General features: G+C 34.9%; 55 protein-coding genes and 2 pseudogenes (2 of these 57 only partly in view). 11 read left to right on the forward strand and 46 right to left on the reverse strand.

Annotated elements, in window-relative coordinates; translation table 11 throughout:
• From pelA to QQS35_RS05000, 6 genes are all read right to left on the reverse strand, one after another.
• Nucleotides 1-3,061, reverse strand: partial view of a pectate lyase gene (pelA, locus tag QQS35_RS04975; RefSeq protein WP_285930767.1) — the 5' portion only. The gene continues 2,618 nt to the left of window position 1, outside the view; only the first 3,061 of its 5,679 coding nucleotides appear in the window; its start codon is at nt 3,059-3,061; its stop codon lies beyond the left edge, outside the window.
• A 248-nt stretch (nt 3,062-3,309) separates the two neighbouring features.
• A complete protein-coding gene (locus QQS35_RS04980; protein WP_285930768.1) occupies nt 3,310-4,878 on the reverse strand; it encodes a hypothetical protein in 1,569 nt (522 codons plus the stop codon).
• Nucleotides 4,879-4,920: 42 nt separating this feature from the next.
• Nucleotides 4,921-6,600, reverse strand: coding sequence for a hypothetical protein (locus QQS35_RS04985; protein ID WP_285930769.1), 1,680 nt, complete (start codon nt 6,598-6,600; stop codon nt 4,921-4,923).
• 255 nt (nt 6,601-6,855) lie between these two features.
• Nucleotides 6,856-7,017, reverse strand: a complete 162-nt coding sequence (locus tag QQS35_RS04990; RefSeq protein ID WP_285930770.1) for a hypothetical protein — start codon at nt 7,015-7,017, stop codon at nt 6,856-6,858.
• Nucleotides 7,018-7,148: 131 nt separating this feature from the next.
• Complete coding sequence (locus QQS35_RS04995) at nt 7,149-7,607, reverse strand: DUF523 domain-containing protein (protein WP_285930771.1); 459 nt, start codon at nt 7,605-7,607, stop codon at nt 7,149-7,151.
• 49 nt (nt 7,608-7,656) lie between these two features.
• Entirely contained in the window at nt 7,657-8,094 is a 438-nt protein-coding gene (locus QQS35_RS05000) for a GNAT family N-acetyltransferase (protein ID WP_285930772.1), read from the reverse strand.
• Between the two features lie 236 nt (nt 8,095-8,330).
• Here QQS35_RS05000 and QQS35_RS05005 point away from each other — a divergent pair, with 236 nt between their 5' ends.
• Nucleotides 8,331-8,966 (forward strand): pentapeptide repeat-containing protein, encoded by a 636-nt coding sequence (locus QQS35_RS05005; RefSeq protein WP_285930773.1) that lies wholly within the window; start codon nt 8,331-8,333, stop codon nt 8,964-8,966.
• 152 nt (nt 8,967-9,118) lie between these two features.
• On the opposite strand, the gene QQS35_RS05010 is transcribed toward QQS35_RS05005, so the two are convergent.
• Entirely contained in the window at nt 9,119-9,478 is a 360-nt protein-coding gene (locus QQS35_RS05010) for a hypothetical protein (RefSeq protein WP_285930774.1), read from the reverse strand.
• Nucleotides 9,479-9,747: 269 nt separating this feature from the next.
• Complete coding sequence (locus tag QQS35_RS05015; RefSeq protein WP_285930775.1) at nt 9,748-12,093, reverse strand: beta-glucosidase family protein; 2,346 nt, start codon at nt 12,091-12,093, stop codon at nt 9,748-9,750.
• Nucleotides 12,094-12,332: 239 nt separating this feature from the next.
• Between QQS35_RS05015 and QQS35_RS05020 the strand changes: the two genes are divergently transcribed.
• Nucleotides 12,333-12,971, forward strand: coding sequence for an O-methyltransferase (locus QQS35_RS05020; protein ID WP_285930776.1), 639 nt, complete (start codon nt 12,333-12,335; stop codon nt 12,969-12,971).
• 376 nt (nt 12,972-13,347) lie between these two features.
• On the opposite strand, the gene QQS35_RS05025 is transcribed toward QQS35_RS05020, so the two are convergent.
• The 19 genes from QQS35_RS05025 to QQS35_RS05115 form a co-directional block, all read right to left on the reverse strand.
• Nucleotides 13,348-14,421, reverse strand: coding sequence for a hypothetical protein (locus QQS35_RS05025; protein ID WP_285930777.1), 1,074 nt, complete (start codon nt 14,419-14,421; stop codon nt 13,348-13,350).
• Between the two features lie 787 nt (nt 14,422-15,208).
• Entirely contained in the window at nt 15,209-15,799 is a 591-nt protein-coding gene (locus tag QQS35_RS05030; protein WP_285930902.1) for a DsbA family oxidoreductase, read from the reverse strand.
• Between the two features lie 306 nt (nt 15,800-16,105).
• A complete protein-coding gene (locus tag QQS35_RS05035; RefSeq protein WP_285930778.1) occupies nt 16,106-17,278 on the reverse strand; it encodes a sugar ABC transporter permease in 1,173 nt (390 codons plus the stop codon).
• 12 nt (nt 17,279-17,290) lie between these two features.
• A complete protein-coding gene (locus tag QQS35_RS05040) occupies nt 17,291-18,811 on the reverse strand; it encodes a sugar ABC transporter ATP-binding protein (protein WP_285930779.1) in 1,521 nt (506 codons plus the stop codon).
• An 84-nt stretch (nt 18,812-18,895) separates the two neighbouring features.
• Nucleotides 18,896-19,963 (reverse strand): sugar ABC transporter substrate-binding protein, encoded by a 1,068-nt coding sequence (locus QQS35_RS05045; protein ID WP_285930903.1) that lies wholly within the window; start codon nt 19,961-19,963, stop codon nt 18,896-18,898.
• A gap of 214 nt (nt 19,964-20,177) precedes the next feature.
• Nucleotides 20,178-20,678 carry a hypothetical protein gene (locus QQS35_RS05050; protein WP_285930780.1) on the reverse strand — a complete coding sequence of 167 codons (501 nt, stop codon included), beginning with the start codon at nt 20,676-20,678 and terminating at the stop codon, nt 20,178-20,180.
• A gap of 207 nt (nt 20,679-20,885) precedes the next feature.
• On the reverse strand, nt 20,886-21,080 hold the full coding sequence (locus tag QQS35_RS05055; protein WP_285930781.1) for an ATP synthase subunit B family protein: 195 nt from the start codon (nt 21,078-21,080) through the stop codon (nt 20,886-20,888).
• A gap of 167 nt (nt 21,081-21,247) precedes the next feature.
• A complete protein-coding gene (locus tag QQS35_RS05060; RefSeq protein WP_285930782.1) occupies nt 21,248-22,327 on the reverse strand; it encodes a sugar ABC transporter substrate-binding protein in 1,080 nt (359 codons plus the stop codon).
• A gap of 229 nt (nt 22,328-22,556) precedes the next feature.
• Nucleotides 22,557-24,089, reverse strand: a complete 1,533-nt coding sequence (locus tag QQS35_RS05065; protein WP_285930783.1) for a response regulator — start codon at nt 24,087-24,089, stop codon at nt 22,557-22,559.
• Nucleotides 24,067-25,536, reverse strand: coding sequence for a sensor histidine kinase (locus QQS35_RS05070; protein WP_285930784.1), 1,470 nt, complete (start codon nt 25,534-25,536; stop codon nt 24,067-24,069). The genes QQS35_RS05065 and QQS35_RS05070 overlap by 23 nt, the downstream gene beginning before the upstream one ends.
• Complete coding sequence (locus QQS35_RS05075; RefSeq protein WP_285930785.1) at nt 25,533-26,510, reverse strand: sugar ABC transporter substrate-binding protein; 978 nt, start codon at nt 26,508-26,510, stop codon at nt 25,533-25,535. The genes QQS35_RS05070 and QQS35_RS05075 overlap by 4 nt, the downstream gene beginning before the upstream one ends.
• 520 nt (nt 26,511-27,030) lie before the next feature.
• A complete protein-coding gene (nadE, locus tag QQS35_RS05080) occupies nt 27,031-27,858 on the reverse strand; it encodes an ammonia-dependent NAD(+) synthetase (RefSeq protein ID WP_285930786.1) in 828 nt (275 codons plus the stop codon).
• A gap of 41 nt (nt 27,859-27,899) precedes the next feature.
• Complete coding sequence (gene nadD, locus QQS35_RS05085) at nt 27,900-28,544, reverse strand: nicotinate (nicotinamide) nucleotide adenylyltransferase (RefSeq protein ID WP_285930904.1); 645 nt, start codon at nt 28,542-28,544, stop codon at nt 27,900-27,902.
• 108 nt (nt 28,545-28,652) lie between these two features.
• On the reverse strand, nt 28,653-30,131 hold the full coding sequence (locus QQS35_RS05090; RefSeq protein ID WP_285930787.1) for a nicotinate phosphoribosyltransferase: 1,479 nt from the start codon (nt 30,129-30,131) through the stop codon (nt 28,653-28,655).
• On the reverse strand, nt 30,128-30,700 hold the full coding sequence (locus QQS35_RS05095; protein WP_285930788.1) for a cysteine hydrolase family protein: 573 nt from the start codon (nt 30,698-30,700) through the stop codon (nt 30,128-30,130). Before QQS35_RS05095 ends, QQS35_RS05090 begins: the two co-directional genes overlap by 4 nt.
• A gap of 70 nt (nt 30,701-30,770) precedes the next feature.
• Nucleotides 30,771-31,571, reverse strand: a complete 801-nt coding sequence (locus QQS35_RS05100; RefSeq protein ID WP_285930789.1) for an NUDIX domain-containing protein — start codon at nt 31,569-31,571, stop codon at nt 30,771-30,773.
• 472 nt (nt 31,572-32,043) lie between these two features.
• Nucleotides 32,044-32,463, reverse strand: coding sequence for a VOC family protein (locus tag QQS35_RS05105; protein WP_285930790.1), 420 nt, complete (start codon nt 32,461-32,463; stop codon nt 32,044-32,046).
• Nucleotides 32,464-32,743: 280 nt separating this feature from the next.
• The gene (locus QQS35_RS05110) at nt 32,744-33,004 is read right to left on the reverse strand and encodes a hypothetical protein (protein WP_285930791.1); all 261 of its coding nucleotides are present in this window, start codon (nt 33,002-33,004) and stop codon (nt 32,744-32,746) included.
• A 196-nt stretch (nt 33,005-33,200) separates the two neighbouring features.
• Nucleotides 33,201-34,103 (reverse strand): DMT family transporter, encoded by a 903-nt coding sequence (locus QQS35_RS05115; RefSeq protein ID WP_285930792.1) that lies wholly within the window; start codon nt 34,101-34,103, stop codon nt 33,201-33,203.
• Nucleotides 34,104-34,266: 163 nt separating this feature from the next.
• Between QQS35_RS05115 and QQS35_RS05120 the strand changes: the two genes are divergently transcribed.
• A complete protein-coding gene (locus QQS35_RS05120; RefSeq protein WP_285930793.1) occupies nt 34,267-35,646 on the forward strand; it encodes an aminotransferase-like domain-containing protein in 1,380 nt (459 codons plus the stop codon).
• A gap of 83 nt (nt 35,647-35,729) precedes the next feature.
• Here QQS35_RS05120 and QQS35_RS05125 read toward each other — a convergent pair whose 3' ends face one another.
• Together QQS35_RS05125 and QQS35_RS22805 are read right to left on the reverse strand one after the other, a co-directional pair.
• Entirely contained in the window at nt 35,730-36,035 is a 306-nt protein-coding gene (locus QQS35_RS05125) for a hypothetical protein (RefSeq protein ID WP_285930794.1), read from the reverse strand.
• Nucleotides 36,036-36,227: 192 nt separating this feature from the next.
• On the reverse strand, nt 36,228-36,356 hold the full coding sequence (locus QQS35_RS22805; protein WP_331490681.1) for a hypothetical protein: 129 nt from the start codon (nt 36,354-36,356) through the stop codon (nt 36,228-36,230).
• Between the two features lie 249 nt (nt 36,357-36,605).
• On the opposite strand from QQS35_RS22805, the gene QQS35_RS05135 reads away from it, so the two are divergent.
• The 5 genes from QQS35_RS05135 (at nt 36,606) to QQS35_RS05155 (ending at nt 40,969) form a co-directional block, all read left to right on the forward strand.
• Entirely contained in the window at nt 36,606-37,313 is a 708-nt protein-coding gene (locus tag QQS35_RS05135) for a response regulator transcription factor (protein ID WP_285930796.1), read from the forward strand.
• Nucleotides 37,310-38,239: a sensor histidine kinase gene (locus QQS35_RS05140; protein ID WP_285930797.1), complete on the forward strand. Its 930-nt coding sequence runs from the start codon at nt 37,310-37,312 to the stop codon at nt 38,237-38,239. Before QQS35_RS05135 ends, QQS35_RS05140 begins: the two co-directional genes overlap by 4 nt.
• 101 nt (nt 38,240-38,340) lie before the next feature.
• Nucleotides 38,341-39,267, forward strand: a complete 927-nt coding sequence (locus QQS35_RS05145; RefSeq protein ID WP_285930799.1) for an ABC transporter ATP-binding protein — start codon at nt 38,341-38,343, stop codon at nt 39,265-39,267.
• Nucleotides 39,260-39,949 (forward strand): ABC transporter permease, encoded by a 690-nt coding sequence (locus tag QQS35_RS05150; RefSeq protein WP_285930802.1) that lies wholly within the window; start codon nt 39,260-39,262, stop codon nt 39,947-39,949. The genes QQS35_RS05145 and QQS35_RS05150 overlap by 8 nt, the downstream gene beginning before the upstream one ends.
• 219 nt (nt 39,950-40,168) lie before the next feature.
• On the forward strand, nt 40,169-40,969 hold the full coding sequence (locus tag QQS35_RS05155) for a PRC-barrel domain-containing protein (RefSeq protein WP_285930905.1): 801 nt from the start codon (nt 40,169-40,171) through the stop codon (nt 40,967-40,969).
• Nucleotides 40,970-41,109: 140 nt separating this feature from the next.
• Here the strand turns inward: QQS35_RS05155 and QQS35_RS05160 are convergent, their stop codons facing one another.
• Nucleotides 41,110-42,147 carry a flavin-containing monooxygenase gene (locus QQS35_RS05160; RefSeq protein WP_285930804.1) on the reverse strand — a complete coding sequence of 346 codons (1,038 nt, stop codon included), beginning with the start codon at nt 42,145-42,147 and terminating at the stop codon, nt 41,110-41,112.
• 132 nt (nt 42,148-42,279) lie between these two features.
• Nucleotides 42,280-42,582 (reverse strand): ArsR/SmtB family transcription factor, encoded by a 303-nt coding sequence (locus QQS35_RS05165; protein ID WP_407933943.1) that lies wholly within the window; start codon nt 42,580-42,582, stop codon nt 42,280-42,282.
• A 349-nt stretch (nt 42,583-42,931) separates the two neighbouring features.
• On the opposite strand from QQS35_RS05165, the gene QQS35_RS05170 reads away from it, so the two are divergent.
• A complete protein-coding gene (locus tag QQS35_RS05170; protein ID WP_285930807.1) occupies nt 42,932-43,612 on the forward strand; it encodes a DsbA family protein in 681 nt (226 codons plus the stop codon).
• Nucleotides 43,613-43,615: 3 nt separating this feature from the next.
• Complete coding sequence (locus QQS35_RS05175; protein ID WP_285930808.1) at nt 43,616-44,041, forward strand: disulfide oxidoreductase; 426 nt, start codon at nt 43,616-43,618, stop codon at nt 44,039-44,041.
• Between the two features lie 119 nt (nt 44,042-44,160).
• Here QQS35_RS05175 and QQS35_RS05180 read toward each other — a convergent pair whose 3' ends face one another.
• The 13 genes and pseudogenes from QQS35_RS05180 to QQS35_RS05240 form a co-directional block, all read right to left on the reverse strand.
• Complete coding sequence (locus QQS35_RS05180; RefSeq protein ID WP_285930809.1) at nt 44,161-44,442, reverse strand: hypothetical protein; 282 nt, start codon at nt 44,440-44,442, stop codon at nt 44,161-44,163.
• Nucleotides 44,414-44,833 carry a hypothetical protein gene (locus QQS35_RS05185; protein WP_285930810.1) on the reverse strand — a complete coding sequence of 140 codons (420 nt, stop codon included), beginning with the start codon at nt 44,831-44,833 and terminating at the stop codon, nt 44,414-44,416. The genes QQS35_RS05180 and QQS35_RS05185 overlap by 29 nt, the downstream gene beginning before the upstream one ends.
• Before the next feature lie 336 nt (nt 44,834-45,169).
• Nucleotides 45,170-46,819 (reverse strand): metal ABC transporter solute-binding protein, Zn/Mn family, encoded by a 1,650-nt coding sequence (locus tag QQS35_RS05190; protein ID WP_285930811.1) that lies wholly within the window; start codon nt 46,817-46,819, stop codon nt 45,170-45,172.
• Between the two features lie 225 nt (nt 46,820-47,044).
• On the reverse strand, nt 47,045-47,902 hold the full coding sequence (locus QQS35_RS05195) for a metal ABC transporter permease (protein WP_285930812.1): 858 nt from the start codon (nt 47,900-47,902) through the stop codon (nt 47,045-47,047).
• Nucleotides 47,902-48,675: a metal ABC transporter ATP-binding protein gene (locus tag QQS35_RS05200; RefSeq protein ID WP_285930813.1), complete on the reverse strand. Its 774-nt coding sequence runs from the start codon at nt 48,673-48,675 to the stop codon at nt 47,902-47,904. The genes QQS35_RS05195 and QQS35_RS05200 overlap by 1 nt, the downstream gene beginning before the upstream one ends.
• 124 nt (nt 48,676-48,799) lie before the next feature.
• Nucleotides 48,800-48,904 (reverse strand): annotated as a pseudogene (locus QQS35_RS05205) (GTP-binding protein); the annotation flags it as partial.
• Nucleotides 48,905-48,921: 17 nt separating this feature from the next.
• On the reverse strand, nt 48,922-49,125 hold the full coding sequence (locus tag QQS35_RS05210) for a GTP-binding protein (protein WP_285930815.1): 204 nt from the start codon (nt 49,123-49,125) through the stop codon (nt 48,922-48,924).
• A gap of 25 nt (nt 49,126-49,150) precedes the next feature.
• Nucleotides 49,151-50,305, reverse strand: a complete 1,155-nt coding sequence (locus QQS35_RS05215; RefSeq protein WP_285930816.1) for an FAD/NAD(P)-binding protein — start codon at nt 50,303-50,305, stop codon at nt 49,151-49,153.
• Between the two features lie 22 nt (nt 50,306-50,327).
• Nucleotides 50,328-50,597, reverse strand: a complete 270-nt coding sequence (rpsN, locus tag QQS35_RS05220) for a 30S ribosomal protein S14 (RefSeq protein WP_285930817.1) — start codon at nt 50,595-50,597, stop codon at nt 50,328-50,330.
• Between the two features lie 565 nt (nt 50,598-51,162).
• The gene (locus QQS35_RS05225; RefSeq protein ID WP_285930818.1) at nt 51,163-51,513 is read right to left on the reverse strand and encodes a hypothetical protein; all 351 of its coding nucleotides are present in this window, start codon (nt 51,511-51,513) and stop codon (nt 51,163-51,165) included.
• Nucleotides 51,514-52,325: 812 nt separating this feature from the next.
• Nucleotides 52,326-53,366 carry a serine hydrolase domain-containing protein gene (locus QQS35_RS05230; protein ID WP_285930819.1) on the reverse strand — a complete coding sequence of 347 codons (1,041 nt, stop codon included), beginning with the start codon at nt 53,364-53,366 and terminating at the stop codon, nt 52,326-52,328.
• 611 nt (nt 53,367-53,977) lie between these two features.
• On the reverse strand, nt 53,978-54,961 hold the full coding sequence (locus QQS35_RS05235; RefSeq protein ID WP_285930820.1) for a tRNA dihydrouridine synthase: 984 nt from the start codon (nt 54,959-54,961) through the stop codon (nt 53,978-53,980).
• 472 nt (nt 54,962-55,433) lie between these two features.
• Nucleotides 55,434-55,995: pseudogene (locus QQS35_RS05240) on the reverse strand (maltose acetyltransferase domain-containing protein).
• A 352-nt stretch (nt 55,996-56,347) separates the two neighbouring features.
• On the opposite strand from QQS35_RS05240, the gene QQS35_RS05245 reads away from it, so the two are divergent.
• Nucleotides 56,348-56,530, forward strand: a complete 183-nt coding sequence (locus QQS35_RS05245; RefSeq protein ID WP_285930821.1) for a hypothetical protein — start codon at nt 56,348-56,350, stop codon at nt 56,528-56,530.
• Between the two features lie 121 nt (nt 56,531-56,651).
• Here QQS35_RS05245 and QQS35_RS05250 read toward each other — a convergent pair whose 3' ends face one another.
• Nucleotides 56,652-57,221: a DUF6434 domain-containing protein gene (locus QQS35_RS05250; protein WP_285930822.1), complete on the reverse strand. Its 570-nt coding sequence runs from the start codon at nt 57,219-57,221 to the stop codon at nt 56,652-56,654.
• Between the two features lie 317 nt (nt 57,222-57,538).
• Nucleotides 57,539-57,671, reverse strand: partial view of an isoprenyl transferase gene (locus tag QQS35_RS05255; protein WP_285930823.1) — the final stretch only. It continues 683 nt past the right edge of the window; 133 of the gene's 816 nt are visible here — the last part of the coding sequence; the start codon falls outside the window, past its right edge — the gene reads right to left on this strand; its stop codon occupies nt 57,539-57,541.

The raw sequence follows: 57,671 nt of genomic DNA on the forward strand, positions 1-57,671 counted from the left end.
CTGTTTCCTGATACATTTGTGCAATGTGTAGCATTTCTGCGATAGTCGCATCATTATCAATCGTTCCTAATTCCATTCCATTATCTACCCACTCTGAACGTGACTCTTGGCCATCCCACTCCCGTTGATAAATATGTGGCCAGTTTTTTGTCCAACCACCATGTTCCATTTGCCAAGTCAGTAGGTTATTAGCTTCTTCAATTGCTTGATCAAGATCACCAGAAAACCTTACTTCTTCTATGTCTTGTTCATACTCAGCGTATTCATTCCACTCATCAAGACTGTGTAAAACCAAAACCGTTTGTCCAAATTTGTTTGTACCTTTTGCAGCTTTATCGATACGGAGGTTTTCAAACCCTGGGGATAGTAGCTCCCATTGTCTTGTCGGCACAACAACATCTATATCAGAAAAATCAAACGTCTCAAACTGACTATTTAATGTAACTGCAATGATATTACTTGCAACCGCATGAACACCAACGATATTTACGGATTCACTGCTGTTTTCTGCTTTATAAGGTTCAATCACTTCGTTTGCTTGTTTCCATGTCATTACATCTGTATTGGTAGAATTAGTTGCATCACCCGTAATATTGGTAATAATTTGTGCTGCTTCTTGATTAGTGATTTTTTGATTTGGATGAACCTTTCCATCATTTATCAAGCCATCCATGTATTTTGAATCTTTTGCTGTTTCTAGTACATACGAATACCACTCTTCTAGGGATATTTCCCAAACAGAAGTTTCGTTACTTAAATTTTTAAACTTTTCTTCTTTCACAAATCCAAATGCATCATTGACTAAAGACATAAATTCAATTCTTGTAATTTCATTATCTTGATCTGGTTGTCCATCTGCAACAATTCCTAATTTGTTAAGCTTTTGTAATTGTAAGTCACTTACCACTTCAGCCATATCTGAGTCCTCAACATCAATTGGACCGTCACCAGAGCTATCTGGTTTATTATGGACACGTAAATGATCAATGTTTGCACCACCACTTGCACCAACCCCAGTCGCACGAATCACATTTTCACCTGGTTGTAGCAGTGCTTTTGTTGATGTGTAGACCCACGTTGCCCAGCCTCCGGAGGGATCAAACGCTAATGATTCTTCAATTATTTCTCCATTCACTTCAATTTTAGCCGGTCGTTTATCCGTCCCACCATGACCATATCTGAAATCTAAATTATATTCACCTTCAACCGGGACATCTACCGTCCATTCTACCCAGCTTCCTGGAGCATTAGGATTATAGTCAATAAATCCTGTTCCAGTAAATCCAACATGTTTGTTATCAATAATTACCGTATCTTGCTCTAATACAGCATCTTCTGCCTCGTAAGTATCATCAACTTCCATCAGTACTTTTAAGTGGTCAATGTTTGCTCCACCACTAGCACCAGCACCGGTCGCACGGATTACATTCTCTCCGGATTTTAATTCTGCCTTCATCGATGTAGTGACCCACGTTGCCCAGCCACCTGAAGGAGCAAATGCTAGTTTCTCTTGAACAAGTTCACCATTTACAGATATGTCTGAAGGCCGTTGATCTGTTCCACCATGTGCATAACGAAAATCCAGATTATATATGCCATCAACAGGAACATCTACTGTCCATTCAATCCATCCACCAGGGGCATTTGGACTGTAGTCAACAAAGCCTGTACCAGTGAAACCAACATGCTTGTTATCGATAATGGCAGCATCGATTTGTGCATTTTCTGCTTCATACACGCCACTTGAACCATCTTCAACTGGCGCAGAAGGTTCATCTGTTCCGGGGTCTTCGGGATCGGTAGGTTCTGTAGGTTCTTCCTCTACTACCGGTTCAAATCCAGTAACTTTGAGATTGTCAATATAATGCCCTTTTACTCCACTGTTTGGTGTAAAGGTTTCGATATAGTTCACCTTTGTAGTAGTTTCATTAAGTGCGGCACCATCTAATGTAAGTTCATCGTTAATATAAACATCTGCTGTTTGTCCATCTAAATCTATTTCTACTCTTACGTCATACCACGTGTTTTCTTCTAGCGTTACCAATGATTGATAGTTACTACCAGTTCGATAAGTGATACTATCATTTTTTGTTTCTATAATAACAGGGGTAGCATCGCCCTTTATCCTCATTACCTTTGTTGAACTCGTATAGCTTGGTTGCATAAAGCTCATTTCTGCTGTTACATTACCAGCAAGGTCTTGAAAAGATTTACTCAACGAAACATGTTCTGATTCACTTGTGTCATCTAAGAATACACTTTTATTATCAGCACCTAAAATGTCATCTACCGTAATCGTTCCACCGGCTTCTATTATGTCTACATCAGAAGGCGCTTGTCCAATTACATCACTGTTAAAATCATGTTCAAATGCGGTAATTGGATTTTCAACTTCAACTTGTTGAGACAATTTAAGGTTGTCGATATAGTGTCCCTTTGCACCGCTACCAGGAGTAAAGGTTTCTAGGAAGTTAATGGTACTAGCAGCGCTATAAAAGGCTGCATTTTCCAGTAATAATGCATCATCTATGGAAACATTCGCAGATTGGTTATCTAAATCCACTTCCACCTTGATATCATACCAAGTATTTTCCTCCACCTCGATTAACTGTTGGTAGGTGTCATCACTATTCCGATAACTAAGATACCCATCCTTTGTTTCTAGTGTAACGGAGTTGCCATCTCCTTTTAATCTCATTACCTTTGTCGAGCTTGTATAACTCGGCTGCATAAAACTCATTTCCACTGTGACAACGCCTGATAGTTGTTCGAAACTTTTCTGTAAAGATACAGATTCCGTGTCAGATGTATCCTCCAGATACACATGCTTATTTACGGTTCCTTCTTCTTCAACTACACGTGCATTTCCTCCCGTTTCCGATACTTCTACATTAGCTGGTTTAGCTCCAATTGTGTCGTTATCAAAGTTATCTTCAAAAATAACAACGTTTTCAAAATTAGTCGCAGCTTTAACCATGTTGATTGGAATTGAAGTAAAAAGACTCGTAAAGGAAAGCATAAAGATTAAACCAATGATTCCTATGCGCTTTACTAACTTCATTCGATCATGCTCCTCTCATTAAATAGTTTTTTAAGCAATATGCACACCATATAAGCACTTTCTCTTGTAAATATAGAAAGCGGTTACAAAAGTAAGCTTATCATATATTAGAAAATTTTAAATGTGTAATTATTGCTATAAAATGATGCTAATATTGTTGTTAAAAGACGAAACTGTTAAATGACTGATACGATAGGACTAGAAATTATGAACATAATTAAAGGGACAAGTGTCAACAACTTGTCCCTTTATCCCTTACCATATAACTGTTGCCATTCATTTTCAAGGTCTTTTTCCATTGATACGAGGTCTAAGGAATTAGCAATATAGACAGCACGAATCTCTTGTAATGCAGAGAAAGCGAACCTTGACCATGCTATCCCATTAAGTTGAAGGGCAAAATTGACTAGTTGGCCGGATGAACGAATGGCTGCATCTATTCCGTCGACAACACATAAGGAACCATGGCCTACAATTAACATTCGTCTTAGCTCTGGTCGGTTGCCAAATGGAATCGAATCTTTCCAACTTCTTTGATGATAATAACGACTTTTTATAGCCCATAATAGGCGTATCATTATTTCATTTAGGGCAACAGGAATTGCCATCGCCGCTCCAAAACGGGCATCATATCCCTTTTGAAAAACATGCGACATCAGCTCAGCCAGATTTATGCTATTTTCACTCTTTGAATCACGAAATGAACTAAAATCACAGAATTGAAACATTTCAAAAAAAGGAATCGGAACACCTTGTCCACGCCGTCCATCATTGTGTCCACGTGTCCCACTGGAACCCGCAATATCCGAGATAATATGACCTATCCAATTACAAAACCCACAAAAAAGCTTAGCAAAGAAATTAGCACCTTCCAATTCGAAGCCAGATCCTCTTTCTTGTGGTTTTACCCTAATAAGCTGTCCATCAGAAACAAAACTGGCTTTTCCAGTAAACTGATCTAGTATCGAAAAGAATAAACCAATTAAATCTGGTGAATGTCCCAGTGATTTCAAGTGATGATCTTTTGGACTCATTTTTAACTTTTTATCCCCCATTGCCAAATCAGAAGCATAACGGGCATCATAATTAACACGGAAGCGGTTCTCAAGAAAACCAATGGCACTTGCAATACCATCTGGTTCTTTCCGTAAGTTCTTCCCTTGTTTTTTATCTGATTTCCATACCATTTTTGCAAACTTTTCGACAAGCTTGTCCGTTTGGCTATCTGTCCAGTTGCCAAGTTTACTTTTTCCTGGCATTCCTACAAAAAAACTATCAACCAAACCTGCAGCAACACCACAGGACGCTGCAATTACGTAATCATATTTATCACAGTTCGCTTGCTCTATCGTATAATCTAAACGAATTCTTTCGCTAATTTCTGCTTTCTCTACAGAGGTCATCAAGCTTGCAAATGGGTCCTCTGACATAGTAATGTCATGTTTCTCGGCAAATGCATCGATATTTTCTAAATAGTCATCCCAACTTGTATTCTTTACAGCAACAGTTTCTAATAACTCCAGTTGTTCGATTTCCACCGCTTTCGTTTCCTCATCGGTTAAACAAACTAGGTTTAACCCTTCTTCCATATCTATTTGTGATAATGAAGTGTCCATTGCTTGTTGTTGAAGAAGTGACTCTGCTTGCATGAGTAAATCATCTAATGTCTCTTCGTTTGCCGTATTTACCTGCGACAGTTTTTCTTGATAATCTCCTATCTTGGAAAGCTGCTTATCGACTTTAGTTCGTTGTTCTTTATGTACTACCAAAGCCTTAGCGGCATCTTTTAAGACTTTATCATTCATTTCTTTGTTCAACAAATCATCCTCCTAGCACCAACTCAAAATAATTAGATTCCTTTACCCTCTAAAATTATTGAATAAGTTCTTTGCAGCTCCTTTTGCTGATGCAATAGAGGCATCCTTTACATTTGTATAGCCGATGTTTTCCAGTACAGCATACAAACGTTCTAATGTCAGTAATGGAAGTTGATTATTTAACCGAAGGATAGTCTGTATCGTTCCATCTTCCTTAACCTCTTCTGATTCGGTGTAACAACTTAAAATAAATGTACGTAGCTTTTCTCTAGTTGCTTGATTCGTCAATTCTTGTATTCTAGAAAGATTTACCTTCTGTGGTAATTTTGCAATAACCGATTCTTTTTCAGCATGGCTTATTTTTTCAGTCGTTGCTTGAGCACCTCTGCTTAATTTTGCTAAAAGTGCTGATAACTTCTCCACTTTCATTGAAGTTCCTTGTCCTTTTTTAACTTCTTCCATTAATTGCTGGGATATTTGATTCACATCCTCAATCAAATAGTTCAAAGAATTTTGTGCATTTTTAATAATCGATTGTAGCATAATTTCTCGTTGTTTATTATTTTCTAACTCACTGATTCCTGTTACTTTCTTTATCCCTTTATAGGCACCAACACCGATTAATACAGCTGCTCCAATACCTGTAGCCATACTGGATAGTCCTAACATACCACCCATTCCAAGTGTAGCTAATCCTGATGTGATACCAGTTGCGCCTAGCCCCATAACGGAACCTGTAAAATAAATAGCGGCCATCGGTACACCTACCGCTCCGGCTTTTGCTGCTAATTCCTTCATTGTTTTTTTTATTTCTGAGTCACTTTTTCGTTCTTTTAAGATATCTTCATCATGTTTAATTGCGGTTAGAATCAACTCGATTTGATCATCATCAATCTGTAATTTCTTTTGTAGTTCTACAATAAAAGCATCTTGAGACCATTCCTCTGTATCATGATTCAGTCTGAAAATAAACAATACATCTTTTATCAATGATTTTTTTACAATATCAAAACTGCCCTGAGGCACATGTTTCATTATATATTGTATTAACGCTTCATTTCCTTCAATATCGCTTGTACTATACATATAATTTCTCAACTCGAGACGCTTCTCCGATGCCAGCTCAACTCTAGTAATCAAAGAAACAATTTCTGCATATTCATTTGCATCAATAATATCGTCATTGGAGAATGCGTAATTGCATACTAGTTTTATGTAAGTTAATTTAATATTCTCATCCATTTCAGCAAGAGGGAGTGTTTGCGTTGTGGAAACATACTCTTTTTCTTCCCCTGACTCTTCAAGAATCCCATTGATGATTTGTACAATTCCCTCATAATTTATGCCATTCAAGTTCGATGTAATGGTTTCTTGTTGGTCCTCTTGAAAATATAATATTGCTTCCTCTTTTTTAACTACTTTCCCGTTATCTTTTTGCGTTTCCGTCAGTTTATATTCAGCGCTTACCATCGTTTCATACTTAAACACTTTTGGTTTTTCCATCGTTCCACGAACATAAACTGCGTCACCTAGAAAGACCAAACCATCTTTACCGCTACCAAAAATAGAACAATCTACGATAGCAAGAATGTAATCAGGGTCGACTTCATTAGCTATTGATGAAATAGCATTATTAAGCTTTTTCTCAGGAATTTCTGGCGCAATATGCACCTTTCCATTTAATAGTGTAACGTTTTCCTTTATGTAACTTTCTACGGACATGTTCATTTTCCCCTCTGTAGATAATTTCTCTTCCGTTGTTTAATAAAATTCAAATCAAATTAAAGCATAGTACTATTTTACCATCAAAAATCAAAATCTTCCTACTATTATTTAAAAATAATTGCTTGTAGTCGTATACCGAATGTATCTCTTACAAGCGTATTAGAACCGTTGACACCCAATAGGTTAATTCCTAAAAAAAAGAACCACTCAAAATATATGGAGTGGCTCTGCTTTGAATTGATAGTCTGGTTATTACGTTAGATCACCTTCGTCAGGATCTACACATATAAAAAATCCATTATCATTAAACACATCCATAGAATAATGAGAGGCCTCATTTGCAACAGTAGTTTTACTTCCTAGTACTAGACAAAAAGCAATGGCTATCATACTAAAAGATAGATATTTTTTCATATTTTACCTCCTGTTTTTTGGAACTTTTATAAACTTAAATAAATTTACCAACTCAAGCTTAGAAAATGTTTTCTCATTAGGTAAAAAGAGTTTAATTTTAATTTGCTTAGGATTTTTCTTTTTACCATGTTTTAATCCAATTGTTCGACATATTGAACTTCTGATATTACTTGCAAACCATTTCTCTTTAATAAGGCAGATGTAACTCCATTACCAGCAATTTTTGTTCCATTAAATTCACCATTGTATATGGTTGAACTGCCACAAGAAGGACTATCCTCTTTTAGAATAACTAATGTAACATGTAATTTTTTAGCTCTTTCCAATGTAGCATAGGCTCCTTTTATATAAAGTTCTGTTACATCTTTTCCTGACAACTCAACCACTTTAGCGTTTCCGTCAAGTACATCTTCCCCGTCTCCCCCTACTATTTCAGCAGGTTCCCTTGGAGTTGAAAAACCACCAAGTAATTCAGGACACATAGTTACAGCTTTATTATCTTCAACTAATTTGCGTATCGTGTTATCTAAACGATGCGTACCGTTATACCTTACTTTTAAACCAGCTAAACAAGAACTTACCAGTATCATAAACTTCACCTTCGATTTCTAAATGTATAAATACAAAAATGGGATCGACTTATAAAGATTGACTCATAGACACTGTTCTAATATGAAAGCCCATTCTTTCATAAAGTTTGATGACATGATTCCCTGCAAATGCACTCAGACGAACTTCCGAGAACCCATTCTGTTTAAGTTGATTCATAGCAGTTTGGACTAATTGTCTAGCTACTCCTTTTCCTCTAAAAGCTTCTCGAACAAATAATTCATAAATAAAACCATTCTGCTTGTCAGTCAATGAATCTCTATTTTCCCCTATAAAGATCCAGCCCATTAGTATGTCATTGTCGATTGCTATTAAATAATAACTTCCCTTTTCCGTTAAGTGTTCAATAAGTTGTTTGGTTTTTTCTTTTGTAGGATTTACTTCCCCCATTGTGCCATCAATTATAGCTTGTGGGGAAAGTTGAATAATCGTTTCAAGTTCAGAATCATTTGGTTTTCTAATATCCATTAAAATAGTCCCTTCTATTTTTTCATTCTTAGTCTTATATTAACATAATATTACAGTTATCTTTGGAATGATTTGTATAATTTTGCCAAGTTTTCTTACCTACTAAGAAAACTTCTGGGCATGTGAAATCCTCCTTGCACATAAATAGACACAAAAGAAAAGACTTTAATTCATATTTGTAATTCTATATTGTAATGATAGGGGATTTATTAAAATTAAGAGAATAGAGGTAGAATATGAAGATCGATTCACCAAAATTACCAATTGATTTACCTACAAGAATTTTTCGAGATATATTATATGAGGAAGAACTAGAGTTAGAATTGTGTGAAGTTAATGATTCTATTTTTGATAACGAAATATTAAGTAGAATTCGTTTATACAAGATGGTTTTAAAAAATTGCAAGTTTAACAACACTGATTTTTCAGGCATTGATATCACAGATGTTTATTTTGAGAACTGTGATTTCTCCAACGCTAAAATGAGTAAGTCTACCATACATAGAGCAACCTTTAAAAATTGCAAATTAATAGGTGTAGATTTTACAGAATCTAAATTTGGAAATGTTGAGTTTAATAACTCTCTATTAAATTTAGCCTCATTCGGGAATTCAAAACTGGAAAAGGTTATATTCCAAGATATATTATTAGAGAGTTCTGATTTTTACGATTGTAAATTTAAAAGAGTTGAATTTAATTCTTGCAACATTAATAGTGTCAATTTTGAAGAAACATCACTGAAAGGAATAGATATAAGCACCTCTACTTTTGAATCATTAACTTTATCTTTCTCTAATTTAAAAGGTTGTAAAGTTTCGACATACCAGGCAATTCAATTTGCTGCATTTCTGGGAATAGAAATTGTTGATTGATATTTAACGTAGGAAAGAGAAACTCCACATTAAACATGTGGAGTTTCTCTTTCACTGTATAAAAATCTATAAATATATTACACAAAAATCCATCTCTACACTTGTCCTATTTTAAAGAAGCTTAATATTCAAATTATTTCCGTAAACTCACACTATAATTGAAGAACGATGCAAAAAAACATTTCGAAAATTATAGCAGATACTATTATCCATATTATTTGAATACGCACAAATGAATTAACTACACCGCGAACTTTTATTTTGGCTACATTCTTAGCGACTTTAAAATTGATTGGCACAAAGTACATAGAAAACAATAATCCACCTGAAATAGAAATAGTAAAATGTATAATCACTAAATTAGTGGTTAAACCTGCTACTCCACTTCCAATTATAAAAAAAGGAAAACCAGCCCATATAAAAAAGGTGATAATTAATAAAATTAACGCCATAATAACTAGCATAAAGTTTCTTTTAAGAACATTTAAATAACTTTGGTAGTATAATTGCATCATTATCCCCTTCGTAACTTTTTGCTCAATAATTATAAATACTTTTATTTATGGTTGAGCAACTTATAAACCGAACTGATTTAATTAGGTCTGTTAAATAACCATTAGCCTTATTTTCTGAAAGATAGTTTATTACCTAATCAATCCATGACTAGAGCATATATTTCAGCAATCTTTAATGGAGTTCTATTTATGGTAATCCATTTTCTTTATTTCGTAATATTAAACTAATATGGTATAGCGAAAATTAATATAGAAAGAAATATAATCTACCAGAAATTGATCAGTTTCAATAACCTATTCATCATCTTATTACTGATTTTCCCTTGAGAAAAGCGGACTACTTGTCTAAAAGGCATATTCAATACAAACATTACATTATTGGCTTGTAGAGGTTTGCCTACTAACATAAGAATCTTTTTCGTCATTACAATACTAAGATATAGTAGTTTACCTGTGCCTTTCTTATATCTAGCTTGAGATATCGTATCATTATAGCCGAGCTTTTTCTTTCTATCCCATAAAGGATTTGGTGGTGTATATCCTAGTAGATGCGAAAACTCCTGATCCTCGATGTTGTGAACATCTGCATTATGATAGTGCTTTAATTGTTCTTTATCATACGGATGCTCTGCATCATCACCTTTTATATCTATGATTTCTGTAAGCCTTATATCATCAATGGAACTACCAATCTGGATTTCATACTTACCACTTTCCACTGCCCATTCATTAATAGATGTATTGTAGTAGGCAAAATCATGTTCTTCCAAATCAATCCTTATTTGTTTTGATTGATGTGGTTCTAAGAATACTTTAGTAAATCCTTTCAACTCCTTCTTCGGTCGGAAAACTGTAGAGGTAAGCGCCCTGATATAAATTTGAGCAATTTCTTCCCCAGCGACTTCTCCTACATTTTTAATCGTAAACGTCAGGTGTTTATCGTTTATATTTAGATTACTATAGGCAAACTGCGTATAGGATAATCCGTGACCAAACGGAAACAGTACTGGAACTTTTGCCGTGTCAAAGTAACGATAACCGATATAAATACTCTCTCTATGTTCAGAAGTAGCCTCTTTTCCTGGATAATAAGGTGCGGAAGAAACATCTTCATATTTCAGTGGATACGTCTCTGCTAGTTTTCCGCTTGGGTTATACTTACCGAGCAGAATATCGCATAAGGCAGACCCTCCACCTTGCCCGCCTAAGTAGCCATGAAGTATTGCCTTAACATCTTTTGCAAAAGGCATTTCTATACTTGAGCCTCCAGATAAAACAACGACAACATTTTGATGAACTTTTGTTAATGCAGCCGCCAACTCTAGTTGGTTTTCTCTTAGTCTCATATCTTCCCTGTCGAGGCCTTCTGCTTCACTACCTTCATCAAGACCAAGAAACAAAAGAACTATATCTGCACTCTCAGCAAGACTAATCGCGCTATTTTTTAGTGAAGCGCTTTTCCCGCCAAAACGTTTAAACCCTTGTTCATAACCAACGATATTTACATTAGATTCATTTAGTCGATCTAGCGCATTATCTACTATTGTTGGATTAATAAGCGAACTGCCAGCCCCCTGGTAGCGCGGTGTTTTTGCAAAGTCACCGATAATCGCTATACGTTTATCTGCTTGTAACGGAAGAATAGCCTGTTCATTTTTAAGTAATACCATTGATTTTCTAGCAGCATCAATAGCTTTTTCATGATGTTCTTTTATATCAATCTTTTCTGTGTGCTCTAATGATTTTTTCGTTTCAAAAATTAAAGAAAGTAGTTGATCTACACTTTTATCTAGGACGGCTTCACTAAGCTCGCCGGACTTAACTGCATCCACAATCTCTTTGTCTGTTATTCCGCCCGTTGAAGGCATTTCAAGTTGATTACCAGCCAAAAGACCTTTGACACGGTCATTATTTCCACCCCAATCGGTGACAACCACACCATCATAACCCCACTCTCCATACAATATACCTTGCATTAAGTGGGTATTTTCATTAGCATATTCACCATTCACCTTGTTATAGGATGTCATCAGCGTTTTTGGCTTGCCTTCTGCTACTGCATAACGAAAACCTTCCAGATAAAGTTCGCGTAAGGCACGCTCATCTACCACTTCATCAATCGTCATTCGCAGATGTTCCTGACTATTAACCGCAAAATGTTTAGGACATGCAGAAATACCATTGGATTGGATACCCTTAATCATAGTTGCAGCAAGCTTTCCACTTAAATAGGGATCCTCTGAAAAATACTCAAAGTTCCTTCCACAAAGTGGGTTTCTCTTAATATTTAGCCCTGGCCCAAGTAAAACACTTACTTGTTCACTAGCAGCCTCTTTTCCTATATAGCTCCCAACCTCCTGTAACAGTTCCAAATCCCAACTGTTAGCTAATGTTGCAGCAGGTGGAAAGCAAGTGGCTGGAATACTTTTATTCATTCCAATGTGGTCGGCTTTTCCTGCTTGTTTTCTGAGACCATGCGGGCCATCCGTCAACATCATCGATGGAATACCTAGCCTATCGATAGCGGTCGTATTCCAAAAATTACCCCCAGACATCATCGATGCTTTTTCCTCTAGTGTCATTTGACTAATTACATTTTTGTCTTTAATCATATCGGTCACCTAATTCTCTATAGTTTTCTATTAAATACGATAATAGAATCAAAGCAAGTCATATATAATCTACTCTCAATATATTATATCTGAATAATCACATAAAAAAAGTTTTACAGATAAAATATTCCTATGAATTGTATAGTTTTTAAAGGTATTACTAATGTATAATTAAAAATATATACGTTAAATTTTTCCATTAGAGAAAATTCAATGCGGACGACGAAAGGAGAATATTAATGAAAAAAATGAACCATTACATTGATTCCGTATTTAACAATCAAGATGAATTATTAGAGGAAGTTATTTCATCTATAAAACAAAACGGTATGCCTTCTATTTCCGTGTCTCGATCTTCCGGAAAACTACTTACCATGCTAGTTTCCATTTCGGGAGCTAAAAACGTTCTAGAAATAGGCGCACTTGGAGGCTTAAGTGGAATTTGTCTAGCAAGAGGATTTGGTAAAGATGGAACATTAACTTCCCTTGAATTAGAGGGAAAATACGCTGAGCTAGCACAAAGTAATCTATCGAAAGCTGGTTTTGGTAATCAAGTTTCCTATTTGACCGGTCCTGCTTTAAATAGTCTCGATAGATTAGTTGCAGAAAAAAAACAGTTTGATTTTTTCTTTATTGATGCAGACAAAGAAAACTATGAGAATTACTTGGAGTTTTGTATTAAATTAGCAGAACCAGGTGCTCTTATTATTGCTGATAACGTACTTGCAGGGGGGAGTGTTGTAGATCACGAAACTAAACCGAAACGCTATACTGAATTCATGAAACAATTCAATGAAACAGTGGCTAATCACCCACAATTAGAGTCACTCCTGATTCCTATTGGGGATGGAATGAACGTTTCAATTGTAACGAAATAGATAGCATGTGTCATTCATTTAGAAACTTCATATATTTAAGCAATCATTCTTTATGATTGCTTTTTCTTTTTAAGAATCCATAAATCACCTTCTTCATTAAATATTTCCTAATGAAAATACGTTGACAAAACGTTTACTATTAAATAAATGTATATTGTTATAAAAAGAAAATCCACTTCTATAAAATCTCATAGAGTAAATTTTATATTATACATCGGCTGATTTTTTAAACACTAAAAACTACCTCACAAGGAGTAAGTTGTTGTCCGTCAATTGAAGAGAATAGGTTCAAAAAGATATTGGTGCTTAAGTGAGAAACTCATGAACAAAAGACAGGAGTAATCTGTAACTATACCCCCGCCCTAAGCTATGTAAGTTAGTCCACTGTAATTTTTAAATGTTGTTCTATTGCTTTCTCCCCTTCGTCTTCTACTACATATTCACCTTGTAAGTTTTTACCCTTTTCACCATATACCTCAATCATGTATGTACTCATTTCATTTTGACTATTTGTTGGATCCATCATAATATTAATCTCATAATCAGTTAAATTCTTAATTCGATCATCTTTTTCAGGATCCGCTAAATATATGACCCCTGTACCGTCTGGATTTACTGTGGTTGATCCTTGAAAACCTGTCGTAATGTAGTTAGGAATTGATGCTTGAGCCTGCACAGTTGCTTCTTCAATAATGTTACTCTCAAATTTCACAACTAGAAAATCCTCAACCTTCTCGATTGTTGGCTCTAGCCTAACATTCGTTGACCCGATGTCTTCAGGAATATCCCATTCTGGTTTTGTGATTGAAAAGCTATGGTTACTTCCATCTATTATAACGGTTTTGTTAAAAGATGCTTTTTTAAGAATCTTTTCATCACTACCATCATAGTAAATCTCTGCAAAATCTCCTGTTAATCCGTCTGAATAATACTTCTTTACCTCTTCTGAAGACTGGGCCCCTACTCGGAATGAAAGTTCTAAGTGAAGGGCCCCTTCATAATCATCTGGAAAGCCACCTTCCAGTTCAAAAGACCCGGATTCTTCGACGATAGCTTGATCATCACCACCAATGATTGTTCCATTTACTGCATCTGTATATAGTTGAATGCGTGAATCTGGTAATAGATTTGTCGTACCTTTGACAATAATTTTATTACCTGTAATTTCAAAGTCTCCCTTAAACCATACATTCATATCTCCCTGATCATCTGGTCCATTGTTTATTTCAAAGGTTACTTCTTCCGTAGCTTCTTGATCCTCATTATCTGTTCCATCTTTTTTACCTGCACCTTCTGTCTTTACATTTTCAGATTCTATTTTTGCAATCGTTTTTTGATGCTCTTCTTCTGATACATCACTTGCTTTTTCCTCTGTATCATTACATGCTGTTAATATAGTTAAAAACAGCGCTAAAAATAGAATACTAAACTTTCTCCAACCTTTTTTCATTACAACAACCCCTATGTATATTAATATTAATATTAATATAATAGACTTAAATCCGAGCATCATTCAACAGGACTATATACTTATATTCCTTGAAATTCAAGATGTTCCAATATTTTCTTGTTTATGAAATCCTCTAGGTCTCCTCTTCCGTCATTAAAAAGCAAACTTTACTTTATAGTTACTTAATCCTTGTTTTACTTTTATAATTGACCTGTTTGATTTTTCGTACAAAAAGCCTTAGCTTTACTTGCTTTTAAAAGCTATATTAGGATATAAGCTGCACCCTGCTACATCCAGTTGCTACCAAGCACTTACTCTTTTAAAATATTTTTTCAGAAGTTTAGTTAGATAATGTTGCAGCAACAAATTGAATTGAAAAGTCATTTAAGAAGATTAGATTCAAAAGAAAAATAGGTGGAGGTTGTTAATCATAAACTCCAAGTACTCTAAATTTAGTTGATATTGATAAACTAATCCACCCATAGACTTTATTCCACAACACAATAAAGTGCTAAGACTTTATCCGTAAAGATGACTTAGTTCATGTTTCACAACAATTTTTACCGCATTTCTGTTATATGTATATATTTCAATTTCCCTAAAATTAATATTTAATTATAATGACAATTAATGATGTTGTTAGTCCTTCTGTGGGAGAAAATTAACTATATTATTACGGTTAAACTTTTTAACCGGGACATGTCTTGCTGTACAAAAATAAACGACCTCAGCTAAGTACTGAGATCATTTATTAGCAACTTAGTGTCACTCTGTTCTTTGCCTCTTTTTAAGATTCATTTTCTGCGATTATTTTTTCCAATGCTTGTACAAAAACCTCTGTAGGCTGTGCCCCATTGAGGGAGTACTTTTTATCAATGAGAAAGAATGGTACGCCAGTAATGCGATAGTCAGTTGCTAGTTGTTCATCTGCACGAACTTCTTCCGTCATCTCGTCAGTAGCTAGCATATTCGCTACTGCATCTCGATCCAAGCCAACTTCAACAGCTAATTTTGTTAATGTTTTGTGGTCTCCAATGTGCTTCGACTCTGTAAAATAAGCATGTAAAATTCTTTCCGTCATTTCTTTCATGAGGCCATGCTTTTTAGCAAAAACGACCAAACGATGAGCATCAAATGTATTGGTTAAAATGAGTGTATCTAAATGATAGTCTAACCCTGCCTCTTTGGCCATTTGGACCATGTTTTGCGTATTTGCTTTCGCTTGCTCGATGCTCATTCCATATTTCTTAGCTAACATCTCGTACATGTTTCCTTTTATATCACGTTCCGCTGTTGGATCTAACTCGAAACATCTATAGGTAACTTCAATTGGATGGTTAATTTTTTCAATAGCATCTTCCAGATGCTTTTTGCCAATATAGCAAAACGGTCAAGCAAAGTCTGTCCACATTTCAATATGCATAGTAATCCCTCCATTTACAATCTAATGACTATTGTACCAAAAATATTAAACTTTTAGTCAAAAGATGCTTGTAATGGCCTAGTTGTGCATAAAAACGGAGGACAGTCACTTCCGTATGGTTAAAGTATCGAAAGTCCATTTCAATTCCAGAATTTAAAAAAGTGTCAAGCACCAAAATGAACATTTGTCCACTGTAGTGTTTGACACTTTAACCAATTTCTTTAACATCTATAAAAGAAAGCATGAGAGCTTTCCATTAGATTATGCTTTTTGTCGACGGGTCATTACGTCAAATATAACTGCCAAGGCTAGTACGCCACCGCGAATCATATATTGTGGGGCGATTCCTACTCCCATCAAATTCATTCCGTTTGTTAAAGTAGCCATTACCACCGCACCAATAACAGCTCCTGTTACTTTACCAACTCCACCTGCAGCGGACACACCGCCTACAAACGCTGCTGCTATCGCATCCAGCTCAAATAATGTTCCAGCAGTTGTGGTAGCGGATTGTAACCGTGCTGTAAACAAAATCCCAGATAGCGCTGATAGCATCCCCATCGAACCGAATACTAGGAATGTTATTTTACTAACGTTTATACCACTAAGATGCGCAGCTTCTGGGTTACTACCTACAGCATAAATATGTCTTCCTATTACTGTTTTTGTTGTAACGAAATGGTAAACAATGACAACTAATAGGATAATCACAACTGTCCAAGAGATTCCGTTATAACCAGCTAATAACCACGTAAAATACGCGATAATTGTTGAGACAAAAATTAACTGTATAATGAACATTGGTTTTGAAACCACATCGAAATTATACTTTATTTTATTTTTACGACTATTTATAGAACTGAAAATATAAAGTAAGATACCGACCGCACCTAGAAGTAAAGAAAGTAAATGTAGTCCACCTACTTGTGCAATGGAAGGAATATAACCATTCCCGATCGCATTAAAAGCTTCATTGTCTACATTGATGGTTCCGGATCTTTCTGTTACTAGTAAGATTGCTCCACGGTAGATCAACCATCCTGCTAACGTCGCAACAAAGGCAGGGATTCCAACTTTTGCTACTAAAAAGCCTGTTACGGAACCGGCAAGAATACCTAGTACAAGAACAATTGGGATAACGATAAATACTGGCACACCGTTTAATAGTAAGATTGCGGCTATTGCACCAAGGAAACCAGCTAAGAAACCAATGGACAAGTCTATATGGCGTATAACAATGACAAGCATGACACCGACAGCTAATACCGCAATATACCCTGATGCATCTAGTAGATTACTAATATTTCGAGAAGACATAAATAATCCATCTGTCAGAATCGTAAATGTAACCATAATGATAAATAAAGCAATGTACATTCCATAATCACGAATATTATGTTTAACGACTTGCTTTGCTTCTTTTAACAAATTCATACAAACTACCTCCTATTGCGTCGCAAGCTGCATTATCTTTTCTTGACTTGCTTCCTCTGATGACAATACACCTTTTATTTCACCATCCGCCATGATGTAAACACGATTACTCATTCCCAGGATTTCCCCAAGCTCAGAAGAAATCATAATAATGCTCATTCCTTTTTCGATCAGTTCATTCATAACAGTATAAATTTCAAATTTAGCCCCAACATCAATACCTCGAGTTGGTTCATCCAGAATCAATAGTTTTGGACTTACAAAAAGCCACTTTCCTAAAGAAACCTTTTGTTGATTACCACCACTCAGATTACCAACCAGTTGTTGAATCGATGGTGTTTTAATACCTAATGATGCTCTATATTCTTCCGCGACTTTAATTTCTTCGTTTTCATTCACGAATCCATTAGCGGAGATTCCTTTTAAATTACCAGCAGAGATATTACTTTTAATATCCTGCAACAAAAATAATCCATTGCCCTTTCTGTCTTCGGTCACATAAGCAATACCCGCTTTAATGGCATCGCTTGTATGTTTATAGTTGGCTAGCATTCCATCCACAAACAAATCACCTTGTAACTTATAATTCTTTGCATTTCCAAAAATACTTTGTGCAAGCTCCGTTCTCCCTGCCCCCATTAATCCAGCAATCCCGATTATTTCACCTTGTTTAACGTGAATATTGACATCTTTTGCTACATGGCGCCCTATCTTAGGGTCGTACGCTGACCAATTGACTAATTCTAAGATTTTCTTCCCGATTTCTTTCTTCGCTCTTTTTGGATAAATTTTACCAATGTCTCGACCAACCATATTTTTTATAATTGCTGCTTCCGTAACCTCACCTTTAGAAGCATCCAATGTACACATTGTTTCCCCATCTCGGAGTATTGTTGCTTTATCTGCAATGGCAATGACTTCTTTTAGCTTGTGAGAAATCATGATGCTCGTGATCCCTTGCTCTTTTAAAAGTCTTAGCAAATCCAATAGATTCTCACTATCATCTTCGTTAAGTGCAGCAGTTGGCTCATCCAGAATGAGTAGTTTTACTTCCTTACTCAAGGCTTTAGCAATTTCAACTAATTGCTGTTTACCTACGCCAAGTTCCTTTATTAGTATTTCTGGATTTACTTTTAGTTTCACTTTTTCAAGTAATTGCTTTGATTGAACAATTGCTTCATTCCAGTCTAAAATGCCGCCATTCTGTATTTCGTTATTAATAAAGATATTTTCATAAACGGCGAGATCAGGAAATAGTGCAAGCTCTTGATAGATAATCGCAATACCAACATCAACGCTATCACTTATTCTATTGAACTTCTGTACATTACCATTAAACACGATATCTCCTTCATACGTTCCATAAGGATAAACACCGCTAAGCACCTTCATCAATGTAGATTTTCCAGCTCCATTTTCACCTACAAGACAGTGAATTTCTCCTCTTTTCACTTTAAAATTCACATTAGATAACGCCTTTACACCAGGAAATTCTTTCGATATCTGGTTCATCTCTAAAATATAATCGCTCATGTTATGCCTCCTTAACCAGACCACTTAACACTTACTTACGGAATAGTGATAGATTTCTATCACTATTCCGCTTGGAACATTCTTTTATTCTAAACCAGTGAATTCACTTGCTTCATAGTATCCTGAGTCAACGATTTCTGCTTTCACGTTGTCTTTATCTACACTAATAACATCTGATTGTTTTGCAGGAACTTCAATTGATCCATTATCATAAGTACCTGTTGTTTCTGGTGTATCACCGTCTAGGATTGTTAATGCCATATCCATCGCATCTTTAACTAGCGTACGAACATCTTTAAACACCGTCATAGACTGTTTGCCGTCGATAATGTATTGGATCGAAGCTTTTGTAGCATCTTGACCAGAAATTACATAGCTTGTAATTGCACTGTCCCCAGAGAATACGTCAGCAATTGCACGAGCTGTATCATCATTTGGTCCAAGGATCGCGATATCGCCTTTCATGTCATCCCCAGCTGCAGTTAAGTGTGTTTCTGCTTTATTTTTCGCTTCTGCTGGATCCCAACCAGTTGTAAGCTGACTTACGATTTTACTCATTTCCTCACGCGTTAACTCTGCTTTATCCTGTAAAGTTTCTGCTTCGCTTGAGTTTGCAATTACAAATGTTCCATCTGCAATCTTTGGTTGAAGAACATTCCATGCCCCTTCGAAGAACAAGAATGCGTTATTGTCTGTTGCTGCACCAGCATATAGGTACAATGGAATTCCAGATCCTTCTGAATGATCAACTAAATATTGAGCTTGTGCTGCACCTACCGCTACACTGTCGAATGTTACATAGTAATCAACTGCGTCTGTATTTGTAATTAGTCGGTCGTAAGAAATAACTGTAATATCTTCGTCTTTTGCAGCTTCAACTGCACCACCAGCTGAATCACCATCAACAGGTGTAATGATTAATACATCAATACCTTTACTGATCAATGTGTTAACGTTTTCTTTTTCCTTAGCAGAAGAACCTTGACTAAATAAAATTTCAGCTGAGTAATCAGATTCACCGATCGCCTCTTTAAATCTCTCTTCATCTTGGACCCATCTTTGTTCATCTTTTGTTGGTAATACAATCCCTACGCTAAGATCACCACTTCCCCCAGTACTACTACTACAACCTGCAACAATCAGGACAAACATAATGGCAACTAATAAAACAGGAATAAACTTTTTCAACTTTTTAACCCCTCTCAAAGCCTTTTGTATTTACTTACAAGCCTAATATATCATCCCTCATAATTAGCGAAAACGCTTACTTATAGTAAAAAATTATTATTCGTCTGTACTTTTTTAACATTGAAAATTCTATCCACAACAGAAATTGCATTAGAAAAGGCTTAGAGAAATTTCTTCTCTAAGCCTTGAGTTTTACTTGTTTGTTCCTATTAGCTAAACTGCTTGATTTTCCCTTCACCTCTTCTAAAGATGCTGCATAGTTGAGCGTATCAATCAAAATTATTGACGTAAATACTAATAGCATAAAATACGAAAATAATTTGACTTCGATAAATATTAGCCCTACTAGTAATAGTTGGAAAAACCCCAAAAAGATTTTTAAAAACATAAGTGGCTTGGTACCCATTTCATTATAGGTAACTAAATTGGTAATCCCCATCCAAAGTAAGAATGAACAGCCAACGACATACATGATGAAAGATAATAGAACATTACCTAGATTACTAAATTGTTCAGTATTAGAATTTAACCCATAACCATCTTTTATAAAATTTAAAAAAGACATATTTACTATATCTCCAGATAGTTTTTGTGCAACAATCGCTAACGCTAAGCTAACAATAATCGTTACGAGTTGATTGACGTTATCAGAAAACAATTCTTTACCATACTTCACCATTAACGGCACCTCCTACTTTTACTCTATGAAGAAAAGTAGAAAGATACGACAACTCTATCAAAATTTATGATAGATTTTATCAGCACTCTTTTGCATGAATTTTAAAAGGGAAAATAACTTTGCATTAAATATAGATTCGTAGCAATAAGTTTCCAACTATAAAATCATCTACATAAAAAAAACAAACCACAACAAGAGGAAGACTCCTTATCCTTGATTCTTTTTAGTCTTATTCATTCTATCTAATTTCTCTTCAATTCTATTTAATTGCTTATTTTTTCTACTTAACATTACAAACAATGAAATAATCCCTACAACTATAAATATTAAAAACAAAAAAGAAACCAATGTAAATATAATATCTCCTAAATTCACGCCACCAACTGATGTTGCTACAATCATAATATTCCTCCATTCTTCTATTTCCTTAAATAGTATAGTTCACAACATATTCTAAATACTCTAGCACAAAATTGAATTACTGATTTAAACACCAAAATAATACTAACTCTACAACAAGAACTCTATGATTTTCAATGTAAAATTCCAATGTAATCCTAAAGCATTTTTTATTGATAGACATCCTCTTTAGTATGGAAACCGTCTGCGATAATAGTCTCTTCCATATTTGTTTTATCAACGGCAATTGGCGAAAGAAGAACAGATGGTACTTTAACCTCACCATTACTTACTTTCCGGTTATTACTAACATCTTCCCCTTTGGCAAGTTTAACGGCAATTTCTGCTGCAGTATCTGTCAACTCATTGATAGGCTTATAAACCGTCATCGTCTGCACTCCTGCTATAATCCGTCGCGCCGCTGCAAGATCTGCGTCTTGACCCGTGACTGCAATTTTTCCTGCAAGACCCCGTTCCTCAAGAACCTCAATAACAGCACCAGCTGTTGCATCGTTCGCAGCAATAACCGCATCAATTTGATTATTATTTGCGTCTAGCGCCATTTCCATGTTTGCTTTGGCATTCGACGGTAACCAGTCCTTTGTCCATTGATCAAATACAACTGTAATATCGTTTTTATTAATCAGTGGTTGCAGTATATTAAACACGCCTTTTTTTAACAAGTGGGCATTATTATCGGTTTCTGCACCTCCAATATATACATACTTACCTTTAGGAACTAGGCTTGTAATCGCATTGGCTTGTAATTCTCCGACCTTTTCATTGTCATAAGAAACGTACATGTCCACTTCCGCATTTTTAATTAAGCGGTCATAAGATAATACCTTGATTCCTTCTGAGTGGGCTTTTTCCACGATTGCTGCCGTCGACTCCGCATTATGTGGCGTAATGACAAGTAAGTCAATACCCTGGCTAATTAACATTTCTGCTTGCCAAATTTGCAAAGCATCATCCCCGTCAGCCGACATTATTTCCACCTCTGCACCAAGTTTTTCCACTGCATCTTTAAAAAGATCCCTGTCCTTTAGCCAACGTTCCTCGAGTAACGTCCCCATTGCGAAGCCGATTTTAACTGCGTCCTCATTATTCACATTTTCCGAAGGCGTAAAGTTGGCATTCTCTGAAAGACTCTTTATGCTAGAACTATCACGTTTTTCACAGGCAGAGATAAAAGGTAATAACATAAGCATAAGTAGCACAAAGCTTGCATGAAAAAAACACCGTTTCATTTTCTCGCATCCTTCCTATTAAAAAACACAGGGCTTCAAACAAATAATCACTTTTTTAAAAGGCGATCGTTCTAAACAATTTCTCTTAATGACAGCCGCGATAATCTTAATTGAAAGATGCTAGTAGCCTCTTTCATCACAAAAAGGTAGTCTGTAAGCTGTGACACTGAACAATAAATGTTCTGGAGATAAACAACCTAAGGGCCTCATTAATAAATAGGCTTATTACTCATGCATGTATATTCTTTCGGTATTCTGTTGGAGAAACCTGGCACATTTTTTTAAACACCTTACTGAAATAATTTGGATCGTGATAACCAACCTCGAAAGTAATTTCTTTTAAACTTTTTTCCGGATCACGCATCAGTTTCTTTGCTTTTTCAATTCGACATTCTGTTAAAAAGTTGATGTAATTAACACCAAGCTGTTCTTTAAAGATTTTACTAATGTAAATAGGACTTAAACCTACTACTCTACCAATTGCATCAAGTGAGATATCCTGATGGGCGTGTTCAATGATATGCTGTTTGATTTGTTCGATTGTGTCTGCTTCTAACCTTGCATGTCGCTCTTCATACGACTGTTTTAACTTTTCTAACAAGTGACTTGTTTCCGCCCTTAGCTGTCTATAATCAGTAGACTGAAAGGGATAAATTGGTGATTCTAATTCTGCTCCCATTTCATTAAGTAGTTGAGAGACAAGCCAAAACAGCTCCATCAAATGTTGCTGCGTATGCAGTAAATTGGTTCCTTCCTGCTCAGAACGATTAATCAAGCTAGTAACGGTTGTACTAATTTCTTCCCAATTGCCACTTCGTATTTCTTCAAAAAACTGTTGTTCATATTGCTTCGATGTTTGCTCATCGAAACCCGAAACAAGTGTTGGTAAATCGTTATAAAAACGGTATTTGACGCGTATTGTTGAATCTCGAGTTGCTAATAACGATTCTTGATAAGATTGCCGTATTTGATCTAATGAACTACAAACATTGCCAATCCCAATAAACCATTCGGCATCACCATCCAAATTCACTAGTTTCAATAACTCTCTCGCTAAAAAGGTTGCTTGTGAACGGTATGATTGATCTTGCTTTCTAAAAACTATAATTGGTAGTTGGCGACCATAAAACGCACCAATCCAACCGCTTCCTGCTTCCCTAACCTTTTCTCTGATGGCAGAATAGTAAACTTCAGAACCTAATGGAAGCAAAAGACTCATCACGAATTTTTCTTTCGTTATCTTCATATCCAACATTTCGACCAATTCGTTTAAATGCACTTCATGGACATGATCAAATAACAGCTGCGTAACAACATCCGTTTCAAATACAGACATCGCTTTTTGCAATGTATCCTGTTGATACTTATCCCTTTCTAATAATTTTTGTTCTGTTCCAATTCTATTTAATGCTCTACTAATTATTTCCACGATTTCAGTTACTTTACTCGGTTTTACCATATAATCGATTACGCCTAATTTTAATGCAAAACGTGCATAATCAAACGTCGCATAAGCGGTAACCATTATAAATTTAATATGAGGGTAGTTGACACTGATTTTTTCAACTGCTTCAAAACCACCAATGCCTGGCATTTTGATATCCATTAACACTAAATCAGGTTGGAACTCAGCTGCAACTTCGATGGCAACTCTACCATTCTTTGCTTGCTTGATTACGAGATTAGAGAAGTTTTTTTCCAAAATTACTTGCAGGGCATCTCGTTCTATTTGCTCATCATCAACGAGTAATACCTTTATCATCTTGATCATCCCCCCTCTTCTTTAAAATATGTATGCTCACTTTTGTTCCATTACCAATCTTAGCTTCAATCTTAATCACATTTTCACAACCATAAAAAAGCCTTAGACGCTTGACTACATTACTTAACCCAATTCCTGATGCATGCCCTACCATTGTGTCATGTTCTTGTTCTTCATCTATGATTTGTTGAATTTTATCTTCTGCCATTCCAGGACCATCATCTTCTACTTCAACAATGACCCGGTCTCCTTCATCTTTAACACGAAACGAGATAACACCACCTTCTTCGTTTGGTTCTACTGCATATATCATGGCATTTTCTACTATTGGTTGTAGGGTTAGGCCAGGTATTTCAATGTGGAGGCAACCTTCATCAATTTCTGTATGAAAGGTTAACCGATCTGTAAATCTGGCTTTTTGAATATTAATGTACTGTTGTAACACGTTCACTTCATGATAAAGTGTCATCGTCTTGTCCAAATGCTTTAAATTATATCGTAATAGGCCTGCTACACTGACTAGTAAATCGCTTGTTTCTTCAGATCCTTCCAGATATGCCTTTTTCGATACCGTATTAAGTGTATTAAACAAAAAATGCGGATTGATCTGACTTTGCAAACTACGGAGCTGACTTTCTTTTAAAAGAAGCTTACTCTGTTGTAATTCGTTTTCAAGCTGTGCTTTCTTTTGAATTTCTAAAATCAAATTATTAATATTATTTCTCATATGTTCAAACATTTTTGCCAGAAATGCGATTTCGTCTTTGGAATCAACCGCAATTTTTAGATCAAACCGCCCCTTTGATAGTTCGCTTGCTGCTTGTGTCAGTTGTTCAACTGGTTTTGTAATTCTTAAGGAGAACCAATACGTATAAAGTAATAGCAAAAATGTGATTAACAACAGCATCCAAATCCCGAGCTGGTTCAATTCTTCCGATTGGTTGATAATCGCGCGGTAAAAGCGATCATACGTCTTTAGTTCGGTATCAATTATAGTAAGTGTCATTTCAGAAATATAATTAGAAATGAACGTTGCTTCATTTAGTGCTTCCATTGCACTCTCTGTTCCGTCTTCTGAATGAAACACAAGAGAACGATCCGTTGTTTCTATAAGACTATCAATTAAGTTAATGTAGCTTGTTAGAGCTAACTCATTCTCCGCATTTTTAAAATTAGCAACCTCGTCTTTCATTTTTTGAATTTGATTTTTACTACGGTCAATGGAATCTAAATTTTCGGCAATGGGGGTAAGTAGGTAATTGTTTAATGCTGTTACCATCTCTTGGCTCGTACGTGTTAATTCGTTCATGACTAAGTAGCGTTCGAGAATGTTATTGTATTGATTTTGCATTTTTTGATTATAAAAGGTCAATGACATCCAGATTGATGCCATAATTACTAATACAACTACCGCAAGCAACCATATTTTCTTTTGTATGTTGTTCATTGTATATCCAACGCCTTTACCATCCGGATATCAGTAAGATACCCATCCAAATATAATGGAACAGTATCATTGTTCAACCACTCCATCATTAGCATTACGCTTCGTTCACCCATCCTATGTGGGGATTGTTCAATCATTCCATCAAGCTTGCCTTGTTTTAAGAGAGAAAGTGATGCACGGTTGTCGTCAAACGAATAAATATAATAAGGACCTATTTTCGAACGTCTCTCTATCTCTTCGATAATATCTTCAGTGAAATTTGAATTTACGGCGATAAAAGCATCGACGTTTGGATGTCGATTCAATATGTCCTTTGTTAGTGCTATTCCTTGCTCTCTAGTATTTTCTGTTGTCGTTTCTATCAACTCAATCTTTGGAAATTTCTTTAGATATTCTTGAATACCCTTTAGTCGTTGTTCTTGATAAAATTCTTTTCTGCTATCCAACATAAGGATGACTTCACCTTGTGTACCCATATCATCTATAAGTTGAGTAGCGATTAATTCTCCAGCTAAATGTTGGTTAGAACCAACATAGGTTTTACGAAGACTTTCGGACGACGGTACATCATGTGCAACTGTTATAATAGGAATCCCATACGAAGCTGCTTTCACTTTCGTTAATTCTTTGAACTCATCTGTATCCAACCCTTGCACAATAATACCGCCCATTTTTGAATAGATAGCAAGTTCAATTTGCTTTAAAAAATTTTCCTGGTTGTTCCCATAACTTCCCCATACTTCAAGTGTTGCCCCTTCTTTTTCTGCTTGTTTCTTCGCCCCGGCACTAACTTTGTCCCAAAAAGGGGTGTCCAATTCTTGAGTAATTAACACCAGACGATTATTAAGCGATTCTTGATCTGTTTCATTTGGTAATTGCCAATTAGCACGGTACACATCAACTACCGATTCAAATGTAAAATAAAATAGAATAACAGAAATGATAGCGGTTACAAAATAGGTGAACTTTCTCATTGCCTGGTGCTCCTTTTCCTACTAGAGTATGAAGCATAGGGACAGTTCAAATACTTCATTTCATGCACAATGAACTAAAATCGAATAGCTATGGGAGCGCTTTTTGCTATTCACAGAAAATATTAAGTTTAAAATCCACCTCCATCAATAATACTAAGACCGATTCCTTTAGCACATATTATACATCATATCAAATTTTTGACCTAAATTAATGTTAATAAAAGTATTTCTTTATAACTAATCAATTTCATAATACCAATTTTGTCGTCACCTTCAACAGTATATAGTTGGGTAAAACCATTCCCATACTATATATTGTCGTAGATGACTGAATAAGGTAATTATGAAATTGACTCATAACATATAGATATTAATAATGGTTAGATAGCATCACCTAAAAGGAAAATCTTTATGTAAATTAAACACGCAACATGCTATTACGTTGCCATAACCTCTGCCTGTCATAGGGATATCATAACAATGGGGACAGTTTTAGTTCCCCCTGTCCCCATTGTTATCTTTATTTCCACCAGTTGTCGAAGATATTAACTGGTGGATTCCTTTTATGTTCGGTTTTGATGTATAATGTTTCGATGGTTTTCTTCGCTTGTTCTTCCACTGTCTTCCCTTCTAAATAGTCATCAATTTGGTCATAAGTCACTCCTAGAGCTTCTTCATCAGGTAATTGTGGTTTGTCATCTTCTAAATCCGCGGTTGGTTTTTTATTGTAAAGATGCTCTGGGCACCCTAGTTCTTTTAATAATTGCTTCCCTTGTCGTTTGTTCAATCGAAAAATAGGCGCTAAATCACAAGCACCGTCACCATATTTCGTGTAAAAGCCAGTGACTGCTTCGGCACTATGGTCTGTACCTAATACAGCTAAAGAATGAGCTGCAGCGATGGTGTACTGAACTTTCATTCTTTCTCTCGCCTTTTCATTCCCCTTTAAAAAATCAGATACCTCGACGCCAACGTTTTCTAAAGATGTTACACTAGCGTCTACGGCATCTTTAATATTAACGCGAAATACTTTATCTGGTTTAACAAACTCAATGGCATCTAAACAATCCGACTCATCCATTTGATCACCATAAGGCAACCGGATACCAAAAAATTGATATACGCTCTTCCCTTGTTCTTGATTCAGTTCATCTACAGCCATTTTAGCGAGCTTGGAAGTTAACGTGGAGTCCTGTCCTCCAGACATACCAAGAACAAATCCTTTCAAAAATGGATGGGCCTTTAAATACCCTTTTAAAAATTCTATTGTTTTTCTAATTTCCTCTTTTGTATCAATGACTGGCTTGGTTTTCATTTCGCTAATAATCTCTTTTTGCATTTGATCCATTTTAAATCCCTCCAAAAATTATGGTATTTTATAATCACGCTTTACGAACGCTGTGTCTTATATAAATGGTGTTCCTTAATATATTGATAACAAGAGTCCGGTAACAAATATCTCGGTTCGCCACCTCGGGCAAATTCTTCTCTTATATAAGTCGAGCTAATTTCCATTGCCAGACCTTTATCCAACATCTGAAATCTTCCATCGTCATAATTCCTGAGCAAAGGTGATTTTGCAATCGTGCCAAGCAAATCAATATTATCCCTTGCCATTACAATGAATTTATTGTTACTAATTAATTCTTCAGCCTTGGTCCATTGTCCTGCACCAATATCAACCAATAAGTCCGCACCCATAATAAAAAAGATCTCAGCATTTGGTAATATGTCCTTAAAATACTCCATGGTGTAATACGTATAATGTTCTCCAGGTAATACATTCATTTCATAGTCATCGAGAATGAATTTTTCGTTTTTTTCTATTGCAAACCCGGCCATCTTAATACGGTGGGTATCTTCTGTTTGCATTAATTTGTCTCTTCTTTTTGTTGATGACGGTAAAAAGATGATGAAATCCAGTTTTTTTCGATGTGCAACAGTGGAAGCTGTCCACAAATGCACATTCGTGATTGGATCAAAAGAGGAGCCATAAATACCAATTTTAACTCCTTTACGAAACAATCCTTCGATAGGTTTATTTGGATTTAATTCCTGATACTTCTGTTTAATTTTTTCAACCCGTACCAATGTGACATCATTCCTCTCATACCGCTAACTTTGTGTTCAGGTTAACTGGATTTAGGATTGACCTGTTGCTTCGTTCCAATCCCTCTTCACCTTCCCTTTCACTTCCTGAATCTTTTTCATTTTGTTATCCCAACATTCTTGGCTGAGATCAACCGCATATTCTTCAGGGTTCATCGTACGTTTAAATTCATCCCAAAATAATTCCAATGATTCCTTCGCATAGCTTTGTGCTTGTTGAATTGCCGGTAATGTATAAACAAGTTTTCCATCTACAAAAATATCCTGATGCAAATCTTTTGCCTCAAAGTTTGTTACAAACTTACTAATGTATGTGTGCACGGGATGGAACATTTTTAAACGCGATTCTTCTTCCGGTTTTTCATCTTCCAACGCGATATAATCTCCTTCTGCGCGGTGGTTAATCGTATTCACAATTCGGTAAACGTTTTTTATACCTGGTGTAGTTACTTTTTCGGGATTTGCAGATATCTTAATGGTATCTACCATGTCACCATTTTCATCCTCGATCGCGACAATTTTGTACACCGCACCTAGTGCAGGTTGATCATAGGCTGTAATCAGCTTCGTACCAATCCCCCATACATCGATTTTAGCCCCTTGTGCTTGCAAACTCAAAATAGTCGATTCATCTAAGTCATTGGAAGCATAAATTTTTGCATCGGTAAATCCAGCTGCATCAAGCATTTTTCTTGCCTGCTTAGATAAATAAGCCATATCACCACTATCTAATCGGATTCCTAAGAAATTGATGGAATCCCCTAACTCCTTCGCCACTTTTATTGCATTAGGCACTCCTGATTTCAACGTATTATACGTGTCTACCAGAAAAACACAATTTTTATGTCGTTTTGCATATTTATGAAAGGCGGTATATTCATCTCTGTACGCTTGAATCATTGAATGTGCGTGTGTACCTGACACTGGAATGCCAAACATTTTTCCAGCTCTAACATTACTCGTTGCTGAAAATCCCCCGATGAAAGCAGCTCTCGTACCCCAAACAGCTGCATCAAATTCATGGGCTCTCCTCGTACCAAATTCCATCGCTGGCGCATCACCAATTACCTGTTTAATTCTAGATGCCTTCGTAGCAATCAATGTTTGGTAATTCACAATATTAAGTAAAGCTGTTTCGATCAACTGTGCTTCAGCTAAATTCGCTTCAACACGAAGAATTGGTTCATTGCCAAACACAATTTCACCTTCGACCATGCACCGAATCGTTCCATTAAAGCGAATCGTCTTTAAATAGTCTAAAAAGTCATCACGGTATCCTAATTCCTTCTTTAAAAATTGTAAGTCGGACTCACTAAAATGAAAATCCTGTATATAGTTTACTATTTTTTCCAATCCGGCAAATACGCCATAACCGCTTTTGAATGGAAGGCTTCTAAAGTAAAGTTCAAAAACAGCCCTTTTATTATGCATACCGTCTTCCCAATAGGTTTCAGCCATATTTATTTGATACAAGTCTGTATGCAACCCTAAGCTATCATCCTCATATGTCATTTCTTCTTCCTCCAACCAGTTCTTATTTCAGCATTAAGACAGTCTTTAAAATGACCTAATGCCCATGTGTGACCTTGTTGATTAAAACTTGCGACAGCATCTTCGTGAACAACGATGTGAAAACCTTTATTATACGCATCCACTGCAGTATGCAGGACACAGATATCGGTGCAAACGCCAACTAAATGAACTTCCTCAATGTTTCTCTCTCGTAGTTTCAATTCTAAATCGGTTCCTGCAAAAGCACTGTATCTTGTTTTATCTATCCAGAATACATAGTTTTCGTCCTTATTATTCTTATAAAGTTCGCTTAACTTACCATATAACTCTCTACCCATAGTACCTTGTAGGTTATGAGGAGGAAACAATTTTGTCTCGGGATGAAACACGTCCCCCTCTTTATGCATATCAATTGCAAAAACAGTGAAATCATTATTCTCAATAAAGCTATTCGTTAATTCACAAATACGTTCTTCAATATTTTGCCCAGGCTCACCACATGTTAAAGCACCATCCTTGGCAACAAAATCATTGGTATAGTCAATATTAATGATCGCTTTTTTTCTCATATTTAACACCCTTTCTCTTTAATTAGTAATTTTTAAAAAACTAATTTCAATTTTTTATAGATGTAGGCTGCTATTCCCAAATCGATTTGGTGATAGAAACGTCATTAAATCTATAAAGCTGTGATGGTCTAGGGGAATTCCGTTGTGTTTTTTTCATCTCACCACTATCTGTCACTACCTTTTCTAAGAAGGGGAGTTTTGGTGCTCTGGCAAAAAAGATAGAATCTGTTGCAATTTTTGTGCCATCCGTAACAGTCAACAACACTCTTTGTAGCTCTGACAAAGTAAATTCATCTGGAAGAAAATTTTTAGCAACGGTTGATTGAACCATGTCCTTTTCAATAAAACTTAACGCCTCTTTAATTATTTTTTCATGATCGAATGCGAGTGGTAAATCAAATACTTGTTCAATCGAAAAAATTTCTACCTCAGCTGCATCATCTGATGCTTTTCTTTCCTTAAGACAGCTTTCTGGTACGATCGCATAGTGCGCATTTGAAATGATCCAACCTCTAGGATCCCTCCCAAATTTGTCATATACACCAAAGTGCTTGAGAAAAACGTTTGTAACACCTGTTTCTTCTTGTAATTCTCGTTCAGCAGCTTGAAGTGCCGTTTCCTTGTTTTTTGCATCGACAAAGCCACCAGGTAATGCCCACTTCCCAGCTTCTATATTTAATCTACCTTCCGAGTCTTGCTCCGCTCTTTTAATTAACATCAACTTCAACGTCTTAGTAGCAGGCTTCTTCTTCCCTTGTCCTTGCTCTGATATAATCGTGAAAATGGCAATATCACTTGTATAACCATCAGGAGTTACATACTTACTAACATCATAATTCTCTAACATATCAACCTGCTTAAAGTTACTCATCACAAACCCACCTTTCTTGCTGGAAATGGGTACAGGTTTAGCGCCCCACTCTCACTACTTTTTTAAATTCTTCTCAAACAAAATGAACAATGATGAAAAGAAAAACTAATTTTAATTTTGGTTGTAATTTGTAATATTATAATTACTAATTATAATAAACCTATTCGAATGAAAATTCAACCTTATTTTCCAATTTTTAATAAATTAGGAAAACTGCCCTTAAACTTTCTATGTGCCCAACTGTGACCGTTATTTAAAATAAAACAGTTTTAATTGCTGGCTCTAATAACAAGACATCTGTTAATCAGTCTCCTTATTTTATACGGTGAAGGTGAATAACAAAGAGCCCAAATATACATTTTTATGAATAAAACAATGTATATTTGGGCTCTTTGTTAGATATTGGAGTTATTGAACTAACGCACCCCGTTAGTTTAACAATTAACTGTAGATAGTAGATAATAGTTCTTGATTATTGTGAGATTAAGTATTTTTCTTTGAAAATCGGACTAAGTTCACTCCATACATCAAATTTATTACCGTCTAAATCATAAAATACAAAATTCCTCCCAGAGTGACCTCTGTTTTCTATATCTCCAACTTTAATCGCTTTACCTATAAAATCCCTATGTATTGTTTTTAAAGCATCTAAACCATTCACTTCAAATGTTAAAGAAAAACGTTCCTCACCATAAATATCAATGAAATTGGAACTTTGATGTTCTATTGATTTAACAAGAAAAATGCTTTGGTTTGCAAGATTTAAAATCGCTTTATCTCCATCTTTATAGCTTAATTCTGCATCTAATTTATTTACATACCATTCAGATGAAAGTTCCACATTAGTTACTGGAATATATGTGGTCCCCACCCTTAATAATTTCTCACTCATTTAAAATCTCCTCCCCAATTCTGATAAGTTTTCTCCTTTGAAATATTCCATAATTTTTCTTATTCAATTAACCTGCTAGTTTGTGGATTAATCACATTTTCGTTATTGTGTATAATTATTAGATAGAAATAAAAATACTATTACATCCAATGCAAGATGATGCAATAAAGAAAATCATCTTATCATAAATTTTCTCATTTAATCGTAAACATTTTATATAAATTGTTTGTTACTAGAACAAGGATGTATTCGCCTTATTATAGTAAAGCACTCCGTCAATTTAAATATTTGATTTACTTCGGTAATATTCTACTGCTTCTTTCAGTTTTTCATTTTCCTTTTTAATTTTTTCAATGTTTCTGTCTTGTTTCCATTTGTATATAAGTAATCCAACCATGATTAATAAAGATATAATCCATCCAATTAGATAGAAAGTGTCTAAACTTTCCTGCGTAAGCCACGTAATAAATTGATACTGCAATATTGTAAATGTAAATAACATCACAAAAGAGATATAAAACCACTTCCACCAAGTTCTCAAATAATCATCTCCTTTTATCTTTATTTCACTTCACTGTCATTTTTTACATAGGAGGAAAAACATAGGCCATCTTGATCAATTCTTGCTCTTGTATTACGTTTCAGTGGTTGTTACTTAATTTTAACATTAATTCCCATTAATTACCCTACTTTAAAAAAGGACCGTCACATTTGGACGATCCACCAATCTATATTTTTTATTTCTCTGATACAGCTGTTTCTTTTTGTATGACGGGAGCATTTTTGCCAACGATGACAGAAAAGACAACAATCAACGCTATTACAATAGTGAATAATGTGATGTTTTCATCTAAAAACAGCGTTGCAAATAGAATCATTAAAAATGGTTGCAAATATTGAATTTGACTAACTTTTGCTATTCCACCCATAGCCATTCCGCTATACCAAGCAACATATGCTAGAAATTGACTAACCACTGCGAGATAAATAAAACTTATCCAAGCGTATAGAGGGGCATTGAGCATGTCAGCAGAAAGACTAAACAAAACTGGAATAATGAAAAATGGCGCACCAATCATAATTGCCCACGCAATCACTTGCCAACTACCTAACTCCTTCGATAATCTGCCACCCTCTGCATAACTAAGTCCAAGGATAATTACAGCTCCTAGTAAGGCTAAATCGGCAAATTGTAATTGTCCAAACCCTAAATGAAGGGCATAGATGACAACTGCTAATGATCCAATTATACTGGAAAACCAAAATTTGAGAGAAGGGATTTCACCAGCTCTTAACATTGCAAACCCTGTTGTTGCTAATGGTAACAACGCGAGTTCAACAGCTCCATGAGAAACTGGCAAGGATTCCATTGCCCACGAAGTTAGTAGAGGAAACCCTAAAACGGCACCAACAGCAACAATAAGTAAACTTTTGAATTGTTGAAGCGAAGGCAGTTTTTCTTTTCGAACAATCAACACCAATGCGACTATAATAGCAGCAACAACTGTCCTCCCTAAACCAACCACCGTAGTTCCAAAATATTCTACCGCAATACTTGTAGTAGGCAGCGTTAAGCTAAAACAAATAATACCTACTAATCCCAACAATAATCCAAATTTCTCTTTCGTTTCACCCTGCATCCTATCCTACCCCTATCCAGTTATTTTGTATCACGCATCTGTACCAATTTCTGTTCTCTTGCAAACTATTTTTGATATAATAAACATGTTAATAGGTGCACGTCATAATAAAAACCATTCTTTTACCAATCTGTCCTGGTACAGTTAAAGGAGGGATACATATATGAACTTAAAATACATGAAGATAATAGAAGAAATAAAGCTTCAGCTAACTAATGGATCACTTATTGCAGGTAGTAAACTCCCTTCTGTTCGGCAGTTTTCTGAGCAATTTTCATGCAGCAAAAATACTGTTATTAAAGCATACGTTGAACTAGAGAAAGAACATTTGATTTATTCTGTTCCTAAAAGTGGCTATTATGTTGTAAATGAAATACAAAGTCCTACGAAAGAAAATCAAGTGATTGATTTCTTTTCTGCTGGCCCAGATAAAAGCTTTATGCCTTACGTAGAATTTCAACATTGTATGAATCAAGCAGTCGAACTTTATAAAGAAGAGCTTTTTACATACTCAGATCAACAAGGCCTCTACTCACTACGAGTGCAGCTAGTAAACTATTTGCAAGACTTGCAAGTATTCACTCAACCTGAAAAAGTAGTCGTGGTATCTGGTTCGCAGCAAGCCATTAATTTACTAGTTTCTATGCCATTTCCAAACGGTAAAAACAATATCCTAATGGAACAACCTACTTATTTCGGGTTTATTGAGTCTGTCACCCTACACCAAGCTACTACGTTCGGAATAGAATTATCGATGGATGGGATTGATCTTGATTGTCTGGAATACATGTTTCGGAATAATGATATTAAATTTTTCTATATTATCCCGAGATTCCATAATCCTCTTGGACATTGTTATACAAACAGTGAAAAGAAAAAAATCGTTGAGTTAGCAGAAAAATATGATGTATATATCGTGGAAGATGATTTTTTAGGAGACCTCGATACAGATGCAAAATCAGATCCTTTATTCTCTTTTAATCCATCCGGTAGAGTCATTTATATTAAAAGCTTTTCGAAAATTTTCCTTCCTGGGTTAAGAATTGCTACTGTGGTTCTACCTACCATCATGGTTAACAATTTCTTGCGGTATAAATTCAGTTCAGATTTTAATAGTTCAGCAATTTCTCAAGGTGCACTAGAAATCTATTTAAAAAGTGGCATGTTTACGAATCACCTTAAAAAAATAAAAGAGTTGTACCACACTAAAATTAACAGGCTTCAAGAAGCTTGTGAATTATTACTCCCTGCTAATACTTACTTTACTAAACCAACTTCTGGATTCTATCTATCCATCCGTTTGCCGGAGGGCGTGAAGGCACAAAAGGTAGTACATATGTTATACGAGCAGAATGTGTATGTTGATGATGCATCTAGAATGTTTTTACCAGAGTATAAAAAAGAAAATCTAATTCGATTGAGCATCTCACAAGTGAATGAGAGTCAGATCACAACTGGTGTAGAGCGATTAGCTCATTGTATAACATTAATTGAAAGCAGAAAAAGCAACGCATTCTCATTTAGCAAAGGGAAGTTTATGTAGAGCCTAACTGATTTCCTGAGCTAAGAAAAAACACTATCCACTAGGATAGCGTTTTTTTAGTTAAATAAAATGATTCACCGTTCTTACTTGTCCTCTCTTTTTTTACGCATCGCTTCAACATAAAAAATTACAAATATTAAAACACTAAACACGGCAACATCCATTTTAGCTACAAATGACAGTAGAATTAACACTAATAAAATTCCTAAACTACCAAATACTAACTTCCCAAAACTAAATCCTGTTCTAAACATCAATATTCCGTACACATAACTTACTATTAAAACAACGGCCAATTGAATATCAAAAATACCGAAATCATTAAAAATTAATTTTACTGATAACAAAGACATAGCAACCCCAAGGCTAAAATATATAACGCTTCTCAAGTCATCCCCCCTATTTATATTTACATACGTATTGACATCTATTAGATTAAATTAAGACTTATTACTGGTTGGGCTAAATCAGTGAGGGAATGTGACTGCTTTCCTATCCATTTAATAAATTATGAGCTTCATTGTTCTTTAACTTATCTAATACATATCCAATAATCTCCCAATCTCGTAAATTCTCTGATTTCATAATTGGACAACCGGTACGGTATGCATGCTCGTACTAACCATATAATAAGTGGATTCCACTCTTATTACTTCTACATCTGGAACATCCGACCAAAAAATCGGATTGGTTATAACTGTATTACTCATATGTAATTCCCTCATCTTCCACAGGTAGTAATAAAAATTTCTATCTTTTTAATTCTTAACGTTATTCTAAAGTTTATTGTTAACTTTATCAATATAGTTACTTCATCAAGGAACAGAATCATTCTGTATATTTAAATACTCTGCAATGATTTTTTTAGACTATAATAGAGAAATACGGCTCATGTAGGAAATGTATCATTAATACAACTCGTTAACAGCTATATCTTTTAAAGGAAAGGGTGAATAAAATTGAACGAATTGATTTTATTAGTAGAAGATGATGAACAGATTCATGAAATGGTCGCTAATCATCTTAAGAAAGAAGGATATCGGGTTGTATCTGCTTTTGATGGAGATGAAGCAATCGTGCTTTTTTCTAAGGAAAAAGTTGATTTAATATTGCTTGATTTAATGCTCCCATCTAGTAATGGGATTGATATTGTACAGAAAATTCGTAGAGAAAGTTTACTACCAATTTTAATTATGTCTGCAAAAGATAGTGATGTTGACAAGGCTCTAGGACTCGGATTTGGTGCAGATGACTATATTGGAAAACCTTTTTCCTTAATTGAAATGACCGCAAGAATAAACGCTGCATTACGACGATCAAACCAGTACACACAAACACAAACCACATCAAATAATCAGGTAAATAAAGTAGCCGTTCATAACCTTATCATTGATTTAGATAACTTTACAGTCTTAAAAAATAGAAAGCAAATCAATTTAACGGCAAAAGAATTTCAAATATTGAGTTTACTAGCAGCACATCCCAATCATGTATTCACCAAAGGTCAACTTTTTGAAAAGGTTTGGAAAGAGACCTTTTACGGGGACGACAATGTGATCAATGTTCATATCAGAAGGCTCAGGAGTAAGATTGAAGATGACCCTTCCAACCCAATATATATAAAAACCATTTGGGGAATTGGCTATAAAATGGAGCTAAATAAATGAACGTTATATTATCTATTATTATACTTATTTTGCTTCTATTACTCATAAGGCAATACCTTTCCAGGAGAAGTATAACCAGCAATCTACGGTACATATCCAACAAGATAAATGACCTCACCTCCAACGATTCATCAGACCGTATTCTATTAATGACAGAGCATATAGAGATACGGGAATTCTTAATTGAAATCAATCAATTACTTGATTACCACCAAGAATACTTAGCTGATAATGCCCGAATGCGCATGTCTATGGACCGCATGTTGACCAATATTTCACATGACCTAAAAACGCCTTTAACCGTTGTTTTAGGCTATTTAGAAAACCTACAAAACGATAAGGATTATACACCCGAAGAGCGTGATGCTTTGTTAACCAAGGTATCTGTAAAAGTGGTCGATGTAGCTAATCTTATTAATAAATTTTTTGACTTGGCAAAACTTGAATCAGGTGACTTACAACTAGACTCTAGGCGCATTCACATCAATGAAGTGTGTCGAAAAGTAATAGTGGGATATTATGATACGTTGATACATAAAGGTTTTGACTTAGATATTGATATTCCCAAACAACCCCTCTACCTTAATGGTGATGAAGATGCCTTAACCCGCATCTTAAATAATTTGTTATCCAATGCGATTCATTACGGAAAAGACGGCAATTTCGTCGGCTTAACATTATCCGAGGATAACGAGACCGTAACAATCAAAGTTTCTGATAAAGGAAAAGGCATCCTCCATTCCGTGCAGGACCGTATTTTTGAACGGCTCTATACAGTTAAAGATTCAAAAAGTGAATTTGCACATGGTAGTGGAATAGGCTTAACAATTAGCAAACGACTGACAGAACAGATGCAAGGAGATATAGAATTTTCAAGCGTTCCTAATAGCCTGACTACCTTTATTCTCTCATTCAAAAAAGCGTAAGCTATTACTTTTTGAAAACGTAAGATTTACGTAAGGATTTGGTAATAAAAAAGACAGATTCATTTGCTATAGTTAAGCTAGATCGAAAGGGAGGCAAGAAAATGACCTATATTATTCGAACACATAAGTTAACGAAAGCTTATAAAGGGGTTGAAGTGGTATCAGATGTCAATATGAATGTGAAAAAAGGTGAGATTTATGGATTTCTCGGTCCAAACGGTGCAGGTAAAACGACTGTCATGAAGATGCTAACGAATCTTGTTACACCCACTGGCGGAGAGATTGAAGTGTTAGGAAAAAAATTAATCCCCTCTTCCTTTGAAGTACTAAAAAGAATGGGCAGCATTATTGAATACCCTATTTTTTATGAAAAGTTATCCGCCAGAAAAAATCTCGAGCTCCATTGTGAATACATGGGGTATTACAATAAAAGTGCTATTTCTGAAGCGCTAAATCTAGTGAATTTAGTAAACATTGAAAACCAACCTGTAAAGGAATTCTCTCTTGGAATGAAGCAAAGGTTAGCTATAGCAAGAGCAATCATCACAAAACCAGACCTATTAATACTAGATGAGCCTGTAAATGGACTAGATCCTTTAGGAATACGTGAATTACGTGATTTGTTTATTACCCTTAGCAGTCAGTATGGAATGACTATATTGATTTCTAGCCACATTCTCGGTGAGATTGAACAAATTGCAGATACGATAGGTGTGATACGAAAAGGAAAATTACTAGAAGAGGCCTCGATGGATATCATACGAAATAAACATGTAGAGCACTTAGAATTAAGTGTGAAAGAACAAACGAAAGCTGCATTTGTTCTAGAAAATGAATTAAACATAGATAATTTCAGGATAAAAGAACAAGATGGTTTGATTCATATCTATGATAATAACATTTCTCAAAATGATATTATTCAGGCAATGGTTACACAGCAGATTGAGATTGGATCGATTACTAAAAAAAGCAAATCGTTAGAGGATTATTTTTTACAGTTAATTGAAGGAGGCAATCAACATGCGTAGTCTGATAAAATTGGAAATGCGTAAGATGAATATTGGCAGTATGGTATTAACTTTTCTGTGTATCAATGCAGGAATTATCGGTATATTTTTATTGTTCGGACTAGACAAAGATGCTAGAGCAGAATTTTTAATGAACTATGAAAGTGTATTCATGTTAATGGAAATATTCATCGTGGCTGCTTTTGTTATTTATGCATCCGTTCTTCTCTCTCATATGATTATAGAGGAATTTAGGGATAAGACAATCTCTGTATTGTTTATGTATCCGGTCAATCGCAAAAAACTTCTTGTAGCAAAAGTTCTTATCGTAAGTATGGTAACCTTCATCTCTGTCATTCTCTCTAACATCATTGTATTTGGAAGTTTTGCCTTTTTCAATTCAAACTTTCATTACATCAGCGATCCCATCACTGTAGATATGTTGACTGAAAGAGCTATACGCACGCTTTTGATTGCAATAAGTTCTGCTGGAATGTCTTTAATACCGTTATTTTTTGGAATGAGAAAATACTCTGTACCGGCAACGATTACCTCTTCTATTCTTATTATTGCGGTCATCTTTTCCTCCATAGACAGTAGTACGAATCTTTATTCATTCATCACTATCCCGATTTCACTAGGGATCGTTGGATTTTTAATAGCCTATCTCGTTATCACGAAAGCTGTAAAAGCTGACTTTTAACAAACAAGGGGAAGATCCTGCATCTCCCCTTGTTTGCTGTTTATATGGAAACTCCCCTAAACGATTTAAAACGACATATTATTTTTTCTTAGGCAATGTAACAAACCATGGACGTTGTTTATACACTTGTGAATAGTTTTTTAGCCCACTCTCTCTTATGTTTATTATTGTTGTGTAAGGGAAGCGCATTAATGGATACAAGATATAAGGAGGCAAACTATTTTTTATTTAGGATCAACAATCAAAAACTTAAACATACAAGCAACAGATGGAAAGCTAGGTGGAATAAGGGACATTCTTTTTGACGACCAGTATTGGACAGTACGTTATCTAGTAGTGGATACTAGAAAATGGCTACCTGGGAAAAAGGTATTGCTATCACCTATTTCATTTGATTATGTTGACCTTGAAAAAGAGATTGTAAATGTATTCGCATCAAAAGAGACAATTAAAAATGCCCCAAACAAAGAGGAAGATCAACCTATTTCTAAACAGGTTGAAATAGATTTAGCCGATTATTATGGTTGGCCAATCTATTGGAATAGCTACTCTATGTTAGGACCTTGGGGAGGTTACCCAGGCCCGATGCAATTAATGGATGCACAAAATCAGGGGTTAATTCAAGAAGAAGTCCGTTCAATTCAATCAGAAGAGAATCACCTTAGAAGTGTAAATGAAGTCAAAGGTGAATTTTTTGGTTATCAAGTTAACACGATAGATGAAGAAATAGGACATGTTACAGATTTCGTTCTCGATGAAGCCAATTGGAAAATAACCTATTTAGTAGTTGAAACTAGCAAACTATTACCAGGCAACACCAAATCCTATCTACTTGCCACTGATTGGATTCAAGATATCCAGTGGGAAAAACAACAAGTAACTGTTGACCTAACAAAAGAACAAGTGGACAAAGGAATAGGGTTTGACCGTAACACACCTATTACAAGAGAATATGAAGAAAAATTATATAGTAGTTTTGACAAACCGAAATACTGGAATAGCAAGAGTCATACTAGATAAAATCATTGAAAGTGTGGAGAAAACCTGATTTTCTCCACACTTCATTTTTAGCTTGTGATTTGATAATTATAATGAAGTTTTCTTATTCAAAATAAAACCCTTACAGAAGAAAAGAATAACTAAAGTTGCTCCTATAAAAGTCAGCTTTTTAATTGATTACTTATGTATTTCGCATCTTCCCCAACACCTTGAATTAATGCAGAACTTCTATTGTGTTGCCATGGTAGTCCTAAAAAATATAAACCTTTTTGTAATGTGACACCCCTATCGTGAATGGGAAAACCTCCATCGTTGAATAGTTTAGGTATATCTATCCAACGATAATCTGATTGATAGCCAGTTGCCCATACTACATTATTTACTGATAATTGGCTTCCGTCTTTAAAGATAACAGAATCATTTTTAGAAGAAATAGCTCGTGGTTTTAACATTATAAATCTATCTTTAATTAATTTTTTTAATTCAAACCCGAAAATAGGATCTGGCTTATTTTTCAACATTTTCCCAAGCTTTGTATTATGGGAGGCTTTATTTACTCCTAATTTATTTAAATACCAGAAGATACTTTTATTGCCAATGTCTTGTGGTAGAAACTTCATTTTATTGCCAACAGATAAATAGACTTCTCTCTCTTTCGATAACTCAGCGGCAATTTGTGCTCCAGAATTTCCTCCTCCTACTATCAAAACTGAGCCCTTTTTTAAATGATTGGGATTTTTGTATTCCGAAGAATGAATTTGTGAAATCTCATCAGACAAGCTAGTTGAAAATTTAGGAATTCGTGCTTTTTGAAAAGGTCCAGTTGCAACGACTACGTTATCAGCAATTATTATACCTTGATTTGTCTCAATCACAAATTCATTATTAGCTGAATGCAGTCTCTGAACTTCTCTATTGTTTTGTATAGGTAATGAAAATTTCTCAGCATATACCTTTAAGTATCCAGCAATATCATCTTTTGTTGGGTATAAATTTGATTTCTTGTCAAGACTTAGACCTGGAAGTGAGCTAAAATAACTAGGCGTAAACAACCTTAAAGAATCATAGCGGTTTTTCCATACTTCACCAAGCTCTGTTGATTTATCTAAAATCAAAAAAGTTAAGCTGCTTTTTTTCAAATAGTACCCCATCGAAAGTCCAGCCTGCCCGCCTCCAATTATGACCACATCATATTTCAACGGCTATCATCTCCAATTAATCTTTATTTTCAGTACATGTCTTCACCATCAAAACATTCATATCAAAATTTAACTTTTCATTCCATAAAGGGCACTACGGGCTTAATCTATTTTGTAGAAGACCTTCTTTTGCTAGATATGATTTTCACAACTAGCTATATCATTTTGCACGTCTTCAAGAACAACATCGAACATGTTTAATAAGCCACGAACTTGTTGATTTCGTAAACTATAAAAGATATATTTCCCTTCCTGTCTTCCAACGATGAGCCCACAACCTTTCAAACAGGCTAGGTGCTGAGAGATACTTGATTGACTTACATCTAAATCTGAAACAATCTGTGATACCGTTCTTTCTTTTTCTTTAATACACTCAAGGATTTGTATTCTAACTTTATGTGAAAAACCATGTAAGAACTTAATCTTCATATCCATATCAACTTTTACCACTTCAGCAACACCCTTTCATATTAGACAATTCTAATATGTTCTGATACCATCATATTAGCAATACCTAATATGAGTGTCAATTAGATTTTTAAAGCCTTTAATTAAATATTCATGAAAGAGTATGCTAGAATTTAAGTAGTAAGTATATCAATTTCACTTTGTTTAATGTAGCAATAAACTCTTGGTCACAGCCTTCTTGAGGAAGCAAAACCCAAAAATGGTGAAGTGGTAACTGAAGACTTATCGTAACTGACCTTATATTTAATAGAAATGCCTATTGGGGTATAATGCTACGGAAGTGAGACAAATTTAAATTTAGAATAGAGGTATTTGTATGGCAAGAAGAAAATTTTCACCCTTTCAAATGGTAGTTATTTTTACATTAGTTATTGTGGCTGCATTGGTTGCTATAGTTGTGATTAACAATAATAAGGATTCGAATAGTGAAACGACATTTGATAAACAACCACCACTTGAGGGACAGCCTGTCTTAGGGCAACCTGGTGCACCTGTTACAGTTGTGGAGTTTGGTGATTTTAAATGTCCATCTTGTAAAGCTTGGGGAGAAAGTGTTTATCCTCAACTTGTAGAGGATTATGTAGATAAAGGTAAAGTGAAGTTTGCCTTTATCAATGTACTGTTCCATGGTAATGAATCTAAGTTAGCATCACTTGCTGCTGAATCGGTATATGAACAAAGTCCAGAAAGTTATTGGACGTTCCATAAAGAACTATTTAACGCACAACCATCAATGGAAAATCATGATGAATTATGGGTTACAAATGAGAAACTTATAGAAATAGCAAGTAATATTTCTGGTATTGACACACAGCAATTAAAGCAAGACTTAGAGAACGAAACGACTATAGATAAAGTGAACGTAGACACAACATTAGTAGAAGAATTCGGCGTAGAGCTTACGCCAACAATTATGGTAAACGGTACGATGCTTAAGGACCCTTTTGACTACGAAAAAATAAAAAGTCTAATCGAACAAGCGTTGGAAGGAAATTAAAGCATGGTAAACATGAGACAGTTCGCTTTATATTTTGCTTGGGTAGTTTCAATTATAGCAACACTTGGAAGTCTGTATTTTAGTGAAATACGTGGGTTTATCCCGTGTGAGCTATGTTGGTATCAACGAATTTTCATGTATCCATTAACCTTAATACTCGGGATTGGTACATTTCAAAATGATCCATCTATACGAAAATTTGTATTACCAATGGCAATTATTGGTTGGTGTATCTCTCTATTCCACTTTCTTGAACAAAAAGTCCCTGGATTTGCGGCCATTAAGCCATGTGCCAATGGGGTGCCTTGTAGCTCGGAGTATATAAACTGGCTTGGTTTCATTACTATTCCATTTTTAGCATTAACTGCATTTTCATTAATCATTGTATTTATGTTTGTTTTAAATACTCAGAAGAATAAAATTGAATAAGCTCTGGACAAAAAAACCTTTACTTTCTTCTGTAATCTTAAGTAAAGGTTTTTTTACTAGGTTGTATTATTTTCGTTTATTGATTTCAAATAACATTACTATGAACCAATGAATTGTTCCTATTCATGACGTTGTATCTTATCACCTTCCGTAGCATTTACAGATATCGGTTCATTTATTTCTCGTAATCCTACTTTAACAAACGGTGCTTCAACTCGACCAGATTTATCTAGCTCTTTTTTATCACTTGATTCAGTAACTTCTATTATAATTTCCGTTGTTTCGCTTTGACTAACATCATTTATTTTAATATCTTTCCCTTTATATTCTTCTCCCAATTTAATATGAACTTGTTTATTTCCCTCTATTAAATCAGAAGCCTCTATAGTAGCTATCATCACTTAAAACAAATGCATCCCCTTCATCTACAACCCAATACACACTTTCTGTAAGGTCAATGATAACTATGATACTAACTAGTAATGCTGGGAAAATCACAACATTAATCTTTTCTAATTTACTTAATCTATTTTTTATGGATTTACGACTGATAATTGGCAACAACACAGTTCCTATAATAGCGATTATTAATATACCGAAACTAATGAACAAATAAGTCATACCAGCCCATCCTCCTACAATCAACATTCCATAAGCCATAAACAGAACGATCGATAAGAAAGTAAACAAAGGAGCTAGGTATACATGTTTACTATTTTTAGAAGCTAAATAAGTAAAGAAATATATATTTAACCCAATTAATAATCCTATTAATATATACACAAATATCATCTCTATAACACCCTTCGAATTTAAAATTAGGCAAATAAATTAATTATTTTGTCCATGAAAAAGATAATAAAAATATCAAATAACAAAGAAATAATAAACATTCTCTTTCCACTGAACATAAACGTAAATATGATTAAGAAGATGGCTGCTGGTAGCAAACATGATGCTACCAAAGGTCAAGTATTTTAAATCACAATAAAAAGCAGAGATCAAGGATAACTTGATCTCTACTTTTCTATTGAGGACAGGTATTTACACATACATCGGTATAGTTAACCTGCTTTGCCTCGAATAATTTTCATTAATTAAATCCACATAGTAATGAATATTTACTCATTAATGTGCCACCATTTCATGGACTATTTCTTCTCCTGTCAATTCTGATGGGTAGTAAGTAGGCCATTTTGTGACTTCTTCTAGTAAAGCTTCCCGATCGTTACCCCAATACAAGTGGTAATGACCAGCTATTGTTGGATAAATACTGTGATCACTAAATTGAATATATTGTGGTAGTCCTTCAGTCTCTTCTGTAAGCTTGAAGATAAACCTTACACCTCTATTTCCAGCTTCATACGTTAAAATCTCATAACCATCATACGTGTACTTACCAGTCTTTTCTTCACCATTTTCATAAAATGTTACTGTATCTCCTTCAATTACAATACGATTTACCTCTGTTTTATAGCCTATCTCATAATATTCCTTATACTCTTCTGCTGTTTTTTCTCCATCATGTTCTGATTTATGAGCAAAAACTTCATCTAGCGTACCATCTTGAAGATAAGGATAAACAGACTGCCAATCTCCTTCCCAATCAGAGAGGGGACGATCCTCAATTTGGTCATCTTCAAAATATCCTGCATAAATTTGCTCTGTATCTTCTTCATGAGCATGACCATGTTCATGCTCATGTTCGCTCTCTGATGATTCATCTGTGACTGCTGGTGATTCAGATAAAGCTGTTGTTAATGCATCTAAATTAGATTGCATTAGTGTAAAGTAATCCTCATTATTCTCTATATCTTCTTCTGTTAAAACAGATAAATTGTGAATGCGCAATGTCTCTGCATTAATTTCCTTTCTAACAACATCAGCAACTTTTGGAGTAACATTTTGTTCAAAAAATACATATTTCAAGTCATGATTTTCAGCAATTTCAATGATATTTTGCAACTCTTTTTGTGATGGTTCGTTTGTTGGGCTTAAACCGGAAACAGGGATTTGCTCAATACCATAAGACTGCTCCCAATACCCGTAAGCAGCATGAGAAACGATAATTTCCTTACCAGGTAAACTATCAATTTCCTCATGAAACTCTTCATCTAATTTTTCAAGATTCGTTTTAAGTTCTTCAAAATTTTCATTAAATATTTGTTCTGAATCAGGCTTAAGTTCTATAAGCGTATTCTTGATATCCTCAGCTAACTGAATGGAACGAATGGGATCCAACCAGATGTGTGGATCTTTGTCTCCATGAGCATGCTCTTCCTCATGATTGTCTTTTTCTCCCTCATGATCGTGCTCTTCCTCGTGATTAGCATCTTCACCCTCGTGCTCATGACCACCATCTTCATCATGACTATGGTCATGGGAATGATTTATTAAATCTATCCCTTTTGAAGCTTCTATTATTTTTACATCTTCGGATTCAATAGCTTCTGAGATTTGTTTTGCGAAAGGTTCTAAACCTGCTCCAATATAGATAAAAGCATTTGCTTCAGCAATATTCACTATTTCTTCTGAAGTCGGTTCGTAATTATGAGGATTTGACCCCGCTGGTAAAATTGACTCAACGGAAGCTTCACCTCCTGCAATCTGTTCTGCAAAATACTGTAGTGGATAAACTGTAGTGAAAATCTTTAGATCTTCCTCTGAATTCTGTCCATTGGTGCTAGCTTCACTACTATCTGTAGCTCCATTCTCACAAGCAGCTATTACAAAAATCAGTGTAAATAAAGTTAAAGCTCTTATTACTTTTTTATACATTTTATAGTCCTCCTTAGATTATCAAACGAACTAACCGTAATTATTACGATTTATAGAATAAAAATTTTCACTTTTAAAAATACGAATGTTACTTATCAAGAAAATCTTCCTAAACTTCAAACTACCTTGCTCATTAGTTTTCTGATACCAATACATTACGATAGTTTTATAGATTTTCTTGCTTTCACCCCTTCTGTTCTAACATTTGCTCACGTTTCAAATTGATTAAACACCCTCCTTCACCATAAAGAATGAAGTACTTACATTCTTAGAAACTATAGTTACAATAAGAATAAGAATTGTGATCATCACAATGGTTCCGCCAGGGGGTACACTTAAGTGATAAGCCAAAACTAAACCAATCAGAACGGACGTTTCACCAAATAATACAGATAACGCAATGGTTTGCTTAAAACTCTTAGCTATCTTTAAAGCTGAAGCAACTGGTAACGTCATTAAGGCTGAAACAAGAAGAATTCCAACTACTTGCATAGAGGAAGCAATCACTAGTGCTACCATCAAAATAAATAAAAGGTGAATCCATCTCCCTTTTACACCTGATACCTTGGCATGATCTTCATCAAATGATAAAACAAATAATTCTTTGTAGAATAAGACAACGATCACGAGTACGATAATAGTTATAATTAAAACTGTCCACATATTGGAACGACTCACCGCTGCTACACTTCCAAATAAATAGCTAAACAGGTCGGTATTGAACCCATCTGCTAAAGAGATTAATAGCACGCCTAATCCTATACCACCAGAGAGAATAATAGGAATGGCTAACTCTTCATAATTTTTATACATTTTTCGGATCCGTTCAATTAAAACTGCCCCAAGAACAGAAAAAACCATTCCTAGATATACAGGATTCAAATCAGTTATCATAGCTACTTTTTTTTCTAATAACAGACTCGCCGCGATTCCTGTTAGTGTAATATGAGAAAGGGCATCTGCAATTAAAGAGAGCCTACGGACTACAATAAAAACGCCAAGTAACGGTCCGACCAGTCCAACTAGCATTCCTGTAACTGCTGCATTTTGCAAAAATTCATATTTAAAAAACACTTCGAACATTAGGATGTCACCTCCACATGGTCATGAATCAGTTGTTGGTCCATATGTTCATGCACGTGGGTAAAATTCTGTTTATTAAATTGTTTATATTCATCGGAGGTTCCCTGAAAGCTTATCGCTTTATTCACGCAAACTACGTGTGTCGCATGTTTTGTAATCGTACCAATATCGTGCGAGATCATAAGAAGGGTAATACCATTTTTTTTATTCAGTCTCCCCAGTAAGTCGTAAAAGTCATTCACATGCTTGGCGTCAATCCCAACAGTTGGCTCATCAAGAATCAATAATGAAGGGTCACTAACTAAAGCACGAGCAATAAATACTCGTTGTTGTTGCCCTCCTGACAACTCTCCTATTTTAGCCTTTGCAAACTTCTCCATTTCCACGATTTTAAGTGCTTCTATCGCTTTTTGTGTATGCTCACGTTTTAAAAATCGAAACATACCCAGTCTTGACACTAGTCCTGATTTGACTACCTCTAAAACACTCGCTGGAAAACCACCATTGAAACGATTAACTTGTTGCGAAATGTATCCAATTTCCTTCCAATCATCGAACTGTTTAATCGATTGATTAAATACTTGAATACTTCCTATGTTAGGCTTTATAAATCCTAGTATCAGGTTAACCAAAGTAGATTTCCCAGAACCATTAGGACCAATCATTGCAACGAACTGGCCTTTATCTACTGTAAAGTTCGCATGCTTAATCGCCCACTCCTTTTCATACTTAAAAGAAACACTATTTACTTTTACAATCTTACAATCAATCATTCATTCTATCTCCCCTAAAAGAAATCATTACGATTTAAAGCTAGCTAAAATCATTAGCTAATTGTTGATAGCTTTAAAGCTCACTAACTAACGGTATATACCGGCAACGGTTTTTAGAAAGTATCTAATCATATTTCATCTCATCGTTTATTAACAAACATTGATCCAACCCATTGATAATCTCGTCATCATCCATATCGATGCCGATAAATACCAACTCTGTCAATCTATCACCATTTCTTTTTTCTAACGCTCTGCTAGTTCACGTTCATCGAAAAACTGTATTCGTTCCTGTTCGGGAAAAATTACCATCCACTCTCCTGCATCTTGAATAGAAAGCGATGTTCTAGCTTGTGATAACATACCAGACACATCATTTCTTAAAGCTACCCAGAAGCATTCTTTCTTTCGAACAATACCAGATGGCCAACCTTCTAACCATTCAACCATCGTCCAGGGTGGAACGTTCTTTCCACTAAGCGTTTTGCGCTATGCGTTCCGCTGCTTTTCTAGCTCCCGCAATATTTCTTGAGACTGGCCCGACTTCTAATTCAGCAAGCGCTCCAGCAACGAAAAGTCCCTGTTTCCATTCCAAGGAAGAGGAAACGATTGGGAAACCACATGGAGCACAAGGAAGTTCTAATTGTTTGATGACAGATCGAAGCCAGTTTTCTCCTGGCATGCTGGCTTCTGCACCTGTTGCAAGTATCAGAGAGTCAGCGTTGATCATCTCTCCATTGCTCATGTAGATATGAACCGAATTCCTTATACTTTGAGCCTTCTCAATCTCTCCTGTATGAAAGTGCAACCTCCCTGCTCGAACTTGTTGTTTTAATTTCACATAGAGCTCTCTTGTTATGGAACCACGGTGTCTTGCTTGTTGAATAAGTCTTCGCCTTTCCGCATAGCAATTGACTTGATTATAAGCCCTTAAATATTTTGGACCTAACCAGCCTGGGTCACTATCGAAATCTTTAATCCGAAAAGGATGACGCTTCAGTAAAGTCACCGATTGAATGGAGCTTTTGTTTGACAACGTATAAGCAAGATGAGCTGCTGTCATTCCCCCACCTAAGATGACGACTTCACCAACTTCCGGAAGAGACGTCTCTTCATCGAAAATATGGTTTATCTTCTCTTTATTTTTGCAATCAGCAGCCCAGTTAGGGTATTGTGGCTTTTGATTGACTCCCATCGCTAGTACAACTCGTTCCCCTTTAACCACCCGATTATTAGAGATGGATACTTCCCAAATCCCCTCTGATTTGACAAGCCCCTCGACTGTCTCTTGCATCCAGCAATCTTGCATACCTAAAACGTTCATTTCATCCAAACTATGCTGATTAAACATGTCTAGACGTGGCCTTAGATATCTTCCTTTGAAAGGAAAGGCATAATCATTTGTACGTGCGTATTTTTTTAAACTATAAGGATCATTTGCTAAATGATGCACCATTGGAGACCTTAAACAGGACATGCCAATCTTTTGTGTAATTGTTCTCCACACATGCATTGGCGCAGCATGGGAATCAATGATTATAAGCTCTTCTTTGCTGACTTTTTCTTCAAGGAGACGGGAGGCCACACAACAACCTTGAACCCCTCCACCTATGATGATCCACTTATACATACAAACGTGATCCCCCTTTTTTCTACCAGCTTGATTTCTTCACACCAGGAATTTGACCTTTATGCGCATATTCTCTAAAAGCAATGCGAGACATTTTAAACTTTCTCATATAGCCACGAGGTCTACCCGTTACTTCACATCTACCTGTTAAACGTGTCGGGGAAGAATCCCGAGGAAGCTTTTTAAGTGCTTGATAGTCCCCTTTTTCCTTTAACTCTCTTCGTAATTCAGCGTATTTTGCTACCATAGCCTGTCGTTTCTTTTCTTTTGCAACTTTTGATTTTTTTGCCATTTATCTCACCAGTCCTTATTATAAATTTAGTACCGAACCTCTATATAAACTCGACTTACCGCTGTACTTTTATGACCATAGATTTTCCTAACTATATAGTTTTGTAGGTTTAATAATTCTCCAATCACCATTTGACAGATTTTCTAACCCTCACATACATCATTTTATTAAGTTCTTTTATCATCCTTCCAGACCATTAAAATCCTCTGTTTAAATAGTAATAATTACGATTTAAACATTAAAAAATTTTATTCCACTAAACATGGATGGAAGTGTCTAGAAAGCCTTTTTTTATGAACAGGGCTTACTAATTCGATTGATTTTATACCACTTGGTAACATTACGTCATGTTCTTTTTTTTGGAAAAAGAAAGCATAGATAAGGTATCGATTTAATCTTTATTAACACTACTTTATTTCGATAATTTCTTCGAGAAGATGGTTATATATTTAAATTTTCCAATCTAAATATCAATTACAATCATCATATTCTTTCTTAGAGGACAAACAAGGGTGCTTGGTCCGTAATCCATCTACACTTTTTTAACACTGGAGAATTTCAATACTCACGGCATGGTTACAAAGAAAACTTTCTTTTTTCCTCCAATTCTTGTACCAAGCTTATATGTATAATCAAACCATTGAATCCTAGCATACATGTCTTCCAACTTTTTGCTAATTACTTCTTCAATTTCATTTGTTGCATTTATAAATTCAGATAATGTCATATCAAAATGTTCTGCTAATTCTTTATGTGGTGAACCAATTTTAAGTCGGTCAATAAACTGTTCTGATGTTTTAACTTTATCTGCTATCTCGTCCTCCATTTCTATAACAGATTTATACATTACTTTTTCCTTTTCTGAAAGATCATCTAAGATTCTATCTATAAATAGCTTATGTAAGTAACGACTCATGCCACATTAACCTCCTTTCTAAAATTTTCATCTAAAACATAAAACGTAATTATTACGATTTATTATTTAAAAAAATACAAATTTTTTTAATAACTAGGGAGATTTCTTCGTCCTTCAAGTAAAACTCTTTTAACCTCCTTAGCTCAATACTTTCCAAATTATAAATCGTAATGATTACGTATTATAGCATTGCATTTTTAAAAAAACAACTCTTTTATACAATCTTTTTGGAAATATATACTAGCTAAGATTTTGCCAGGCTGGTCTTTTATTTTTAAGTACTTATTAATATGTGTTGATTTTACAATTATAAATTCAGCATCCTCTTTAATGTTCGAATCCGTTTTTCAAACATTGGCATAAAACCTTATCGACTAACTAATGTCATGATATAGTACAAAATATGTTTTTATTTCATTTATATTCTTATAGAAAAATACTTTACGGAAAATTTTATAATAATGATAAACAAGTGACAATGTCATTGTTGTTGACTGTAACACAAGAATGAAAATTAATTATTAGAGGGAAATTGTTATAACAACACCGTAATCTATTTTCTATACCTAAACGAAAAAGCATAGTTCACTTTTAAAAAGAACTTTAAGAATTCATAAATTACTATAACGACAAACGTATAAGAAAAAATAAAAGACAAAAGTTCGATTCAATACCACACTCTTACCCAACATTCACTTAATGCAATTTCAAACGTTTTTCTCTATTCTATTATCTAAATCAGCATTTTAATAAACATTTAAAAATAGTTATTAGTTTTTATTTTACTGTCTAAGTAATTAAGTAAGGGATCATCAAACCAATGCTCTTATTTTAGATTCCATTTCCATTACGTTTAGATTTGTATTAGCAAGTATTACAATTACGGTGTCACTTTCAGGATGATAGCTTAAAACATTCTCAACTCCTACATTAAATCCTTCTTTGTACATGGATTGAATTTCACCTGTTTTATCAATAAGAAATTCGAATCCATAACCCATCATAATCGCTTCATTTTTTTCTTCAACATATTTCTCTTTTGGATTGAATAACTCTTCTGTTAAATTCTTCGATAACATTTCTCCTGATTTTAACTTCAAGAAAAATCTGTTTAAGTCATTAGCCGTTGTATGCGCCCCACTACTAGGCTCTCCAATTGGAGGAAATGAATAAATATTTTTTCTAACACCTATTTCTATTCCTGAATCATTTACTAATTTCCCATACCCTTCTGCTACATTTTCATATATTCCATCCATGCTACAAAATTCAGTAGATGTCATCCCTGCTCTTTCAAAAATATTACTTTTAATATATTCCATATAATTTTCGTGCGTTATTTTTTCAATTACTAATCCTAATAAGATAAAAGCCGCATTATTATATCTACACCCTTCACCAGGACGGAACACACTAGGATTATGAATAAAATGTGGTAAATGGTCAACAATTTTCCTAACTGTATAATTAGGCTTTGATTTAAATAACTCCTCATAATCTTCCCCAGCGTCTTCGTCTACATCATCTCCGATTCCAGACGTATGAGTTAGTAGATGATAGATAGCTACATCTTTGGAAATTGTAGTATCTTCTAGTTTCAAAATATCCAATAACTTGTCTTCTAATTGTATTTTTCCCTTATCGACTAATTGTAGTGTTGCAACTGTGGTAAATAATTTTGTTATGGAAGCAGTGTCAAATCTAGTATGTATTGTATTTTTAACTTTAAATCCTCTATGAGCATAACCATGGGCATCGTGATACACTACCTTTCCGCCTTGTTTCACAAGACAAACTCCTGAAAACTCATAGTCTTGTATTATTTTTGTTATTTCATTTTTATAATCTAACATTTGAGTTACCCCCTCCTTAATTTGTCCTTATTTAAGATTATACAATCGATAGATCAACATTATATTATATACAAACAATTGAACTAGTAAAAAAGAACAAAATGAACCTAATATTGGACGAATTTTCAATAATTTCCTCAATTCATTTTAGCATAATATTCCAATAAATTAGTAATAAATTTAATCCCAAGTGAAAGCCAGTTACCTTCCTTATTTTTACTGGAAATATCGTTCTTACACCTCCAATTCCACCTTCGTACGTTACAATTTCATAGCATGATACGTGTACTTTCCAGCATTTACTTCGCCATTTTCACTAAAATATTATCATTCTATTAAGATTAGAATAAAACTAAAAATGGCCAATTCAGTTAAAGTATTAAAACTTAACTAGATTAAGTACACATTTTTAGAATGTTACCAAAACAAAAAAGCACTCGTGAACATTGTTACAACCACGTTCACGAGTGCTTTTATTATTATTAAAATTAACTAGATAGATTGTCAATCCACTACCGCTAATACAATCTGAATGCTCATTGCAGATAATACTTTCACTCAAACTATGTGGTAAATTCAACGTGTATATATAATGCATACCCTTAGCTTAATTACATTATACTACTATCACCATTACTTTCTCCAAAGTTATCAAGCAATGTACGCACTTCATCCGTGGAATGTGTGCTCATCAATTGATTCCTTAATTCACTCGCACCTCGAAAACCACGGACATAGATTTTAAAAAAGCGACGAAGAGGTTTGAATGGACGGGGTTCAAATTCTTTAGAATAGTTATCATGGAGGTCAAGATGTAACCTTAATAGATCTAGCAATTCCTCACTACTAGGGGCTTTCGACTGTTCTTCAAAGGCATAGGGATTATTGAAAATACCACGTCCAATCATAACCCCATCCACACCGTACTTCTGAACAAGCTCCAAGCCCGTTTGACGATCAGGAATATCCCCGTTAATCGTCAAAAGTGTGTCTGGTGCCACCTCATCACGAAGTTTCTTAATCTCTGGAATCAGTTCCCAATGTGCATCTACCTTACTCATTTCCTTTTTTGTACGAAGATGTATAGAAAGATTAACGATGTCTTGCTTCAATAAGTGTGTAAGCCAGTCGCGCCATTCTTCTACGTATGTGTAACCAAGTCGTGTTTTCACACTAACAGGTAAACCGCCTGCTTTTGCTGCTTGTATTATTTCTGCGGCAACTTCAGGACGGCGGATAAGACCGCATCCCTTCCCATTTGCTGCTACATTCTGCACAGGACAACCCATGTTGATATCCACACCGCGAAAACCTTCTTTCGCCATTCCAATACTCATTTTTCGAAAAAAATCGGGTTTATCACCCCATATATGAGCCACCATCGGTTGTTCATCTTCTGTAAAAGTTAACCGCCCGCGCACACTTTGTTTCCCCTCTGGATGACAGTAACTTTCGGTGTTTGTAAACTCTGTAAAAAACACATCAGGTCTAGCTGCCGCGCTTACTACATGTCGGAAAACAACATCCGTTACATCTTCCATTGGTGCCAATATAAAAAATGGTCGTGGTAAATCACGCCAGAAATTTTCAGTCATTTTTAAATTCAATCCTCTCATTATTCGGTCAGCAGATCTAACCACAAAAATAAAAAGCAAGAGATGTCTCTGCTTCTTTTACACTTATATCATGATTGAGAACTTTTTTATCAAAATATTATTATACTATTTATTAGTAGGAAATAAAAGTGTAAGAAAACAGTAAATCTAGTGAGGAAGAACCATATATGAATAAGTCTCTTAAGTATCTAATGACAAGAGGTTTGTAATTATTCACAAATCCTTTGTAAGCTTGACGGTGTATTTTATTACATCTAAAGGTAATATCTGATTAGCTGTGATCAAGCAAATCTAGGATAACTAATCAACCGCTTTTAGCCTTTCAATAAAAAAAGACAATTACTTTTAGTGTAATTATCTTTTAATTGTTCTATATTACTAGCTTTTTTCAACAAACGACTTTCTTTTAACAAAGTAAGCTGAGACCATGTTTAACAAGTTACTTTGATATCTACAACTCAATTTGTTTAATAATTCTTGCTAGGTTCCCACCAACCACTACATTATTTGACACATCTTTAGTAACTACTGCACCTGATGCGATTACAACATTGTCTCCTATTGTTATTCCTGGATTTATAATTGCACTTCCACCAATCCACACATTATTTCCAAAAATAATTGGTTTTGCGTATTCTTTACCTGAATTACGTTCAGTTGGGTTAATTGGATGTGTTGCTGTATAGATTTGTACGCCAGGTGTGAGCATACAATTGTTCCCAAATCGCACTTCACACACACATCTAAGATAGTGCAGTCAAAATTCGCAGAGAAGTTTTCTCCTACATGGGTGTTATAACCATAATCAAATCTGATATTTGGCTCCATATAGACGTTTTCCCCAGTTGAACCCAATAAACTTTTAATAACTTTGTTCGCTTTTCTCCTTCATCTTCTAATGTTTCATTATATATGCTAACTTTTCGTCTAGCATCATTGCATCCTTTTACTAATTCAGGATTAACTGGATTGTACATTTCTCCAGCTAACATGAGTTCTTTTTCCGTTCTCATCACCATTTCTCCCTTATTTGTATTTTTTGCATGAGACATTTAACTATATCAAAGTGACTATCAACATAGAATTCATTTCATAAAGCGAATTCTTTTTTCTGAAAAATGGTCAATATTAGAAGCCTTCTATCGGTATTTACAACTCTAAGCTTCAGTACCATGTCGTTTTTTGTGTCTTTCCTTCTCCTAAAAAAATATATTATTGCTAAGCATCAAAGAGTCTACTATTTATCGTTTGTATGTTTATTTCTTTACACAAGAGGAACTATATTGTTAAAATAATTATTTAAATAGAGCTTTAAACTAGAACGATTAATCTTTTGGATATATAGGACTAGAAAGGAAGATTAAAATGGGCACAGAAAAAGAAGTACATAGCCACAATGTAAAAGAAGGCGACAAAATTTCATTTAATGGCAATAACGGAAAAGTAATCAAACTATTAGAAAACTCAATAATTGTTGAATACTTTAATAATGAATCAGAAGATATAGATAGAACTGTACTCACCCAAGATGAATACACAAAGAAATAAAATAGCAAGTCAAAAACGAGTCTCAAGGGTTTTTGAGACTCGTTTTTGTTTTTATAAGTAAGAGCAATACAAAATAAAATGAATGTAAAGCCCATAATTAATTTCACAATTCTAAAGTAAGCTAGTTGTTAGATATGTATTTGTTGCTACCAGGAAGTTTCTTGATTTCATTCCAAGCTTCAATAGCTTCTTCACGGCTTTTACCTTTATTGTTCGGTTCAGTAAAAAAGTCTCGAATGAATTGATTATATTCAAATTGCGGTGGAATGTTCTTTAGATACGAAGGATCTTTTTTTCGCCGTTCTTCCTCATACCAAGCATCTGTAACATCACGATATGTTTTTCCAACATTCGTTTTAAAGTAGTTCTGGATATAGGTAGAAAAATGAAATTTGGGAATAATTGACTTAAAAAAAGCTCTTACGTCCTGACTACAACGATGATTTGCTGTTATAACTGTTTCAAGACTTAAACCTACTTCATTATTCATTCTCTTATTTATGCTTGATTTTTTAATAGGATTTTTTATCTCTCCTATTTCAATAAACCTTTCAATTCTATCAGCAATCTCTATCTTAGAGCCTGAAGTACTTATCCCATTTTCTCTACAAAATAATTGCAGTTCTTCTTTCAACCAATAAAAATCTTTAAAGCTCTGAATATTAATATCTTTTGTCAGATTAGGTCTCAACCACAACACCTCCTTATAAGGTAGTTAAGAAAAAATCATAGTATATTTTTTATATGTATTATAACAATAACTATACGAACAGACACTCCCTATTTAATTTATATTTCGTGTTTACAACAAATCATGAAAAAATTAACAAAGAGAGCCTATGTAAAATAAATAGACTCCCACTTAAATCTCTCATTGAAGTACATATTACCCGTTTTTTTGTTAGCAGACTTCACAGACATTTTAAAAAAGGTCCTACAGTCTATACATTTCGAAAATAATTCACTATTTAGTCACATCAGTACTTTCTAAAGCTAATATAAGTAAATTTAACTAAATTTCTGGCTTTTCTGGGAAATGTTATTAGCTGTTATCTCGCTCTCACTTATTCCGCCGTACCTTCTCTTGCGTTGTCGGTATTCCTCTAGTGCTTGCAGAAATTCCTTCTCGGAAAAGTCCGGC

Source organism: Aquibacillus rhizosphaerae (genome assembly GCF_030282825.1).
Lineage (GTDB): Bacteria > Bacillota > Bacilli > Bacillales > Amphibacillaceae > Aquibacillus_C > Aquibacillus_C rhizosphaerae.

Excerpts from the sequence above, each read along its gene's own strand:
- QQS35_RS05195 (WP_285930812.1), bottom strand. The coding sequence starts at position 47,902 with ATGTTCGAAGTGTTTTTTAAATATGAATTTTTGCAAAATGCAGCAGTT.
- QQS35_RS05235 (WP_285930820.1), bottom strand. The coding sequence starts at position 54,961 with ATGACTGAAAATTTCTGGCGTGATTTACCACGACCATTTTTTATATTG.
- QQS35_RS05215 (WP_285930816.1), bottom strand. The coding sequence starts at position 50,305 with ATGTATAAGTGGATCATCATAGGTGGAGGGGTTCAAGGTTGTTGTGTG.
- QQS35_RS05000 (WP_285930772.1), bottom strand. The coding sequence starts at position 8,094 with ATGGATATTAGAAAACCAAATGATTCTGAACTTGAAACGATTATTCAA.
- QQS35_RS05120 (WP_285930793.1), top strand. The coding sequence starts at position 34,267 with ATGAACTTAAAATACATGAAGATAATAGAAGAAATAAAGCTTCAGCTA.
- QQS35_RS05150 (WP_285930802.1), top strand. The coding sequence starts at position 39,260 with ATGCGTAGTCTGATAAAATTGGAAATGCGTAAGATGAATATTGGCAGT.
- QQS35_RS05185 (WP_285930810.1), bottom strand. The coding sequence starts at position 44,833 with ATGATATTTGTGTATATATTAATAGGATTATTAATTGGGTTAAATATA.
- QQS35_RS22805 (WP_331490681.1), bottom strand. The coding sequence starts at position 36,356 with ATGAGTAATACAGTTATAACCAATCCGATTTTTTGGTCGGATGTTCCA.
- QQS35_RS05200 (WP_285930813.1), bottom strand. The coding sequence starts at position 48,675 with ATGATTGATTGTAAGATTGTAAAAGTAAATAGTGTTTCTTTTAAGTAT.
- QQS35_RS05095 (WP_285930788.1), bottom strand. The coding sequence starts at position 30,700 with ATGAGAAAAAAAGCGATCATTAATATTGACTATACCAATGATTTTGTT.
- QQS35_RS05050 (WP_285930780.1), bottom strand. The coding sequence starts at position 20,678 with ATGGTGAAGTATGGTAAAGAATTGTTTTCTGATAACGTCAATCAACTC.
- rpsN (WP_285930817.1), bottom strand. The coding sequence starts at position 50,597 with ATGGCAAAAAAATCAAAAGTTGCAAAAGAAAAGAAACGACAGGCTATG.
- nadE (WP_285930786.1), bottom strand. The coding sequence starts at position 27,858 with ATGGATCAAATGCAAAAAGAGATTATTAGCGAAATGAAAACCAAGCCA.
- QQS35_RS04985 (WP_285930769.1), bottom strand. The coding sequence starts at position 6,600 with ATGTCCGTAGAAAGTTACATAAAGGAAAACGTTACACTATTAAATGGA.
- QQS35_RS05075 (WP_285930785.1), bottom strand. The coding sequence starts at position 26,510 with ATGAGAAAGTTCACCTATTTTGTAACCGCTATCATTTCTGTTATTCTA.
- QQS35_RS05230 (WP_285930819.1), bottom strand. The coding sequence starts at position 53,366 with ATGTTAGATTATAAAAATGAAATAACAAAAATAATACAAGACTATGAG.
- QQS35_RS05100 (WP_285930789.1), bottom strand. The coding sequence starts at position 31,571 with ATGAGTAACTTTAAGCAGGTTGATATGTTAGAGAATTATGATGTTAGT.
- QQS35_RS05140 (WP_285930797.1), top strand. The coding sequence starts at position 37,310 with ATGAACGTTATATTATCTATTATTATACTTATTTTGCTTCTATTACTC.
- QQS35_RS05190 (WP_285930811.1), bottom strand. The coding sequence starts at position 46,819 with ATGTATAAAAAAGTAATAAGAGCTTTAACTTTATTTACACTGATTTTT.
- QQS35_RS05005 (WP_285930773.1), top strand. The coding sequence starts at position 8,331 with ATGAAGATCGATTCACCAAAATTACCAATTGATTTACCTACAAGAATT.
- QQS35_RS05115 (WP_285930792.1), bottom strand. The coding sequence starts at position 34,103 with ATGCAGGGTGAAACGAAAGAGAAATTTGGATTATTGTTGGGATTAGTA.
- QQS35_RS05045 (WP_285930903.1), bottom strand. The coding sequence starts at position 19,963 with ATGTTTGTCCTGATTGTTGCAGGTTGTAGTAGTAGTACTGGGGGAAGT.
- QQS35_RS05055 (WP_285930781.1), bottom strand. The coding sequence starts at position 21,080 with ATGATTGTAGCAACATCAGTTGGTGGCGTGAATTTAGGAGATATTATA.
- QQS35_RS05090 (WP_285930787.1), bottom strand. The coding sequence starts at position 30,131 with ATGACATATGAGGATGATAGCTTAGGGTTGCATACAGACTTGTATCAA.
- QQS35_RS05035 (WP_285930778.1), bottom strand. The coding sequence starts at position 17,278 with ATGAATTTGTTAAAAGAAGCAAAGCAAGTCGTTAAACATAATATTCGT.
- QQS35_RS05040 (WP_285930779.1), bottom strand. The coding sequence starts at position 18,811 with ATGAGCGATTATATTTTAGAGATGAACCAGATATCGAAAGAATTTCCT.
- QQS35_RS05175 (WP_285930808.1), top strand. The coding sequence starts at position 43,616 with ATGGTAAACATGAGACAGTTCGCTTTATATTTTGCTTGGGTAGTTTCA.
- QQS35_RS05065 (WP_285930783.1), bottom strand. The coding sequence starts at position 24,089 with ATGATAAAGGTATTACTCGTTGATGATGAGCAAATAGAACGAGATGCC.
- QQS35_RS05015 (WP_285930775.1), bottom strand. The coding sequence starts at position 12,093 with ATGATTAAAGACAAAAATGTAATTAGTCAAATGACACTAGAGGAAAAA.
- QQS35_RS05170 (WP_285930807.1), top strand. The coding sequence starts at position 42,932 with ATGGCAAGAAGAAAATTTTCACCCTTTCAAATGGTAGTTATTTTTACA.
- QQS35_RS05010 (WP_285930774.1), bottom strand. The coding sequence starts at position 9,478 with ATGCAATTATACTACCAAAGTTATTTAAATGTTCTTAAAAGAAACTTT.
- QQS35_RS05105 (WP_285930790.1), bottom strand. The coding sequence starts at position 32,463 with ATGAGTGAGAAATTATTAAGGGTGGGGACCACATATATTCCAGTAACT.
- QQS35_RS05165 (WP_407933943.1), bottom strand. The coding sequence starts at position 42,582 with ATGGATATGAAGATTAAGTTCTTACATGGTTTTTCACATAAAGTTAGA.
- QQS35_RS05070 (WP_285930784.1), bottom strand. The coding sequence starts at position 25,536 with ATGAACAACATACAAAAGAAAATATGGTTGCTTGCGGTAGTTGTATTA.
- QQS35_RS05020 (WP_285930776.1), top strand. The coding sequence starts at position 12,333 with ATGAAAAAAATGAACCATTACATTGATTCCGTATTTAACAATCAAGAT.
- QQS35_RS05245 (WP_285930821.1), top strand. The coding sequence starts at position 56,348 with ATGGGCACAGAAAAAGAAGTACATAGCCACAATGTAAAAGAAGGCGAC.
- QQS35_RS05025 (WP_285930777.1), bottom strand. The coding sequence starts at position 14,421 with ATGAAAAAAGGTTGGAGAAAGTTTAGTATTCTATTTTTAGCGCTGTTT.
- QQS35_RS05225 (WP_285930818.1), bottom strand. The coding sequence starts at position 51,513 with ATGAGTCGTTACTTACATAAGCTATTTATAGATAGAATCTTAGATGAT.
- QQS35_RS05145 (WP_285930799.1), top strand. The coding sequence starts at position 38,341 with ATGACCTATATTATTCGAACACATAAGTTAACGAAAGCTTATAAAGGG.
- QQS35_RS04990 (WP_285930770.1), bottom strand. The coding sequence starts at position 7,017 with ATGAAAAAATATCTATCTTTTAGTATGATAGCCATTGCTTTTTGTCTA.
- QQS35_RS05060 (WP_285930782.1), bottom strand. The coding sequence starts at position 22,327 with ATGAAACGGTGTTTTTTTCATGCAAGCTTTGTGCTACTTATGCTTATG.
- QQS35_RS04995 (WP_285930771.1), bottom strand. The coding sequence starts at position 7,607 with ATGATACTGGTAAGTTCTTGTTTAGCTGGTTTAAAAGTAAGGTATAAC.
- QQS35_RS05210 (WP_285930815.1), bottom strand. The coding sequence starts at position 49,125 with ATGGTTGAATGGTTAGAAGGTTGGCCATCTGGTATTGTTCGAAAGAAA.